Raw genomic sequence first — 57,671 nt, forward strand, 5'->3', positions numbered from 1 at the left:
ACGATATGCACGATATGCACGATATGCACGATATGCACGATATGCACGATATGCACATGAACCACGGTGACCACGACATGATGATGCACGGTGGCCACATGATGCATATGGGCAACATGCAGCAAAAGTTAATTGTCTCGGTTATTCTGACAATTCCAATTATTTTGCTATCGCCAATGATGGGGATGGCTCTGCCATTTACGATTACTGGCGTTCCTGGCCAGAACTGGTTAGTGCTCGTCCTTGGCTCAATTCTATTTTTCTATGGTGGGACACCCTTCTTTAACGGTGCACGTGGTGAATTGCAAAGCAAGCAACCAGCGATGATGACGTTGATTACGATGGGGATTGTGGTCGCGTACTTTTATAGTTTGTACGCCACAATCATGAATGCTTTGCACCCGCACGCGATGATAATGGACTTCTTTTGGGAACTTGCCACGCTGATTGACATCATGTTGTTAGGTCACTTGATTGAAATGAATGCAATTATGAAGGCTGGTTCAGCGGTAGACGCCTTGGCTAATTTAGTGCCAAAAGCGGCCCACCGCCGGCAACATGACGAACATTATCAAGACACACCCATTGACGAGTTGGATTTGGGCGATGTCGTGCTCGTTAAAGAAAACGAACGCGTGCCGGTTGATGGTCGTGTGTTAACAGGGATGCCAACCTTGGACGAATCACTCTTAACAGGTGAGTCGGTTGGCGTGATAAAACATGAAGGTGACCATGTTGTTGGCGGTTCGTTGAACAGTAACACGCCATTTACGATGACCGTTGCCAAGCAAGCTCAAGATGGTTTCTTAGCTCAGGTCCAACAATTGGTAACCCGGGCACAACAGGCGAAAACAAAGTCTGAAACGTTAGCAGACCGCGTGGCTGGCTGGTTGTTCTACGCGGCCACGATTATTGGCATTTTGGCTTTGGTGGTTTGGACGGTTATTCATGGCTTTGCTTTTGCTTTGCCGATTGCCGTGACAGTGTTCATTATCGCTTGTCCCCATGCGTTGGGCTTAGCGATTCCGTTGGTTGTGGCCCGCTTGACAGGCATTGCAGCACAACAAGGGCTGTTGATTCAAAACCGTCCCGCTTTAGAGCAGGTTAATCAATTGCGTTATGCGTTGATGGATAAGACGGGCACGTTGACGGCCGGAAACTTTAAAGTGCAACAAGTCTTAACAACAACGGATGCCATGACGGCGGATGAAATTTTGCGGACCGCAGCTGCTCTGGAACAAGGCAGCACGCACCCAATTGCCACGAGCCTTTTGCAGGCAGTAACTGGAGACTTGCCAACGGTTATGCATCAGGAAACCATTCCAGGTGCTGGTGTGACCGGTATGATTGGGGATGATCACTTTGCTTTGTTAAATATGCCAGCACTACATGAACGGGGTATTGCCCATGAACACGCCATGTTTGCGGCACTAGCTGACAAAGGATATACGGTTAGCTTTTTGGTTAAACATGACACAGTTGTCGGTGTTATCGGGTTGGGGGATGCCATCAAGGATGACGCCCGTCAATTTATTGCAGATCTCAAAGCACAACAAATTACGCCCGTCATGTTAACTGGTGATAATGAAGCGGCTGCCCAAGTAATTGCCCAACAATTAGGGATTGAACAGGTACATGCTAATTTGAAGCCACAAGATAAGGTAGCTTTGGTGACACAATACCAACAACAAGGTGGTGTGATGATGATTGGTGATGGGGTGAATGATTCGCCTGCTCTGGCCCAAGCTGACCTAGGGGTGGCGATTGGCGCTGGAACGGATGTCGCCATTAATGCAGCGGATGTTGTCTTGGTCCACTCAAAACCAAGCGATGTGTTAACATTGTTGTCATTAGCACGCCAAGCCAAGCGTAAGATGACGCAAAACCTGTGGTGGGGAGCTGGCTATAATCTAATTGCGTTGCCATTAGCAGCCGGTATACTGATGCCGATTGGTATTCGTTTGGATCCAATGGTTGGAGCCATCCTAATGTCCTTATCCACAATTGTTGTTGCCATTAATGCCATGACGTTAAAGCTGAAATAAACGTTATATCAACGTTTTAGGCTTAGAATTAAACCTCAAATCCTCGATTTTTACAATCGAGGATTTGAGGTTTTTTACATTAGGTCTCTGTTTGAAAAAAATTTTAGTATTTAGTGCGATATGTATTTGTAGTTATTAAGAGATGTAATACAAAACGCTTAATGTGTATTGGAAAAAGAATGAGAAGGAAATATTATGTTAATAGTAATAGCACAAATTAATGAGAACTCTACAATAGTTAAGATAGCCGCATCCAAGAACAATTCGATGGTCTGTTCTGGCGAGCTTGGGAACGACTAAATGCTTTGTTGCAATAAAACAACGAGGTAGATTTTCAAAAAAATAGCAAAATCTGGCTGGTTTTAGTGTGCCCGTTTTTCTCAAAAAACGCTCAATCGAAAAAAACACTCTGAAACTGTGCCAAGGCACCGGCAGTTTCAAGGTGATTTATCGTATTTTAATTATTTAGTTGTGGTTAAAAATTTAGTGCATGAATAATCCGGCCTTGATTTAGTATGCGTGCATTAGTTACATTTTTTTGCAAAAGTGCCAAAAACGGGAAGCTTTGTGTATTTTTAATAAGTGAAATCCCGTTTCTCGGAATGCGTTGTAAACGCAGCAAAAAAACCACGTGAGGGGGCACGTGGCTTAATGAGTGGTTAATCGGCATGAAACTAAGGGGATAGGGGGATATCCGATTAACTGGTATCTGAATATGCTAGATTCTAGGGTGCATATCTGCGCCTTGAATGATTAGAGTACGCAACAAATTTTTCATAACGCTCCTTTAAATCACCATTGTACTGACACAATGTTAGAATAAAGCGTCTAAAAAAAGCGAAAGAAGGTGGATGTTATGGAGAACAAGCCAAAGTTTGTCGGTATTATCACGGCCGCAATTTTGCTTTCAACATTTATGTCAGCGGTTGAAGGAACCGTTATTTCAACCGCCATGCCAACCATCATTGGTTCCTTGCATGGTATCAAGTTAATGAGTTGGGTGTTCAGTATTTATATGTTGATGACTGCAGTTGCGACGCCAATCTATGGTAAGCTTGCCGATTTGATTGGGCGTAAGCCAGCTATGTTATCAGGACTTATTATTTTCTTATTCGGATCGATGTTGAGTGGTGTTTCCGACAGTATGGGCGCTTTGATTTTCTGGCGTGCGATTCAGGGAATCGGCGCGGGTGGTATTATGCCCGTCGCCTTTACAATTTTGGCTGATTTGTATCCCATCAAGAAGCGTGCTTCAGTCATGGGACTGAACTCAACGGCTTGGGGTGTCGCCTCAATGGTGGGGCCGCTAGTCGGTGGTTATTTGGTGCAAAATCTGTCATGGCACTGGGTGTTCTTCATCAACGTACCAGTTGGCTTAATCGCGATTGGCATTTTGGTATTCTTCTATAAGGATCGCTTCGAACGTCGGAAGGCCACGATTGATTATCCTGGTGTGCTTTGGATGACGATGTTCATCGTGGGGTTGTTGTTAGGTTTGCAAATGATTTCTGAATCTCAATGGGTCTTGATGCTGGTCTTCTTTATTGCCTCAGTAATTGGTTTGTGGTTGTTTATTAAGCGTGAACGCAAGGCTGAAGAGCCATTAATTGATTTGGCGATGTTTAAGTCGGTTGACTTTACCGCTGCCAATACAATTGCCGGCTTGGTGGCTGGTTTCATTATCGCTTATAACGTTTACTTGCCAACTTGGATGCAAGCCTTGGGTGGTATGAAGCCGTCTGTTGCCGGATTCGTAGTAACACCAAGTTCTGTAGTTTGGATGTTTGGTGCAATGATTGCTGGTCGTGTAATGGCGGAGCATGGTGCACAATATCTATTCAAGTTTAGTTTATTTGTCGGCACGCTATATGCCATTATGTTGGCTGTTATGCCAGGGGATGCACCATTTGTGTTGTTCTTGGCGACAGGTGTGATCTTTGGTTTGACGATGGGCTCAACGATGACTGGAACGACAGTGATGGCCCAACAAACAGTTGCGCCAAGTCAAGTTGGGATGGCAACATCATTCAATAACTTGGCCCGGGCCGTGGTCCAAACAATGATGACAACGGTTTACGGCGTTGTCTTGAATGTGTCGATGGCGATTGCTTTACGTGGTCACAGCAATTTGAAGTTCAATGAACTAAATGAGCTGATTGATCCAAATACGGCTAAGAATTTGCCGGCTAGTCACATTGCACCATTACGTGACATCATGACGTTTGGTCTCCACAATATCTTCTGGGTAGGGGCCTTGCTGATGATTGGTGCGATTGCAACGAATATGTGGGCAACCCGTCAGTTAAAGAAATAAATTTAAAAGGTGATGAGGGGATAGACCGCTTAGTTACTTCATTTACGGCAGAGGCATTTATTTGCGATTCGAAGTGGATTGCCTTGCCTTGTGCTTCTATTATGCGCTGGTTGCGATTCGAGTACACGGGGGTCATTTCGTTGACGTCCATAACTTAGATGATATTTTTGTGCCAACAACTGATATGGCACCCACAACGCAAGCTTTATTGGCGGAAATGGTGACTGATTCACTACAGTGTGACACCATTAATGCGGAGCAGGCGGCAGTTGATGCACGCAAAACCCTGTATTATTTGTATATATTAAATGTTGTCGGATCAACTGACTGGCAGCATATTATTACGCCAAGGATGCAACAACGCATTACAGAAATTATGACGATTGTGGCTTGCTGCCATCAGCGTTACTTTGGTATAGCGATGACACCGGCCAGTGCGACTCAAATCAGGCGTGAGTTATTGCCACCGGTGCTGATGTTTGAGCTGCACACGATTGGTGTGGAACACCGACGCTATTTTGACATGGAAGAGGCTTGCCGCATGTACCCGGTGTTGATTGAGATGGCGATCGATGTGAGCCGTGACATAGCGCCGTTGCGCGACCTTACACCTGAAGAATCTGAACGCTTGATGTTTGGTTATTTGTTTACCGTGTTTGCTGCCTACCTTGACCAGGCTGAAATTTTTGCGCCAATTAAAATTGAGATTGATATTACGTACCGCCCGGCGCTTGAAGTCATTTTGAAACGTATGTTGGTGGGGATGGTAGAGTTTAATATTGTTTTTATGAATCGTTTTTAAGATAACGTTGATTGAGTCATTTCAGATGCCCTGTTGGCGGACGTCGATAGCCGAAATCGTTTTGATTGGCAACAACTCCCGACCATTAAGCAAATTGCTCAATTACGGTCACATTTGTCGGTGATTAAACGGCAAAAATTCGAAAAAAGGTTTAAAGAATTGAACCCCGAAAATGATTAGCAAAATACCCACCAATCAATTCAACGATTGGTGGGCGTTTTAGTAGAGGAATCTTCAGAAAAATCGCGATGAAATTGCACGTCTGTAGTCTAATCAAGCTGCAGTTTATAATGACGAAGTGCCGGTTGAAAAAATATCGGAAAAAACGCATCGTGTTGTCGTGGAAGTGTAGGACAAACCGAAAAAGCACCGAAAGCCAAATTCCGTTTGATTCAGGTTGGCGACAAAGCGTGGCCGTTTGATGAGTGGGCATTGGATCCTAAATTGCAATCGGTTTTGGTGACGACGGCAACAGGCGAGCTCCCAGCCTGTCCATCCGATCACTATGCAGTCTTTACAGATGGAATATTGGCTGGTGCGGACGTTTTAGAGATTGTGAAACGTCTGCCGCCAGTCTCAAGTATTTATGCCAGCACGACGGTTGAACTGGAGATTGCAGCCTTTTTGAAACAAAAAGCGGCTTTCTTTGTGCAGGGACTAATCATGATTTATTTTAAACAATTGTTGATAACTTTTTCATGGAGCAACATAGTATCCATTCGGGCGTTACGGAGACGCTGGATATTGCGGAAACATTCGCTGGTTCTGTTGAACGCCGAGGACGTTTTCAAATGACGTTAAGTGGTGTTTTTGCCCCCCTTGCAACAGGTAGTGACGTGGTACACATCAGTGTTGAAAAATTTGAAACAGTTTTGGCCGGTATGAATGGTATTTTTTTGGATGCTGGTGAGAAAAAGGTGTACCTAGAAGGTAATCCACGTGGTGATGTGTACTGGGAATGGCACGTTGAGTTCATTCAACCGGATGGTCAGCTGGTACAATTTGTGATTCCCATGATGGAAAGTTTACAAAAACATATTTTTCCGGATGTGCCCCCGTTTTATTCTTTCCAGATGTCATTGTGGATTAGCGGTGGATTACTATCAATCAAGTCCCAAGTTTACCACAACCTTGATCCACAATGCGCAAAAGGATGGCCGGTATGACACAATTAGTTTGGTTGGTACGGGACTAATTAGTCAGTTAGCGGCAACTTATTACGGTGAGCTACTTCAGCTGCCAGTTACTTGGTTGACGCCGTTGCCAGAGTATGAAACGGCACGCACGCAATATGCCCGACCGAATGTGTTGCGGGCGGCGGATGCACATTGGTAGCGGTTGCCCCAACCAAACGTGGCAGGGGTGACAATCAGTCAGCAGCCGACTCTGGCATTTGATGAAACGGCCTTCATAGGTCAAACTGTGAGCGTTGATGCGAATGAGTTGTTACGTTTCCTCAAACATGAACAGAGCGGGGTTTCATAACACAACATGAAAACGTAAATCTCACCTATTAACTGCGGTGGGGTTTGCGTTTTCACTTCATTCAATCAATTTCATTAAAAGTGTTGACATTTAATAGGTAGGTCTGTATTATATTATTTGTGGTTGCGATAAGTAATTACGTTATGGAGAATTACCCAAGTCTGGCTGAAGGGAACGGTCTTGAAAACCGTCAGGTCGTGAAAGCGGCGCGTGGGTTCGAATCCCACATTCTCCTTTAACGTCGTTGGCGTTACAACTTAAATATTTATTATCGCGGGATGGAGCAGTCTGGTAGCTCGTCGGGCCCATAACCCGAAGGTCGTAGGTTCAAATCCTGCTCCCGCAATTAATGGAGAATTACCCAAGTCTGGCTGAAGGGAACGGTCTTGAAAACCGTCAGGTCGTGAAAGCGGCGCGTGGGTTCGAATCCCACATTCTCCTTACTTAATAACCGTGTCCTTATGGGCGCGGTTATTTTTGTATCATGGCAGTTTTAGGTTGAGATTCTGGGAGACTTGATCTGCTTATTTAAATGACTTTGGGAGGTTGTGAGACGATGCTGACACTACAATTGAGGTACTTGAGATATGCCATTGCGTCTGCTGTCTTAACGATTATTACGGCGCTGACGATGCCACTTTTACAGGGGGAAGCGGCCCTCTTGCACACACCGGTTCCTCATTTTGAGCTAATCGCGTTTATCGTGACGGCCTTATTCATTGTGCTGGTCAATGTGCGAATGTTAATGCAGGCGTATCGGCAACAAAAGGAGACCCAATTAACCACGCTGTGGGTCCCAGTTGTAGGGCAAGCGCTTTGGTTCGCAACGGTTGCTTGGTTACATGAAATGCCAGCGACAGGGGACTTTTTACGGACGATGACCTTGCCACTTGCATTGGCAGGAGTAACGTTGTTGTTGCTATCGCTTGGTTTGCTACAACGCCGCGAACGTGCGATACCGTTAGATGCGGTCATGCAACAAAATGCTCGCCGGCTAACTTGGATTACGGTCGTGTTGGCCATTTACGCCTTGCTATTTTTCGGTATGACCTTAAATTGGCAATCAGGTTTGGCGGTTGCAGCCTCAGTTTTGCTAATCGTTGATCCCCGCTGGCCAGCGTTTTGGGCCGGTTGGCGCCGCTTTAAAATTTTGCGGGCGTTGGCAGCGGATGGAGTAACCTGTCAAAACCCACAAGTACTTGATTACGTGCATAATGTAAAAAATGTTGTGGTGGAAAAAACGGGTATTCTGACCAGCGACACGATTGTTGTGCGGTCTGTTTTATCGGTTGATGAACGGTACAGTGATTTTGATATTTTGGGAATTACAACTGGGTTGTTGGAACCATTTGATTCAGAATTAACCCGCTCAGTCTTGGCGTTTGCCGAAGAACGTGGGGTGTATCCATCAAGCGCCTCAGAACTAGAGCTTATGCCACTGGTTGGGGTGAAAGGTGTCATCTTAAATGAACGTTTCTCGATTGTGTCCGCGGCGTATGCGGTTGAACAGAAGTTTGCTATCGATGCGGCGACACTGCAGTCGTATCAAGAATTAGGCAATTCTGTGAGTTACATTGTCGATGGTCTACAAGTCATTGGGGTCATTACGTTCGGCTCATCGCTTAATAATGCATTGCTAGCCGTTGACCGTCTCTTAACTGAGCAAGGATTACAAGTGCGCCTGGCGACGGCCGATACAACTGGTTCAACCATGCAGGTGAAAAAGCTGATGGGATCGTTAACGGAAACCGTCGCTGATTTGACGCCGGCAGGCAAGCAAGCTCAATTGATGGCTTGGCTGAATCAAGATAATACGATGTTGATTACGAATCAACCATTGCCGGCTGATGTGCAACCAACTATTACGGTTGCGGTGGGTGATCAACCTGTAAATGCGGACATTCACGTTGCGACAGTGACTGATTTGCGCAAGCTTTGGGATACCACTGCAGCACTTTTTAGTACTGATACCAAAGTATTACGTTGGACGTCAGTAGTGATGGCTCTATTTCTCTTGCTCGCAGCTGGCTTAGGTATCTTTATTTCACCATATTTCTTTATGGCACCAGTTGTTGCAACAATCTTAAGATTAGCGCTTTCATTAACCCTTTTAACGGTTGTTGATCCCGAATCATAACAAATGTTACAAGCGTAAAACAAGGCACCCGCCACACCGCCAAAAGGTTGATGTGGCGGGCTTTTTGTAAGCGTCACAGTTTCTGCTTCTAATTGACTTATTATGAGGAAAAGCCTAAAATGAAACCTGTGTTAATAAAGCGCAAAAAAACACTATCGATTTGACATAAACGTCAACTCTATAGACAGGAGATACAAGATGAACATTGCAATGATCATCCTGCTGTCGCTTGTCGCAATCGTAATCGGTGTTGCAATTGGATATATGGTGGCTAAGACACGAATTAACCACACGTTGACAATTGCGCGCCAAACCGCATCAGATATTACGAGTCAAGCTGCCACTGATGCCGAGCAGATGAAGAAGTCTGCTTTGGTTGAGGCACGAGATGAAAGCCAACGTTACCAAGATCGTATCGAACGTGAGCTTCAAGAACGCCGTTCAGAAGTGAAGTCACAAGAAGATCGCTTGGTAAGTCGTGAGTCTGTGTTGGATCGAAAGGACGCCTCATTGCAAAAGCGTGAGGAAGTTATTTCGGAAAAAGAGACAAAACTTGATCAACAACGACAAAGTGTCAACGACAAGCAGAAGCGTGCTGAAGCATTGATTGATGAACGCGAAGCGAAGTTGGTGGAGATTGCAAACTTGAGTCGCGAAGACGCTCGTGAGCAAATCTTGTCAGAAACAAAGGAAGCTTTGGTTTCTGAACGCGCTGTCATGATTAAGGAAAGCGAAGAGCAAGCTGCGGCCGAAGCTGAAAAGCGGGCTAAGAACTTGGTAGTTAGTGCTATCCAACGTTCTGCTGCAGATATGGTTGCTGAAACAACGGTATCTGTTGTGACGTTACCTAATGATGACATGAAGGGACGAATTATCGGTCGTGAAGGTCGAAACATTCGGGCTATCGAAACGGTTACTGGTATTGATTTGATTATTGATGACACACCAGAAGCTGTGGTATTAAGCGGCTTTGATCCAGTCCGTCGAGAAATTGCGAAGAATGCTTTGGAGAAGTTGATTGCTGATGGTCGTATTCACCCAGCTCGCATTGAAGAGATGGTGGAGAAGGCCCGCAAGGAAATGGACGAGCACATCCGCGAAGTCGGTGAGCAAACTATTTTCGATCTCGGCATTCATAGCATGCACCCAGACTTGATTAAAATAATCGGTCGCATGAACTATCGTACAAGTTACGGTCAAAACGTACTGGTACATTCAATTGAAGTCGCTAAACTAACTGGCATGTTGGCTGCTGAGTTAGGTGAAGACGTTACGCTTGCCAAGCGCGCAGGATTATTACACGACATTGGTAAGGCGATTGATCATGAAGTGGATGGTTCCCACGTAGAACTTGGTGTTGAAGTTGCCAAGAAGTACAAGGAACGTCCAATTGTGGTTAACGCTATTGCCTCCCACCACGGTGACGTAGAACCTGATTCTGTCATCGCTGTCTTGGTTGCAGCTGCTGATTCAATTTCAGCTGCTCGACCAGGTGCACGTTCAGAATCACTTGAAAACTACGTCCAACGCTTACGACAACTTGAAGCCATCGCAAATGATTTCAACGGAGTTGAAAAGTCATTTGCGATCCAAGCGGGTCGTGAGGTTCGCGTTATTGTTGAGCCGGCAGCTGTTACCGATTTGGAAGCAACTGTTTTGGCCCGCGATATCAAGAATCAAATTGAACACGATTTGGATTATCCAGGCCACATTAAGGTGACGGTTATTCGCGAATCACGTTCAGTTGAATACGCAAAGTAAGATGAAAGAGCCACCAGCCGGTTTCGGTTGGTGGCTTTTTTGCGCGTTTTTGTCTTTAGCGATTTGGCTAAAAAATTCTAGACAAAGTGCCATATTAAGGTAATGAGGCTTGGTGCAATAATAATCACGTAGCAAAGGAAGCGCTTACAAAAGTGCTTTGTTAAAAGTTCATAAGGGGGAAAATCATGAACAATCCTGCGATTAATGTTAATTCTGAAATCGGAACACTCAAGTCAGTGCTTTTGAAGCGACCTGGGGCCGAGGTTGAGAATATCACACCAGACACAATGGAACGGTTGTTATTTGATGACATTCCATTTTTGAAAATTGCCCAAGAAGAACACGATTTCTTCGCTGATACGTTACGCGATAATGGCGTTGAAACGTTATATGTCGATGATTTGGCGGTTGAAACGTTAGATAGCGATGACGTGATTCGGCATCGGTTTGTCCAGCAGTACTTGGATGAAGCTGGCTACGGTATTGGTACGACACATGATGCCCTGTTTAACTACTTGGAAACGTTTGATACCCGTGACATGGTGACGAAGTTGTATGCCGGTATTCGACGTAACGAGTTTGATTTTGAAAATGATTCCTTGCATGATTTGGCAGGACGTGATGCGGCGAACCCATTCTTGTTGGACCCATTACCTAATGCGTATTTCACACGTGATCCGCAGGCGTCAATGGGAAACGGTATCACCATTAATCACATGACGTATAAGGCCCGTCAGCCAGAGTCACTGTTTACAGAGTTCATCATGCAGTATCACCCACGCTTTGCTGGACACGTGGATATCTGGCGTGACCGTAACCACAACACGCGGATTGAAGGTGGGGATGAATTGATTTTGAACGACCACGTGATTGCTATTGGGGTATCGCAACGCACATCGTCAAAGTCAATTGAAGCCTTGGCCAAGGAGTTGTTTGCTAATCCAAATAGCCACTTTGATACGGTGGTCGCTGTCGAAATTCCGCACAACCACGCCATGATGCACCTCGATACGGTCTTCACGATGGTTAACCGCGATCAATTTACGGTTTTCCCAGGCATTATGGATGCTGGTGGCCAAATGAACATTTTCATTATGACGCCAGGACCTGATGGCACAGTGAAGTTGGCCCACCGCACCGATTTGGGCAAAACCTTGCAAGAAGTATTGGATTTGTCAGAATTGGATTTGATTGAAACCGGTAGTGGTGATGAAATTGTGGCACCACGTGAGCAATGGAACGATGGGTCAAATACGTTGACGATTGCCCCTGGGGAAGTGGTGACCTACAACCGAAATTACGTCAGCAACGAATTGTTGCGTCGCCACGGCATCATTGTACACGAAGTGATTTCAAGTGAGTTGTCGCGTGGCCGTGGTGGTCCACGTTGCATGTCGCAACCAATCTGGCGTGAAGATTTGTAACCAACAGATAAAGATGAGGAGTAAAAACCATGGCAATTAATTCAGTATTTCAAGGGCGTTCATTCTTAGCTGAAAAGGACTTCACATCAGCTGAAATCCAATACTTGGTTGATTTTGGGTTACATTTGAAGACGTTGCAAAAGAATCACATCCCACACCGTTACCTAGAGGGGAAGAATATCGCCTTGCTCTTTGAAAAGACGTCAACACGGACGCGTTCGGCCTTTACCACGGCAGCAGTAGAGCTTGGGGCACACCCAGAATATTTGGGAGCTAATGACATCCAATTAGGGAAGAAGGAATCTGTTGAAGATACCGCCATTGTGCTAGGTAGCATGTTTGATGGTATTGAGTTCCGAGGATTCAGTCAGGCGGATGTGGAAGGACTGGCCAACCATTCTGGTGTGCCAGTTTGGAACGGTTTGACTGATCAATGGCACCCAACGCAAATGATCGCTGACTTTATGACGGTGAAAGAAAACTTCGGTCATTTGCGTGGTTTGACACTCACGTTTGTGGGCGATGGGCGTAACAACATGGCGAATTCATTGTTGGTTACGGGGGCAATGCTGGGCGTAAATATCCACATTGTTGCGCCTGAAGAATTGCACCCAACTCAAGAAGTGGTAGATTTGGCCAATACGTTTGCAAAGGAAACCGGCGCTGAGTTACTCGTGACGGCTGATATCGATGCGGGCGTCAAGGGTTCAAATGTTGTTTACACAGATGTTTGGGTATCAATGGGTGAAACAGACTGGGAGACCCGCGTGAAGTTGTTGACGCCTTATCAAGTTAACATGGCAATGTTGCGTAAGACGGGTACGCCAGATGATGAGTTAATCTTCATGCATTGCTTACCAGCTTTCCACGACGTGAATACGAAGTACGGCCAAGAGGTGCAAGCCCAATATGGCATCACTGAAATGGAAGTGACGGATGAAGTCTTCCGCAGTAAGTTTGCGCGTCAATGGGACGAGGCTGAAAACCGCAAGCACTCAATTAAGGCGATCATGGCGGCGACGTTGGGTAACTTGTTTATTCCTGATGTGCCAGCGCTTGAAGAAAACGGTAAGTAGCTATGGCAGATACTAAGGATCACGGGATTGCGCTACCAGCCTTAGTTGCCCTTGTTATTAGTTCCGCAATTGGAGCCGGCATCTTTGATTTACCGGCCACGCTTGCGCAAGGGGCAACACCCGGTGCTGCTATCTTAGCCTGGGTTATTACTGGGTTTGGCATATTGATGTTAGCACTTAGTCTAAATAATTTGGTGTTGAATAAACCTGAATTAACGGGTGTGTCAGATTACGCGCGGGCTGGTTTCGGTGACTTTGCTGGGTTCATTTCTGGTTGGGGGTACTGGCTATCAGCATGGCTGGGTAATGTGGCGTTTGCCACGATGTTAATGTCAGCACTAGGCTACTTTTTCCCGGCGTTGAAGTCCGGCAATAGTGTGCCGGCAATTGTTTTGGCGTCACTGGTGTCGTGGGCGTTAACGCTCTTAGTAACGCGTGGGATTGAATCAGCCGCGGCAATCAACACAATTGTGACGATTACGAAGTTGGTCCCAATTTTTGCCTTTGTAGTGGTAGCCATTTTGAGCATTAAGGCGGGTGTATTTACGGCCCATTTTTGGCAAAATATGAGCACCAATGTGGGTGGTGAACTCGTGTTTAGTTCAGCAACTACTGCTGGGATTGCCGAGCAAATCAAGAACTGTGTCATGGCAATGATGTGGGTGTTCGTTGGTATTGAAGGCGCCACGATGATGGCGGCTCGCGCCAAGAAAAAGTCCGATGCAGGTAAGGCGACAATTATCGGGTTGATTTCGTTGCTGGTTATCTACATGGTTGTCTCAATCTTGCCATATGGCTATCTTTCATTGCAGGAGTTACAACAGGTACAGCATCCAGCTTTGTTGTACTTATTTGAAAGTATGACTGGCCCGATTGGTGGTGCGTTTATCAGTATCGGGTTGATTATCTCGATCTTAGGGGCATGGTTGTCATGGACGATGTTACCAGTGGAAGCAACTTCATTAATGGCAGAACAGGGGTTGTTACCTGAGTGGTTTGGTGTTTTGAATAAGTACCGGGCACCGCAACATTCATTGTTGTTAACTCAGGTATTGATTCAAATCTTCCTGATTACGCTTTTGTTTACTGACGAAGCCTATAACTTTGCCTATTCATTGTGTACGGCGGCTATCGTGGTTTGCTATGTCCTAGTTGGGGCCTACCAATTAAAGCTGGGGTTACAGCTGAAAAAGCTATCGGTTATTCTGCCAGGGCTGATTGCAGTTATCTTTGAAGTGACCGCGATTGTATTTTCAGGCATGCAGTATTTATGGCTCTGCACAATTCTTTATGTCTTAGGGTTCATGTTGTACGTCAGAGCACGACGAGAAGTACAACAGGCGATTTCAAAGACGGAATTAGTGATGATGGGTGTCGTGGTCGTCCTCGCACTGGCTGCCATTATGGCCTTAGCAACGGGGAACTTAAAGATTTAAGTAAAGGAGTGACGGGAATGACGAAACGAATCGTGGTGGCCCTTGGGGGAAACGCCATTTTGACGGATGATCCAAGTGCAGCCGCACAGCAACAGGCCATCCAGCAAACCGCACAACAATTGATTAATTTCTTAGCGGCTGGAGATGTGCAACTTGTTTTGACTCATGGTAATGGACCACAAGTCGGTAATTTAGTGCTCCAACAATTACAAGGTAGTTCGGTGAAGAACCCGGCAATGCCGTTGGATACGGTTGGAGCCATGACACAAGGTGAGATTGGCTTATGGTTGGCAGATGCTTTAAATTATGAAATTAGCATTCGTGGTTTATCACAACGGGTGGCCACGGTGTTGACGCGCACGGTTGTTGATGAAGCTGATTCAGCTTTCCGTCAACCAACAAAGCCCATCGGACCGTTTTACACGGTTGATGAACTGCCGGCTATTAAGCAACAGTACCCGGATTGGCAATTTGTTGCTGATGCTGGTCGTGGTTTCCGCCGGGTTGTGCCGTCACCAAAGCCAGTTAGTATCATGGAGGCTGCCGAAATTCAGACCTTGGTACAAGATGGTGTGACATTAATTGCCGGTGGTGGTGGCGGTGTACCGGTAATCGAAAAAGAAGGTCATGTGACAGGCGTCGAAGCGGTTATTGATAAGGATTTCACGGCTGCTAAGCTGGCTGAATTGGTCGATGCCGATGAACTGTTGATTTTGACAGCGGTACGCTATGTGGCAAAGGACTTTAATCAACCGTCGCAGACGATGATCAAACGGATTAGCGTGACAGAAATGCAACAATTAGTAGATGCCGGCCAATTTCCAGCCGGTTCGATGAAGCCTAAAGTTGAAGCAGCTATTAGCTTCGTACAGAATACGGGGCGACCTGCCGTTATTACATCGCTTGATAATGTGCAAGCATATCTTGCTGATGGAGATGGGACAGTGATTGTGCCAGATTAATCGAATTATATTTAAGCGAGCGGTCATGCTCGCTTATTTTTTCGTAAATGTAAAAAATTTAAGAGGCTAAATGCATGAGAACACTTATAATTAAGGAGGAGAGTTTTTGAGCTGCGATTTCAAGGGGGAAATACAATGCTACAAAATTTCATGACACAGTGGCTGTATATTTCAGACTACGATACTGCCTTGGACCAAGCTTTTGTTAGTAAAGCTAAAATAAACGGTGTTGATTTGGAACAACGCTATGTAGCGGTTGTTTTAAGTGGGGACCGACGTCGGATGCCTGAACATCGTTTGGCACTTAATTTGGATGCAAAGCGCCGGATTTATGTTTTGTCCGAGGAAGGCGTGCAACCGTTTTTGGAGGCCTTGTCACCGGACATCTTCGCAGGTGTCGGGGGTGCTCACTTTGATATATCAACAGGTATTAAAGAGGCGTTATTTGCCGTGTTGCTGACCAATGAGTTTGAGCGGGTTGTCATCTTTAATCAGGTTGGTTATTTGTATGACTTGGTTAAATCTGATTTGGTCTATCCAAATGTTGCGGCCTACTATGAACGGATTGATGATGAAACCTGGTTGACGTTTTGGGAATATGTCCAGCACATGTCATCAACAAAAGAGACCGCGTGTTTAATGTTGGTGCATCCCAAGACAATTGTTTATAGGCTAAACAAAATCTGTGCAACTACCGGACTAAACCCAAAGCAAGGCGTTGATTTGTTGCCATTGATTGTGACTTATACTCGCAAACAGACCGCCTGTTTTAATAAATTGGTAAGCGAGCTACAAAGCCTGTCTGACAGTTTGTTGCCACGCGATAAGGTGTATTAAGCCCGCTAGTATGGGGTAATGACTGGCTGCTACGACAATAATGGCGAAAATGCTGTTTCAAAGTCAAAGTGTATTGATGGCCGGTAAAATCAAATATTTTAAACCTTACCTAGGCAGCTGGTCTCACATTGTTGAATACAGCTGCCTTTTGTTTATATTTCATTGAGTAGTAGCTTTTTTTGGATGAGGGTGCGCAGCATAAAGTGTTGAAAACCGTAACTTAGCGATCTCGTTGGATAATCACCCCCTGTTGGTATACATGATTTACATTTATAAATCCATCATGCTTTTATTAGAGCATAAGATATAAAATGGAGCAAAGTTAAGATTAAGATGTATTGCTAATCAACCGTAGATAGAATTTTTAGGTCTAATGAATAAGCGAATCGAAACGTTTGAAATAATGTCTGAAATAAACTAAGCAAGATAATAGGTGGAATAATAGTCAATATTTGAAAATGTTGAGAGTGACAGTGGTTACTTACCACAAAGTAGTTATGTAGCAAACATTGATATGATGACTATCTGCACGTATGAGATTGACAAAAAATTCGGTCAAATGATGGAGTTGACGGACAGGCAATACACGAATGGTGGATTTAGAATTACAATTAATGCTGTAGTCAAGGAGGAATGATGCACGAATAACAAGGTGCGACAGTTTTTACAACTTGATTTATGTATGGTCGTATTTGGTGTTGTGTATTTCGTAGTTACCAATTTTATTGGATATGAGAAATCTGTTACGGATTCAACTATTGTATCTGTAATTTTTGGGAAGATTAGACATGGATTCAATTAAGAATTTTGATGTAATTTCAGAAGATGAATTATCAATGGTAGAAGGTGGTGGCTTGGGTAAGGCCATTATCGGTGGTTTTGTAAGGGAGAAGCTTTCGTTAAAGCACACGTAAGTGCTGCCGGGGAGCTATTGGATGGACGTTTAACCATTAAGGTTGATAAGTCGTCGGGTTTATTGATAATTGGACATGTTTTGTCGTAAAAAAAGGCTGGGACAAAACTTAGCTGAATAATTTAAATAAAAAACAGGTGCGCCCCCTTGATTACAGTGGGCCCGTCAAGTTGACATATGAAATAATAAAAAATTGAATCTATGCTGTAAAACTAGAAACAATGGCCTCATTCCGGTATTCGTACAGTGTGAGGTCACTATTTTTTTCTGGCCGATACATGTAATTAAAATAATCAGCGCCAAAAAGTAAGTAGTACGCGCTACTATACGAATGTCTAGTCGTTAGTTGTTTCAAAATAAATGGCACTGATAATTGGTAAAATTTAATATATGGAAAGAATTGTAAGACTAGCTTCAAAGTGAAATGGTACTGTTGATCAGTAAATTTTAATATTATAGCTACTACTGCTACCAATTAGTAAGGTCGGTAGCATTTCCTTGTTAATAATCGAAACTAATTATAATGAAAGGGTTTACATTTTTATAGAAAGCGCTTACAATAATATTTGTGTTAGAGACACGGGGAACGCAATGTTGATGATATAGACTGAAAACGTTTAAGGAATCGGGGACCGTGTTGATAAGTAATGTCGTCATGTTTCACTCTTGCTGTTCGAGTAATCGTTCAATATCTTAAAAACTAGCTGAAAACTCTTCTCCTTCAGGAAATACCGATCGATGAAATTTCTCTCCAGGAAATATTCGAACAGCAAGAGGGTGATGAGACGACTCTTTATCAACATCAACGCTTTCATAATCAAAAAATATTTTGTGGGTCGTCAACCATACCTGAGCCATATCGCGGATACGCGATGTGGCTTTTATATTATCTATCATGTTATTATAGCGATATAACTTATTAGGAGATATAAGTGGTTATGATTGGGAATATTTTGACGGTGTTGGTTGCTTTGGAAGCACTTTACATCATGGTCTTAGAGATGTTTGGGTCACCAAAGAAGCAAGCGGAAACGTTTGATTTAGAGGAAGAATTTACGAAAGTACCAGAAGTTCGGTCATTGTTAGGAAATCAAGGAATCTACAACGGAATGTTGGGTGTTTTGATTTTGCTAACAATGGTTGTCCTAAATGGTGCAGCTGAAATGACGATGTTGAAGCTCTTTATGGCTTACATTATCGTGGTTGCGATTTACGGTAGTATGACAGCTGCCAAGAAAATTATCTTGGTGCAAGGATTACCAGCAGCGCTCGCATTGTTTGCGCTGATCTTGCACATTTAATTGGGAAGAGGTGGTTTCGAGAGTTATTATTAGCGAAAATTTTAGAAGCACCCTATACTATAGTTATTCCCCGTGGTAGTTACGCTAATGACTATCTGTACAAATATTTGTACGACGCGCCGTAGATATACGGCGCTTTTTTTCGTATTTTGACGATGTGTCGTGACTAAGTTTTTATCTGGTATATGAGCGTCCCAAAGTTATTTGCAAGAAAATTGTTAACGCATGAGCCGGAAGGATGACCAGCTAGTCTAGTAGAGGCTATTTTGGCTGCCGCATGGTGGGTGGGATGTGACGTAGTGATTGTCAGAAGTGAACTCGCAAGTTCGGCCGACTGCAGGTTAGATAAGGCGAACGGACCCAGACCCTTAACCCAATTATTTGGGTGTTTGCCGGTGCCCGCGCCCTCTCTGACAATCTTTGGCAAAGTCACGCCTCGCCCACGAAGCCTCGGCACAACGGACGACCCAAAATAGACGATTTTTCCAACATCACGAAAAATTAACCAACTTATTGTTTTGACATGGTATTTTGTTCGTTGTATAGTATGTGATGTAATATAAATGAAACAAAAGACAAGAAAAGAAAAGATATTAATTAGTGGGGAAACGAACATGACACAACCAGTACTTATTGCGGATAAGTTAAATAAGACATACACCAGCGCAGCCGGGGTGGAACAACACGTTTTGAAGGACTTGTCATTGACTGTCCCACGTGGTGAGTTTGTGGCCATCATGGGGCCTTCAGGATCAGGTAAGTCAACATTGCTCAATATCTTGTCAACGTTGATGAAGCCAACCGAAGGGGCAGTGGCTATTAACAATAAAGATATCCTCCACATGACTGACGATGAAATCTCAAACTTCCGCGGGCGTGACATGGGCTTTATATTCCAAAGTTACAACTTGATTGAAAGTCTGACAGTGCGTGAGAATATCGCGTTGCCTTTGACACTCCAAAAAGCAAAGACACGGGTGATAAATGATGCCGTAGCGAAGGTGGCAGCATTGCTTCATATCAGCGAGTACTTGGATAAGTACCCATCAGAGTTGTCAGGTGGTCAGCAACAACGTGTTGGGGCTGCCCGTGCGTTGGTTCACGAACCAGCTTTGATTTTCGGTGATGAGCCAACAGGAGCCTTAGATTCAGAAAATGCTCGCGAAATGATGAATTACTTGACGACAATTAACCAAGAACGTGATATTTCCATTGTGATGGTGACGCACGATCCATTCTCAGCATCATTTGCCTCACGGATTTTGTTCCTGACAGACGGTCAAATTACGAAGACGTTAACGCGTGATGATCGTTCACGTGAAGACTTCTATAACTATGTTTTGTCAGAACTTGGCAACTTTAACTAGTGGGGTGATAATATGTTTCAAATTGCTTTAAAGTCACTCCGCGCCAAGTGGCGTGACTACACTGTGCTCTTCGTAGGATTGGTCATTTCAGCAGCTATCTTTTACATGCTGAGCGCCATCGCGTTGAACCGTGATTTTTTGTTAAATAATTCATCAATTGGTCTGATTGTGCCAGTCTTTATGGTCGGTGAATTTTTGCTAGGCGTGATTACGTTTGTGTATTTGAATTTTGCCAACAGTTTTCTGTTGCGTTTGCGTCAGTCTGAATATGGCCTAATGGCAATGCTAGGGGCGAAGAAGTCGCAAATTGGGTATTTGTTGATGCAAGAAACACTAGCCTTGGGTGTTATCTCAACGGTCATTGGTATTTTTGCAGGTATTGGGTTAACAGCTGCCAGTGGTAATTTCTTGATGAATTTGCTGGACACAAAGTTGGCAAACTGGTCAGTATTCTCGTTTAATGCCGCATTAGCAACGTTGGTATTCTTCGTGGCTTTGTTCTTCATTAACGGGCTCTACAATCGTAGCCGACTTAGTAAGCAAGATACGTTGACACTGTTGACGGCGGACAAACAGGTTTCGCAACCAAAGCGTCACAAGATTCTTGACCCAATTCTTGGCCTGGTTGGTTTGGGCTTGTTGATTTTCAGCTATGTGATGATGCCAGGTATCGTGCATCTTGGGTTGTACGGGTTCATTGGTGTCCTTGTGCTTAACGTCTGGGGAACATACTGGTTTGTGAGCCGGACGTTGAAGATGGTCACGTATGCTTTGCGTGGATCACGTTTCAACAATCGTGGGTTACGGTCATTCTTGAACGGACAACTATTGTTCCGTTTGCCCGAGTACCAACGTATTCTAACGGTTATTTCAGTTATGTTCGGATTGGCACTTGGTGCCATGTCAGTGGGGCAAGGGTATTATCGTGCCTTGCCGCAGCAAGCACAGTCGCGTCAACCATTCACGGCGGCCTACACGTCAGATAAAATTAGCACGTCAAATTTGAAGGACATCACTTGGGAAGCCACGTATCACTACAGTGTGAATAAGGGCAAGGTATACTTTAACGGTGATGAGTTTAACGCCAAGAAGTTGCCAACAGTCGTTGAAACTGGCAAGGAAAATAAAACGCGGATTAAGTGGTTAACCGGTGATTACATGTTGGCGACGCCGGGTTCAGAATATACGCTAACGAATATTGCAGACCAAATTTTGGACAAGCAATATGGTGCAACAGCGGTTGTGACAAACAACGAGTCTGAAATGGCTGCTAAGGGGGATGTGAAATCAGTTCACTTGGTAACGGTTAAGAGTTTTGCAGCCAACGAAGCAACACTGACGGCGAACGCAAAGCATGAAGCTCGTTTCACTGGCACGGCAATTAATCACCAAGCCGGTGTAGTAGGTACGTTTACGTTACTTAAGAACGTCTTCGGCGGTTTGGAATTCATGGGTATCTTCTTAGGAATTGCCTTCTTGGCGATGCTGGCATCAACCTTGATGTTTAAGGTATTGTCAGGGGTTGCTGATGACAAGCGTCGGTATCGTATCTTGACGATGATAGGAACGAGCAAGCGACAAGTAACGACTACGGTTGTGAAAGACTTGGGTGTCTTGTTCTTCATTCCAATGATCATCGGAACGTTAGATGTCGTTTTCGGACTACAAATGTTCAAAACATTGATGACAAATCCATACGTTGGCTTTATGCCATCGCTGATTGCCATTGTCGTTTTGTACGTGATTTACTTTGTCATGACGATCGTTTTGTACCGCCGTTTACTTAAGTAATATCGGGTGCATAGACCGTATTCTTAAATTATTCATGTAATTTAAGGACAGATACGGTATAATGTAAGTATTCAAAATGCTGTGGAGTAAATGACGTAAAACGTTTGTTTGAGACATTTATGACACCTGAAAGCAGGTTACCTAAACGCGCAAGGTAACCTGCTTTTTTTGTGCATGTGTAATCCGGCACATTCCCGTAAAATGAGGCTCTATGCCAAATAGCGTTGGTCGACAATGAATTTGAAAATTAACGCGATTTGAAGAGTCGCAAAAAGTGGTGATGACAGAAATGTTGTCACCACTTTTTTTAGAATTTTCCATACTTCATTTGGATACGGATGCGTCGCATGTAATTACCGAGGTTTTGATAACCGTATGCGGTACGAGCTATTTGCTTAAGGCGACGGTTGATGCCTTCGATTTTACCGTTTGACCATGGGCAACGAAGACTTTCGAGGATGCCTTTTAAATTGCGCTTAAAAGTACCGATGGTCACGTCCATGGCGGAACCCACCGGTTTGTAAGTGCTGATCAATGCATGAATTAGCTCGGGGCTACGCTTGTCCATTGCTTCTAAAGCTTCTTGGTACACTAAATAAGCCGCCTCGAGAACCGGAAATGATTTGAACACTAGCGTGAGAGCTTCTTCTTCCGTGATATATTCGTTCAAGCCTCGCATATATTTACGATGGGTAGTTTCTAAGTTGCTGTATTTTTTGAGGAAAAGGCGCCAGCCGTTTTTCATTATTTTGTATTCACGAGAGTGCTTATCAAGTAGATGCTGAATGCCTGTGCGAATAGTGTTGATGGCACGGGTCATTAGTTGAACGATATGGAATCGATCAATGACAATTTGGGCATTAGGAAATAGTTCCGGCACGAGGGTAGCGTAGCTAGCGTTCATGTCCATGACGACGTGCGTGACTGCCTGGCGTTGCTTCAAAGAGAAGCCATAGAAATAACTTCGGATTGTGTTTAAATCACGACTTGGCAATATCTCCATAAAGTTGTCAGGTGATGCATACACGAAAGCGTATGATCTGCTAATTCGAATTTCATCGAAGCTTAGAACTGCTGGTAAATGACTGTAGTCATAACGATAATCCTGGAGTTCGTCGTTGATAACACGGTGAACTGTTGAGTGTGAAAGACGCAAAATAAAACCGATAACTTTCTCTGAAATATCCTCCATAGCCAGTCGAATAACTTGAAGGCGTAGGGGTTTAGAGATGTTTCGGGCTTCTTCTAAATCGGGTGATGACACAACTACGGAAGCGTTGCACTCATGGCAGTAATAGCGCTGCTTACGCAGGCGTAGGCGGTTGTCGAAACCGTTAGTTGCGGGTAGCTTTACTTCGGTGGGTTTGCTGAAACCATTTTTGGTTAATATACTCTCTTGGCCACACAACGTGCATCGATCCATATCACCGTGTAGTGCAGCTTCATAAACGATAGTTTTATGATTATCTTTTCCACGATATGAGATATGGTTAAATTCACCGTTATCATCCATTAAAAATTCGAAATTTGGGTCTGTTAATCCGACGCTACGTAGGATAGAATCATTTAAAGACATCAATAGCTCTCCTTGTATTTTAGTTTTAGACGACTTTAGGATACACCGAGCTATTGGTGTTTTTTATTGTTGTTTTGAGAATGATTGATAAATGTAAAAAAAGCGTTGGTGATTAATCACCAACGCCAAAAAGAATAGAACCCTTTTTTTGCGTAGTCGGCGGTAATATACGAGTAAAGGGAGGTGATGATGGTGGTTAGTCTGGAACAAAAGCAAGCTGAACAAGTTGTCCAGACTGTTGGGAGCGCGACAAATATTAAACGGGTAATCCATTGTGTGACACGATTGCGCTTTTATTTAGTTGATCCCTGCAAGGTTGATTCGCCACAGTTGGTTGCAATTGATGGCGTGGCTGGAGAGGCCTTTAACGCGCTCCTTGGCCAATATCAAGTTGTGATTGGCCCTGGTGTCCATGAGGTGTATGAAATGGTGGAGAACGTCTTACAAGATGCGACGCGTGAGTCTGATGCGCAACCAAGCACAATGGGGGCTTGGCAACGGCATCAAGCAGTGGCTGCAAGGCATAAAAAAAACCACTAGGACGAATCCTAGTAGTCTTTCTTAATTACTTAGGTGCAACAACTTGCTTGCCCTTGTATGAACCATCAGCGGCCACGTGGTGGTTACGTACGTAAACACCGTTTTCGTTCATGTGGATAGCAGGCGTCTTAAGTCCGCCTTGACCACCGCGACGTGAGCGCTTTGCGTTCTTTGAAGTCTTACGTGCAGGAACTGCCATATTTTTATCCTCCCTTACACCGCCGTGTCAGAAAAGAAAGGCAGTGTTTAATAATCGATTATTTTTTCAACTGTTCTAAATTACATTATTTTTTGATAGTTGTCAAGTGATGGGCGCTTTTTTCCTGTTTTGGGTATGCCGATTGAACGTTGATATCACGGGCTTTCGTTGTTTACAAAATATATGTAAAGTAAGATAATTAAACGTACCAAAAAACAAGGAGGCATATTTACTGATGGCAAAAGATTCAGTAAAGGATCCGTCAGTTTCAGACGCACAAGCGACTGATGGTCCAAGTTTGGCGGAAATCAACAGCACAGTGGAAGTTCCACAAGGCGGCGGATTTTTGCGGAAGTTGATGGCGTGGAGTGGACCAGGGGCATTGGTTGCTGTTGGTTACATGGACCCAGGTAACTGGATTACGTCAATTGTCGGTGGGGCACAGTATCGATATCTATTGATTTCTGTGATCTTAGTATCTAGTTTAATTGCGATGTTGTTGCAATATATGGCGGCTAAACTAGGGATTGTGGCTCAGAAAGATCTGGCCCAAATGACGCGTGATTCCACGAATAAATGGATTGGGTACATTCTTTGGTTCATGACGGAATTGGCGATTATGGCAACGGAAATGGCCGAAGTTATCGGTGCGGCGATTGCCATCCACTTGCTGTTCGGCCTGCCACTTTTGTGGGGTGTAATTATCACAGCGCTGGATGTTTTGCTACTCTTGCTCCTGATGAAGCTCGGGTTCCGTAAGATTGAAGGTATTGTCTTAACGTTGATTATCGTGATTCTGCTTGTGTTCCTATATATGGCGTTTCTAGCAAAGCCAGATATGGGTCAGGTGGCTGTCAACTTGGTGCCACACCATGATATTTTGAAGCATGGTCAATTGATGTTGGCGTTAGGGATTGTGGGTGCGACGGTTATGCCGCACAACTTGTATCTACACTCATCGATTTCGCAGACGCGAAAGGTTGATCGGAGCGAGAAGAAGAACATTGCCGAAGCAATTCGTTTCACAACTTGGGACTCAAACATTCAACTAACGGGTGCGTTTGTTGTTAACTCGCTATTATTGATTGTTGGTGCAGCATTGTTCTTCGGTCACGGGTCAGAGCTTGAAGCCTTTGGTGATTTGTTTAATGCCCTTAACGATAAAGAAATTGTTGGTGCAATTGCTAGCCCTGTCTTGAGCATGCTGTTCGCTATTGCGTTGTTGGCGTCAGGTCAAAACTCAACAATTACTGGTACCCTGACTGGTCAAATTATCATGGAGGGGTATACTCACTGGCGGATGCCAATGTGGCTACAACGAATTTTGACACGTGGTATTGCGTTGATTCCAATTGTGATTTTTGCCATTATCTTCGGTGCAACTGAAGGGGCCTTAGATCGTCTTTTGGTTTACTCACAAGTGTTCTTGTCAGTGGCTTTGCCATTCTCAATGTTCCCATTGATTTACTTTACGTCATCGAAGAAGTTCATGGGTGAGTTTGTTAACCCACGATGGGCGACTGTTTTAGGGTATGCTGTGGCAGTTATCTTGACGGGATTGAATATTCAATTGATTGTTTCGACATTGGCACCATTGTTTAAGTAAAAAGGGGACGAGTTCATGGTAGAGGCAAAGCATTTTAAACGAGTGTTGGCAGCTGTTGACGATTCAAAGTTGGGTCAACTAGCGTTAGTTAACGCTATTCACCAAGCACAAGAAGATGATTCAGAACTGATCATTGTTTCTGTCTTTGAGGCCGAACAGATGAACGTCTTTGATTACTTTTCAAAGGAAAAGAATGCTGCAGCACGTGAGGACGTCGAAGAGGCGCTTAATCGTTACCGACAAACGGCGGTTGATGCGGGCGTTAGTCATGTTGACACAGTATTCGCTGAAGGCGAGCCAGGTGAGGTGATTGTTAAAGATGTCATTCCACCAGTCAAGCCGGATATGGTCGTGATTGGGTCACACTCACAACGAGGCGTGGAAAAGTACTTTGGCTCACAATCTAGTTATGTGGCAAATAATGCCCCTGTAACAGTCATGATTGTTCGCTGATTTTAAAGGTATATAAAAGCACTTTAACTGAATTGTTAAGGTGCTTTTTTGGTATTTTGACGGTCTTAATTAGGTTCCTTTTCCGGCTGACAAGGCTTGTGGTTTACTGTACAATGGTTAGCGTTATATAACTTTGGGATATTTTGTGGAGGGTAATGATGGAACTGTTAAGTCAGTATATCGATGCGTATTTATCAACGCTGAAGTATTTAGACGAAGTTGTTTCGGAGCCGGCAGCTGATTATGGGTTGTCGTTCGAACAATATTTGATTATGCATAGCATCGCTGATCAGGATGGGCTAACGCTAACTGATGTCGTTGAACGACGACATGTTACGCGGGCAGCCGTATCACGTCAAATTAAGATGCTGTTGAAGAAGGAATTCATTTATCAAGAGGCTGATGAAATGGATCGGCGCCGCATGCTGCTACATTTGACTGAAGCTGGCGCGGATGTTGAACAAATTGTGACGAAGCGCGTCGAAAATCGCTTTGATGGTTGGGTGGAATCTTTTGGGGAAGATAAAGCACACAAAGTGTTGGCGTTTATCCGTCAGTTTGACGATAAGGTCGTTTCAAAGACGAAGGCGAAAGTAAAAGCGCGAAACTTAGAGTAATAGCATGAGATGCCGGACAGATCAGAGGGGGATTTGTCCGGCTTTTTTATAAAAAGGGATGATTTTACATCATTTTTGGTACTTTTCGTTGTTTAACTAAGTATTGCAGTCAGATAGTAAGTGTTCAGAGATGAACCGTGGTTTCTCTCTCTATTAGGTCACGTAGAACTCTTTTCTCTTTATCTTAATTTACGTTAAGAAAAAAACAGTAGCCTCTCACCACTGAAATTAAATGCTACGCGGATATGCGGGACTTTTGGTTATTATTGAGGCTTGAATTCGTTTGCTGGTTGTTGTATCATATAGAAGTTGATTTTTGGGCATTAGCCAAGCGGTAAGGCAACGGTTTCTGGTACCGTCATGCACTGGTTCGAATCCAGTATGCCCAGTTAGAGAGATTGAGGAACCTTGATATATGGGCGTTTGAGCTTGATATATCAAGGTTTTTTCTTAAAAGTACACCACTTGGTACACCATTAGATTGTATTAGATTTCATAGAGTTTTAACCGCTGGTGTACTTGCCGGTGTACCGAGCGGTGTACTGAACTCAAAATAATAAACGCCCTTGTACAAAGCCGTAGCAGACTGTATAAGGGCGTTTTGTGTTGTTGTTAGAAGTTTACCAATGATGTGAATGTTTCTGCCGTGTTGGCGCGCATTTCATCCGTGACGGACGCATAGATGTTAAGTGTGGTCTGAATATCATCATGGCCCACTTGTGCTTGCAGCGTCTTAATATCCATGCCAGCTTGAACCGCTAACGTGATGTACGTGTGGCGTAGACCGTGGATGTTGATAGGTGGCACGTCAGTTCCCTTGATTGCAGCTAACAGCCATGACCGCGGCTGATTGGCGCTGATACGACCAGTTAGTCGCAGATTAGACCAAACCACGTCAGCCGTCTTTCCTTGTTTCATAAGGTGACGCCCTTGGATAGCACGCCATTGTTTGAGATAGCCAGCAGTCCGAAGATCTAACTTTACAGTGCGCTTGCCGGCCTCTGTCTTGGGTCTATCAATAACCACACCCTGACCAGTAACCTCACTCATAGTCTTATTGACATCAATATAAGGGTTGGCACCGTCTAAGTGGACATCTGACCATGTAATAGCCCTAAGTTCACCGTTACGCATACCAGTCCATGCCAGAGTTCGCAGATAAGCCAGTTTGTGCATTGATTCAAGGTTATCGTATTTATCCTGTACAGCTGACCAGAACGCAGCTAACTGTTTGCGGTCATAGAAGTCCACACGGTCAGTGTAAACGGGCTTAGCCTTAGCCTTGGGATATAACACCGTGTCAAACGGGTTGCTGTCCATTAGTTCCAAAGACACCGCCATAGCCAGCATTTTCTTGAAGTAGTTTACTTGTCGCTTGTAGGTAGTGTTATTCTTGGCCATTGCATTAACCCAGCGCTGAATGTCACGTTTCTTGATGTCTTTAATTTTCACACCGTCAAACCATGCTGACGTTAGTATGTGATGTTCAAACAGTTTCTGTACCTTGGCATATGATACCGGCTTTACTGACCGCTTGTAGTCATCAAACCACTGGTTAAATAGTTGGTTGGTTGTCATGTTGACGTTGACCGTTTCAAACTGACCATTATCAATAGCAACCTTTACCTGACGTTCAAACTGACTAGCCAGTGTCTTAGTTGGGAAGTGTCCTTTCTTTTCATGACGCTTGCCAAGGCTGTCACGGTATGACACACGGACGAACCAAGTGCCATTAGATTCTTTCTTAATACTCATGTTTAATACCTTTACCTAACGAGCGCCCAACTCTTCTATGTATCGGCTGTCCAATGAGTGTATATGTTCTTGAAAGTTTTTTATAGATGTTCTAAAAAAGTGTAGAAAATGTAGAAAAACACTGTAAACCCTTGATACCACTGGTTTTGTTCTTCTACATAGGGTGTAGTAAAAGTGTAGATATTTCTACATAAATAGGGGATGTCACACTGGTTAGATGTCATCATGGTCAGAGTTCATCCCTAATCAGTGGTTAGATCTAGCCGTGTTAAAATAAAAGTAACAATTAAATAAACGCAGTAGTGTGTGTATCAGACGTCATCCGATTGGTTGGCGTCTTTTTTTGTGCCGTTTACCCATTCTGACCATTCTTGCCTGTCGTAACCCTTGTAGTCCAAGTGACGCCGTACTTTTACCATGTCTTTTAGTTCATTAAGTGTTTGATGATTACCATGGATAGATTCAAACGTCAGATACCTAAATAGACTTTTAATGTAGTTATAGATGTCATCTTTATCGACGTCATTTAAGTCATCTACTGTTGCTTGTTGCTCGTTGTTCAGCAGAAACGCGCTAAGTACGTCATACCTATCAGCGCCTTTTTTAATTTCTGAATCAATAATACGTGCAAAAGCGGCAGACCAATCGCTGTCTGAAGTTGAAGATTCAAAAGCGTTCGTTTGGTCGTCATTTGTAATACCTTGAAGATAGGCGGTAGGGACACCCCAGTGATTGGCTAATTTTACCCATGTTTCTAGTTTTGGTTCACGCTTTCCGTTTTCATAGTTGGCAATAGTACCGTTGGATAGACCAACAGCGTCAGCAACTTGTTGAAGTGTTTCTTTTCGTTCTTTTCGAACTTGTTTTATACGGTTTTTCATGACTAACCCTTTCTTTGCTTATAGGAAAATTAAAACACACATTTCTGTCACTTTGCAAGAAAGACTATTGACATTTTTCTGTCGAGACGACAGAATATAAACATGCAAGTTTCATTCATTTTGACAGAAAGGCGGTGGCTTTATGAAAGCGACTATTAGTAAAGACCAACAGATTGCCTTGTTACGAAAGCAAGGACAAGAGCGTTTGAATCGTACAGAGTTATCTGATGTGCTTGGTTTATCACGGGAGACGGTTAGAACGGTACTAGATTCAGAAACGCCGCTAACGGTTAGTGCTAAGACATTTACCGCTGTGAACGATTGGCTGATTTCAGAACTAGCCAAATGACAGCAAAAAATAAGCCCAGCGGTGGCACCCGTTGGACTAATGGTTATTCAGTTGCCCCGCATTGGGGTCTTTAAATTAACAGGAGAATTATAACATGACTGATTCAGAAGTTTATCTATTAGAGATGATTGGCTTGATTGCTGGTGTACTAGTTGCTTACAAGATCTACGAACTGATTGATGACATCCGACTTGGTGCGATTGTCTTTGAGTAGTGGTTAGCTGTCACGGTGGCATGACGTTAAACCGCCACTGATAACAGATGTACGCCACGATTGGCGGAAGGAGTTTTGATTATGGATAAGCGTAACAAGTACACGGGCAAGTTTGAGACCCAAAAGAATGCTGATTTTATTGAAGCGGTTACTGAATCACCCAAGCAGTGGCAGACAGTGGTTGATACGGTGCGTAGTGCATTGGATAACGCGCGCTATGAGCCTAACGTGATTAGAGAAGGTGAAAATTGGCGTAAGCAAACCATTTTGTCAGTGATTAGCTTACTAGCTGAATCATTACCGATTGCTGAACTGTTGGACAGTATGGAATACGGTGACATCTTAATGCAGCAGGGCAAAGTTACCCATGCTAACCATGATACTTACTTAGATAACATCATGGATAAGTACGTGACGCCTAGTGACAAGCTATTAGCAGTTAAGGCGGCACTATTGTACATCAACAAAAATACTGACATCACAGCGTTAGAAGCTGGGTTGAATTGATTTCAAGGGGTAGCGCAATTTTGAGCCACCCCATACATACACAACAAACTAATTAAAGGACAACTTTATTAGTTATTACCGTGGTCAGACTTGGTATGTGGTGCTGACCGACACACAGGCTGGGGTACAAGTTTAAACCCGTCGCCACCCAGCCCATGTGATACATATGACCCAAGTAAGTCACTAAACTACTTAATTTAATACCTGAATCATAGTGTCAGTTTGTTTTGCCGGCTAACTGATTGCTAGATAGACGAGCGCCCAACTCACAGCGCAAACAAAAAGCCCCGTTAGCCTTTACCTTGGACAGTAACTAACGAAGCCCCCAGACACTACGATTCAAAAGAAAGGAAGTGTTTTTTTTAATGGATAACCCTATTGTAGCAGATGACAAGCTGATTACCGTTTTAAAGCAGGCGGTGATTGAATCGCTTGATACATTTCAGCCTAGTCCATGGATGACGCAAAAAGAAGCGAGCGCCTATGTTCACATGAATTACAAGACGTTTAAGAAACTAGCTGACCAAGGTGTGTTTAAGGCACACAGTGGGGCTAAGTACGGTATTGCGTTTGAACGATACAACCGAGATGAGTTAGATCTAGCAGTGAAAGGACTGTAATTTATGGAGCAAACAACTTTAATGACACTAGATGATGACACAGTGGTCAGCATGATTGCAGCGCTTGAACGCGGGACGGTCAGTAACCCAGTTGGTTGGGTATCACTTGGTACATATGCCGGTTTGATGTTGGCAGAAAGTGAGACAGAGCAACGTAAGGCTGTGATTACAGCGGTAAATGACCTTATTGACCTTGGTGTACCAGTTGGCTATGCCGTGGGTGTTGGTTATCGGTTCTTTTTAATCAGGACACCGAGTGACTTACAGATGTCAGCTAACAGGTATGACCAACGACTGACAGCGATTGATTGCTTAGGTTGGTATGACAAAGTAAAAAGCCGGCTACATAGCATGTAACCGACTTACTAAGTCCACTGGTTGAAAGTTTGGCGACCCAAGACCGGTGCGACATCCCCAAATAGAAAGGACTATTTAAGTATGAGTGATTTAGATAACAGTAGCAAGCAATTAGAAGCTGGTTTCTTAGCTGGTATCAAGGTGGCTAGTCAAACAGTGAGCCACAGTGAACTTAGCAAGCAAGCCAAGCTGTACGTGTTGCGTTTGATGTTGGATGTTTTAAAGGAGATGTACTAATGACTTTATATGAATTGTTAAATGACGCAGAAATACGTTCCGCAGCGATTGCTAGTGTCGCTACTTTAATCGTAAATGAGACACAAGACGAAGTGCATTATCTTGGTGAACACCCAACGAAGTCACAGATTGAACAAGCTAACGAGATTATCAAATCGTATGACCGTATTAGCAAGGTAGCGCTGATGTTTATGAGAGCAGCAGATGACTTACAGGAGCGTGTATCAGAAGCGGCTATGATGACGTTGCCAACTAAGGAGTAGTCACTATGATCTACGAGCAAAAAGGGCTGAATAAGAAAGAATACACGCCGGTGTTTGGGGATGAAGATGATTTTTCTCACTTGGCTGGGAACGTAGCAAGCCCTAAGACAACGGCATACCGACACACAGAGCAACAGTTGGCTAGTTTTAAACAGGTGAACGCCCCTTATGTTCTTTACGGGACACTTGCTAATGACAATATGGAGCGCGCTAAAAATGAAGTGCTAGAACGTAGCGTGATGTTTATTGATGTTGATGATAGTGGTACCTATGAAGATGTAGCTAACCACTTGGCTAGTTTCTTGAACGCTATGAGCGCTAATCATGTCATCTATCCGACTATTAGCAACGGTATCAAGGACGGGACAAGGTTGCGTGCTGGTATTCAGTTAGATAAACCACTGAATCAAGACGACTATATCAAGGCTTGGTTAGTGGTTATTGGACAGACACACATTAAGGCTGACAGGCGTGGCGCTGAAAGTAATTTTTCACAGTTACAGGGTATTTATGTACCGACTGACCAGAACGCTGCTAACACGCCAATTATTGAGACTGACGGGGTTGGGCTGAACACAGACGCGCTGATTGAGTTGTTTAACAATAACCCTAACAAGTACCAGCCACTGGATAAACAAGCACATAGTCAGACACCTGTTGATATTAGTAACACCCCAAAGTATGCACTTGTTGCTAGAAAGATGTTACTAGCCATGTTTGACCCAGAGAACAGGTACCAAGCATTTGGTGGTTGGGATAACATGCTGACAGACGTAGGTGGTTGGGTGTACCGGCAGACACACGGTGACATCAAACTGACTGGTGATATTGTCGCAACTGTAAACGCATTGGGGAGTGACCCGATTGACCCAGATGAGCTAAAAGCAAAGTTCAAAAGTTGGGTGAATCGTTGGACGTATTGAGTAGATTGGAGATGAAAGAATGGAAACATTGTTAGATGACGAAGAAACCACTAAACTAGCTGACCAAGTGGCTAAACATGATACTAGCAAGCAAACGGAAGCGGAACGCCTTGCTGATTACATGACATTGCGCCGTTGGTGGCAGACGAAGGGTAAACGTATTGATGACGACACCGCCACTTATAACGGTATGCCATTTGACCCTGAACGTTCTTATACGTGGGAAGAGATGACGGCAGATGTGAAGTTACGGCTTAATGAGAGGTCACCCCATTGGTTAGTGCATGATATTGATAAGTCAGGTAAGTTATCTGTTTGGGTACCGGACATTAACTTGTTTGTGGATGACATCAAAGAGCGCCGCCATATTATCGTTGTGAATGACACACACCCAGACGGGCTATATTGGAACGGTAAATACTGGGATAAGTTCACCAAGCAACAACCGCTATTAAAGGTCATTAAAGGCGATTCGATTAAGTTGCTGAATAAGTACCGTGTGTTTGATAAAGTTTCTAGGCAGAAGCGCAGTGACATGATTGAATTGGCGCAAACGTTGATACCAGAGCCGAGTTATCAAGTGTTTAACAGCGAAGATCTAGTGAGTTTTAAGAACGGTACGCTGGACTTAAAAACAATGCAATTACATGAGTACCGTGAAGAAGATTATCTGACATCATTGTTACCGGCTAAGATTATTGAAAGTAATGACGGTGGGCTGGTTGCTGAATACGCGCGTTATTTGCTTGGGGATGACGCCCAGACACTTATTGAGTGGTTTGGGTACATGTTCTTTTTGAATGATGACAGCTTGCAGAATATTGTCTTTATCCAAGGACAAGGTGGTAACGGTAAAAGTACGCTATTAAAGGTATTGCTAAGCGCATTCGGTATTGAGCGATTTGGTGGATCTATCAGTTTCTCACAGCTTGCTGATAAGAATGATAGTTCACGGTACATGGAGCAGTTGGCTGGTATGTACGCCAATATCCTGACTGAATCAGACGCTACTATTTCAAGTAGAGGCTTGGACATTCTTAAAAAAATTGCGTCAGGAGACCCACTGACAGCAAACCCCAAAGGACGAGATACGTATAGTTTTAAGGTACATGCCAAGTTTTTGATTTCAGCTAATTTCAATTTACCGACATTTCCAGACCAGAAAGAATACAGTCGCCGATTGGTGTTGTTGAGTGCTGGTGCTAAGCCTATTACTGATATGGATGACGCAGAACGTGAAGCGTACATGTCTAAGTATCATGAAGATAAGTTAGTAGCAGAGTTACCCAAGTTCATCTATTACGCCATTACACAGGCTAAGCAAGCCATTGAGCGCCGTAAGCTGACCATTACAGACGCAGCTAAGCAACGAACGGCAGACTGGTTAACTAGTGATGATCTACTAAGCCAGTTCATGAAGGAGTATTTTGTGGACACCCAAGGTACTAATGGTGTTACGGTTAAATACGCTCACGACATGTTTAAAGCGTTTTTGATGAGTGAAGGTATACCAGCCAACAAGGTTATTGGTGTATCAGAGTTTCGCAAGTCGCTAGTTAGTCATAATATTACATATACCAAGACAGCAGCACCGGCTAATAAGGCAGACGCTGAACTAGTTGATGATTATGCCAAGCCGTCACGTAACCGAATCAAGGGCAAAGGTATCAAGACTAATGACCAGCAGGTGATGACAAAGCCAGATGATATTTATAAGCAGTGGGAGCTGTCAAATTGATTATTTTAGGGCGGTTGACTTAGGTTAGCCGCTTTTTTTGTAGAGATTTTGTAGACTTCTACACTCTTACCTACACCCTGTGTAGAGGGTTTTTACCAGTCATACCAAGGGCTACCGGTATTTTTCTACACTTTATACACTTTTTTAGAAGTAGCGCGCGTAAATACCACGCAGGGTGTTGGTCAGTTTTCCCCACGAGTGGACAATTTGGAGTTATTGAACACGTTGTACAATAATATAGATATAGTTTGCAGACGTGAAAAAATGAGGTGAGTATATGGCAAAGCTGGTTGAAACGGTAGATAACGCAGCAACTGCAAAAGAGGTTAGAAACTTTTTAAAGTCGGAAGCAATTAGAATTTTGTTTATTTCCCAGTTTGATGTTTATCACGCAGACCCCGAAATACTTAATAAAGTTCCAATGACGGGGAGATCATCAACTGATGATGTGGTTGGATATGCAAACAGCTTAATAGAAGCCCTTATGAGTTTAGACAAGCTAAAGCGTGTGTTGATATGGCGGAAATACATTTTAAAAGAAACACACGGAGCAATTAGCTGTGATACTCATCTTTCATCTAGGCGATCACAGGAAATAATGCAAGAGGGGTTGATAGAGTTTGCCATATCTTTTCGTGAGACGTATGACTTTATCGTGACACCGGAGGGCTGAATAATGGCTGATAAGTACGATAAGTTACTGACTGACTATTTCAACGGCACGCTAGATAAGCATGTAGCGAGCTATGAAGTATCAGATTGGTTTTTAGAAGAGCATAGGGCCGAATATGAGGATATGAGGCGGGTGAGGTCGACTATTGATGATGTGGTGCATGATACGCTCAAACCCTTCTATCAGAATGTACTTAAAGCTAAGTATGGCGATAGAATGACGTTTGATGAGTTACAGACCATGTTTGATAGAACGCCAACAGCAATAAACAAACAGAAGTACAGAGTGAAGCGAAAACTAAAAGAAGCCGGCCTGTAATTACTGCTTTCTGCTACATAGAAAATCACCACAAGATTACAACAAGATTTAGGGATATTTGGCAGGGTGATAAAGCCGCTATTAACGTTGATATGCCGGCGGTTGCGACTGGTTTACTATCCATAAAACGGAACTATGAGTGAGCCGAGGTTTTTAACATTTTTGGGGGATGAATTATGTATGATTTGTGTAAGGCTGTGAGAAGTCCGTGACGACGTTTTTTTGCCGCGATAAATTCTGCATGCTAAATCTGAAAATCGGTTATACTCCCGCCCGTGTCGCTTAGGAAGTAACCGAATATCAAATAGTGCCGTCTCTTCAACGCGCTGTAGTTATTATTATTTTTTGGATTGAACGGTACGGCACTGTCAGCAAGTTCATCCCCAATTAGGTACAAAAAAACTGACCACCTAACAATTAGCTAAGTGGTCAGACATGAAGAGTTGAGCGTTCAATTTTTAGTTTTTTTGATGTGCCGGTGTACTTGCCGGTGTACTCATGAGATTTCCCGTTACTCAAAAGCCTATTACACAGGCGTTTTTAGACTATTTGGTTGAGACCCAGTATGCCCAGTGATAACGGAAAGACGTTTCTGATTTTTCGGGAGCGCCTTTTTATTTTGCACTCATTTGTGAATAAATGTTTCACAAATGGAAGAGTCGGCTAATTTGTACCACACACGTTGCGAAATGTCGCCGTTCAAACGTTGTACAGATATTCACATTGTAAGTGAATTATGCTAAACTATAAAAGATTTGAAACTTATATTGAGTAATTGTGGAGGAATATAATCATGGCACAACACCACCAAAAGGTTGTTCTTGTCGGAGACGGTGCGGTTGGTTCATCATACGCATTCGCATTGATGCAACAAGGTATCGCCGAAGAATTGGTAATCGTTGATATTATGAAGGAGCGCACGGAAGGTGACGCTTTGGACTTGGAGGACGCAGCTCCTTGGACGTTTAACAAGAACGTCTACTCAGGTTCATATGACGATGCCAAGGACGCCGACTTGGTTGTTATCACGGCCGGAGCCCCACAAAAGCCAGGTGAGACGCGTTTGGACTTGGTTGACAAGAACTTGAAGATTATCAAGGCAATTGTGTCACCAATCGTTGAATCAGGATTTAACGGTATCTTTTTGGTTGCTGCTAACCCAGTTGATATTTTGACAATGGCTGTACAAAAGTTCTCAGGCTTCCCAAAGAACCGCGTCTTTGGATCGGGTACGTCATTGGACACGGCCCGCTTGCGCATGGCTTTGGCAAAGAAGTTCAATGTCTCACCTGAGGCAGTTGATGCGTACATTTTGGGTGAGCACGGTGATTCAGAGTTCGCCAACTTTGATGAAGCTTTGATTGGTGGCCGTCCATTGAAGTTGTGGGCTGCTGAAGCTGGCATCTCGGACACTGATTTGGATCAAATCTTGTACGATACAGCGCACAAGGCATACGAAATCATCAACCGTAAGGGCGCAACGTTCTACGGTATCGGAACGTCATTGGCCCGTATTACACGAGCAATCTTCCGTGATGAAAAGATGGTCTTACCAGTCGGTGCCTGGATGGAAGGCCAATACGGTTTGAACGATATATACATCGGAACACCTGCTGTTATCGGTGCTAATGGGGTCGAAGCTGTTATTGAAGCAACGTTGTCTGAAGAAGAGGCTGCTAAGATGGCTGCCTCAGCTAAGACTTTGAAGGAAGTTGCTGAAGGTGGGTTCGCCCGTTTGGACGCCTAAGTAAATATTAACACTTAAGAAAGACGCGACTATTCAATATGAGTAGTCGCGTCTTTTGTCGAAAATTCACAAACTGTCCAATTTTAAAACCCACATCTCTAAAGCGGTAGGGTTAGTTCATAATGCTGTTTTTCACAAGAAGGTTTGCGGCTACTCATTTTTACAAAGAAAGCGTACAATGAAATTTATTAATATTATTACGCAATTATTTAAAGAGGTATTAAACTCATGGCTGAGATGAAAAAGTATGGTGCCGACCTAGTTGTTGACAGCTTGAACAATCATGGCGTTGATTTGGTATTCGGGATTCCCGGTGCTAAAATTGACCGTTTGTTTGAAACGTTGGAACACCCAGCAGAAGGTGCTGTATCACCTAAGTTGGTTGTTACGCGTCACGAACAAAACGCTGCCTTTATGGCACAAGGATTTGCTCGCATTACAGGAAAGACGGGAGTTGTGATTGCAACGTCAGGACCTGGTGTTGGTAACTTGGCTTCAGGTTTGATGACGGCAAGCGCTGAAAACGATCCAGTATTGGCCATTGGCGGACAAGTACCTCGTAAGGACTTGTACCGTTTGACACACCAAAGCACGCCATCAGCTGCTTTGTTTGAGCCAATCACGAATTACTCAGTTGAAATCCAAGATCCAAACAACATTTCAGAAATATTGTCAAACGCGATTGCACAAGCCAATGGGCCTAAGCCTGGCGCTGCTTTTGTTTCTTTGCCACAAGATGTTGACGATGCATTTGTTGAAGCTAATGCATTGCCACGTGTTGAGCCAGCTCGTATGGGTTCAGCCTCATTGACTGACATTACTTGGTTGGCTGAACAAGTTAAGCAAGCTGAAATGCCGGTTATCTTGGTCGGTGCACGTGGATCAGACGACGCAACTACGGAAGCATTGCACCAATTGTTGACGCAAACGACGTTACCAGTAGTTGAAACGTACCAAGGTGCTGGGGTTATCTCACGTGATTTGGAAGAAAAGACCTTCTTCGGACGTATCGGTTTCTTCCGTAATCAAGTGGGTGACCAATTGTTGGCGCAATCTGATTTTGTAATCACGGTCGGTTACGATGCAATTGAATATGAGCCACGTAACTGGAACAAGAAAGCTGATTTGCGTATTGTTGCTTTGGATACGGCTGCTGTTCAAATTGACAACAACTTCACGCCAGAGCGTCAATTGATTGGTACGTTGGCTGACACGTTGGCCTTCTTGAAGGAAAAGGTTGATGGTTACGAGTTGCCGGTCGCTTCACAAAACAAGTTGGCAGAGTTGAAGGCCGCTTTGCGTGCAGCTGATGAGCCTAAGTACACGCCAGCTGATGCTGGTTTGAACCACCCATTGAACGTTATCAAGTCGTTGCAAAACCACATGACAGATGACATGACATTGACGTCAGATATCGGTTCACACTACTTGTGGTTGGGTCGTCACTTTAAGTCATACGTACCACGCCACTTTTTGATTTCAAATGGTATGCAAACGTTGGGTGTTGGGTTGCCATGGGCTATGGTTGCAGCGATGGTGCGTCCAAACGCCAAGGCAGTTTCAGTATCAGGTGACGGTGGCTTCTTCTTCTCAGGTGTTGAATTGGCAACGGCTGTTCAAATGAAGTTGAATACTGTACACATTGTTTGGCAAGATAACCACCACTATGACATGGTTAAGTTCCAAGAAGAAATGAAGTACGATGGTAAGTCAGCTGGTGTTAAGATCGCTGATATTGATATCGTGAAGTTTGCTGAAGCAGCTGGTGCCAAGGGATTGCGCGTTGATACTCCAGACCAATTGGATGCCATCTTGGACGAAGCATTTGCGACTGAAGGTCCAGTTGTTGTTGAAGTACCGGTAGACTACTCACACAACTTCGAATTGATGTCACAATTGATCGAATCAGAAATCTAATGATGAGGGGGTGTCCGGTCATGGACGCCCCTTTTTTGTAAAAAATAGGAGGAATCGAATAATGGCAACGGTTTATCAGCACAGTACGTTAGCTGCATTAATGGCAGGATTGTTGGGGGGTACAATCACTGTCGGCGAACTGAAGGAACATGGCGATACGGGTATAGGTACGTTGCACGGTGTCGACGGGGAAGTCATCATTTTGAATGGTGAAGTTTATCAAGCTGAGTCTTCAGGGAAAGTTAATCATATTACGGACATGTCGACTTTGGTGCCTTTTGCGACGGTACACCAGGCGCACGGGCCTGAGTCAAAAGCGATTACCTTGAAAGATGTTACGTTGAGCAATGTTGACGTCATTAATGAATACAACTTGTACAACAATTTTTCAGGAATCGGCTTGCGTGGGGAGTTTTCACACATCAAGGTGCGTATTGCGCCAAAGGCATCTGAACCGTTTCCCTCATTGCTTGAGATTGCTAAGCAACAACCAGTTTTTGAACGTGAAAATGTTTCGGGTACGCTTGTTGGTTATTACTCACCTGAGCTATACCATGGTGTGGTAGTGGCCGGTTGGCACGTTCACTTTATTAGTGATGATCGTCAATTTGCGGGCCACGTCTTAGAGTTCCAAGCACCTGAGTTAACGGGTTCGATGGTGGCGTTCTCTGACTATCAATTGCATTTGCCAATTGAAAATACTGCTTTCCGAGAACACCATCTCGATATGAATGGTATTCGTGAAGGAGTTACTGCAGCTGAAGGGAACACAAACGATTAAGAAAATGATGGCAGACACAATTGTCTGCCATTTTTTTGTTAAAGGCGGTACAATAACTGAGTAAGAAAAGTAGAGGTAAAGAAAGATGAGCGAATTTATGCAAGCAGTTGTGACCACTTCAAATGAGGCACAACCACTCGAGGTAATGACGATTCCTGTGCCAGTTGTTTCAGATGACGATGTGCTTGTTCGTGTGAAAGCTGTGGCGGTTAATCCAGTTGACGGTAAGCAACGTCAAGCGGCGGTTGCAAATAAGTCATCCCATGTTTTAGGTTTCGATGCGACTGGTGAGGTTGTTGCAGTCGGCGCCAAGGTGACGGATTTCAAGTTAGGTGATAATGTGTTCTACGCTGGTCAGTTGGGACGTTTAGGTGCAAATGCAGAGTTACAAGCGGTCAATGCGGCATTGGTAGCTAAGGCGCCGACAACGTTATCACACGCTGAAGCGGCCGCACTACCCCTGACTTTTTTAACAGCATATGAGTTACTAGTAGATAAGTTTGGCCTGACGGTTGCTGAAAATAGTGCAAAAGGTCAAACAATTCTCATTATTAACGGTGCTGGTGGTGTTGGTTCAATCATGATTCAGTTAGCTAAGTGGATGGGGATGACAGTCATTGCGACGGCTTCACGGCAAGAAACAAGCGACTGGGTAACCAAGCTAGGCGCTGATCATGTGGTTAACCACCGACGTGATTATGTGGCGGATATGCACAGCTTGGGCTTCGATTTAGTACCGTACATTGCAATTTTGCATGCCCCGGAAGCTCACTTTGAACAAGCGGCAGCTTTGGTTGGACCGTTTGGTCACATTGGAGCCATTGTTGAGTCGGTGGAACCTTTGCCAGTTGGGTTAATCAAAAATAAGGCAGCATCCCTTGATTGGGAATTTATGTTTGTCAAGGCTAATTATGGGGTCAACATGGCGACGCAGGGTCGTGCCTTAGCTTTGGCAGCGACGTTAGCAGATCAGGGTGTTTTACGGACAACTTTGACGGAGACGATGACTGGCATGACAGCTGAAACGATTCTGGCCGCGCAAGAAAAAGTGGCTGCTGGCAAAGTTAATGGCAAACTCGCGATTGAATTTTAAATAAAATTTGAAAAGCGACCGCTTCTTTGTGACTTTGGTCGCTTTTTTGATTTGGCGAGCAAAAAAAATGATAATTCGACAACGTGTCACACCTGATTGTTATGTCCAGACTGGCTTGACGTCGTACTCGTGGGAGGATGTAACACCATTTGAATTTTGAAAACACTTGTGAAAAAGATTTAGCGACCGTGAAATTCGCGCGAAAAATATGGTAATATTTACGCAGAACATGACTTTGTAATAGTAATGCAAACTTTGTCATTGTAAACTAATGAATTGTGACTTGAAGTGCAAATTATTTCGCGTAAAATAAACAACGTACAATCAATAAAGATAATAAAGAAAAGATTAAGAATTGGTTGGTTCTTGCGTTTAATAAATCTATATTGGATAGGGGAATATCATAAACATGAATGTATCTGTTAAAAATACGTTATTGGCAGCTGCGGGAACTGTTGCTGCGTTGACTGGATCATCTGTTGTTGCGTCAGCGGATTCTGTAACTGTTAAAGCCGGCGACACGTTGTACGCGATTGCAACAGCGCACAATACGACGGTGAATGCCTTGGCTTCAGCAAACGGATTGTCAAACATCAACATGATTTTTGTTGGGCAACAACTGCAATTGCCTGGTACATCAACTAACAACACTGCAGCAAACACAACGACGTCTGCTGGGGCTTCAAACGCAACGTACATGGTTAAGGCCGGTGATTCTTTGTGGGGTATTGCAAACAGCAACGGTATGACTTTGTCAGAATTGTTGTCATTGAATGGTTTGCAAGCAAGCTCATACATCTTCCCAGGTGATTCATTGAAGATTTCGGGTGCCGGCGCAGCGACTGTTACACCGTCAGCACCAGCTACAGACAATAGCCAATCTTCAGCAAATACTAACAATAACTGGGGCACTGTTGATAACGGCTACACAAACTCAAACAATACGGTGTCATCAACGAACACGTACCCATACGGACAATGCACGTGGTACGTTAAGGGTGATTTGAACTGGGTTGGAAATTACTGGGGTAACGCAGTAGACTGGGCTTCAACGGCTGTTGCAGCTGGTCACACTGTTAACTCAGTACCAACTGTTGGTTCAATTGCCTACTTTGCAGCTGGTGTTCAAGGCGCATCATCATACGGACACGTTGCGGTCGTTGAGTCAGTTAACGCTGATGGTACAGTGACGATTTCAGAAGCAAACTATGCAGGCATGTTGTATCACGAGCGTACAATTCCAACATCAGGTTTGTTGTTTATTCACCAATAAGAGAGATTTAATGAGAGCTCGCAAGCGTGGGCTCTTTTTTGTATAACGAGGAGAAAAGTGATGCCGTTTGAACTAACACCTGGCCGGATAATTCATACTGATGATGTTGGCCAGATTGACGCAGAAATGCGATTCGATGTTCCAAAAGGTGAGGCCCCTTTTGCCATTACCTTTGCCGAGTTTAACAATAAAATGGCGGGGGCCCGTGTGCAACGAGTGATGATGCAAATGATCATGGCAAGTCTGCGTGAAACTATCGGGCAAACATTACGCGGTGTACTTGGCCGGCCATATCAATCGCAAGGCAATACACCTGAAGAAGGGTTTGATGCCGGCGGATTGATTCAATATGTCTACAATCACGTATTTGGCGTTAGTTTTCCGCAAAACATTGCTAAGCAGTTCACTTTGGTTCAGCAAGTGACTTTAGCTGAAACGATGCCAGGGGATATCTTAGTTTGGGGAAGTTTAGCAGTACCCACGGCGGCCGGTGTTTACTTAGGTGGCGGGAAATATATCACGGTTGATATACTAAATGACGTGGTGCAAATCAAAGCGGTAACGCAGTCGTGGCTCCCTGATGTTATTGGTTCTCTGCGTTAATTTTCGGTACGGTCAAGTATAATTGTTTAAGAGGGGGTGACAATATGGAGTTTACATTTGAACCAGGACGTCTATATCATGAAACCGACGGACAAGTTGACGCAGAAATCCTATTTCCAGCCATTAACGATGGTCAAACGTGGTCGATTGACTACACCTTTGTGGACCCGGCGTTGCGGGGCAAAGGTATCGCAGGGCAGTTGTTAGCTGAAGTTGTTCGACGAGCCCAAGTTGACCACGTCACACTACGACCGGTTTGTTCATATGCTAGAATGGCGTTTTTTAAGAATCCCGAATATCAGGCTTTGCAGGCCAAAAGTTAAGAGTTAGTTGAAGCATTCCGAAAATAACCGGTGTGCTTTTTAATTTACGGCTTTTTTCGATATACTTAAAACATAACTAACTTTGGGGGATAATTATGAAACGTGGATTTGCAGTTGTTTCAAAATACGCAACGGCGGGGCTTAATCTTCCCCAACGAGCAACGAAAATGGCGGCTGGTTACGATTTTGAGGTCGCTGAGGACTTTACGCTTCCATCAATTTGGAAGCTCCCATTTATTAAGATTTTGGCGTCGCTATATATGAAGCGACAATTGACAGATCATGATTATGAAGAAGCGACATCAACATTGAAGCCCCTCTTAGTACCGACTGGTATTAAGGCATACATGGGTGAAAGTGAGTATTTAATGATTGCCAATCGGTCATCCAATCCGTTGAAGCGTGGGATGATCTTGCCAAATGGGGTCGGCATTATTGATGCGGACTATGTGGATAACGATAAGAATGAGGGTGAAATATTTATTCAGATGGTTAATTGGGGCATCCGAGATATGCATCTAAAAAAGGGTGAACGCATCGGTCAAGGAATTTTCATGCCGTTTTTGGTAACGGATGATGATGCAACACAAGAGAAGAATGACCGTACGGGGGGCTTTGGTAGTTCCGGCGTACATTAAGAGAGGTAAGAGAAATGGCAAGAACAAAAACCCAGTTTGTATGTTCTAACTGTGGGTATGTTTCACAACGTTACATGGGACGTTGCTCTAACTGTGGTGCCTGGGGAACGTTCGTTGAAGAAGTTATTCAACCAGAAAAGGCGGATCGAAAGTCACGGGTTAACCTGGCTGGACAAAATGCGAAGGTTGAGCGACTAGGCCAAGTTAGCATTGAGGAAACGCCACGTGTTGATACACAAATTGATGAATTTAACCGGGTGCTCGGTGGCGGAATCGTACCTGGGTCAATGGTTTTGATTGGTGGTGACCCAGGGATTGGAAAGTCAACGTTGCTACTGCAAGTATCAAGTCAGCTGGCCAATTCAGGCGGAACGATTTTGTACGTCGCTGGAGAAGAAAGTGCTTCACAGATTAAGCTACGAGCAGAACGTTTGGGAGTTCGCGGTGATGCGGATTTCTTCTTGTATCCAGAAACGGATATGAGCCAAATTCGCAAGGCTATCGATGAAACAAAGCCAGATTACGTCATTATCGACTCAATTCAAACCATGCAACAACCAGATGTTTCATCGGCCGTTGGATCAGTTGCACAAATTCGTGAAACAACTGCTGAATTGCTCCAAATCGCGAAGACAAATGGCATTACCATTTTTATCGTTGGTCACGTGACCAAAGATGGTACCATCGCCGGACCAAAGATTTTGGAACACATGGTGGATACGGTACTCTATTTTGAGGGTGATAACCAGCGAAGTTTCCGGTTGTTGCGAGCTGTTAAGAATCGATTTGGTTCCACAAATGAGTTAGGAGTCTTTGAAATGAACGAGGGTGGTTTGGCAGAAGTGACGAACCCATCTGGTCTATTCTTGGAAGACCGTCTCTCGGACGCAAGTGGTTCGGCAGTGGTCATTGCGATGGAAGGCTCTCGACCAATTTTGGTTGAAGTCCAGGCATTGGTGACGCCAACCGTCTTTGGTAATGCCCAACGCACTGCAGCCGGTATCGATCGCAATCGTATTTCATTGTTGATGGCCGTCCTAGAAAAGCGCGCAAACTTGTTGTTACAGAACCAGGATGCTTATGTGCGTGCAGCGGGTGGTGTGAAGTTGGACGAACCAGCTATCGATTTGGCTGTTGCGGTTGCAATTGCTTCGAGTTACCGGGATAAGGGGACACGAGCAACTGACGCATTCGTTGGCGAAATTGGTTTGACTGGTGAAATCCGGCGGGTGCCAAATGTGGTTGATCGCATTATTGAAGCGAAAAAACTTGGTTTCAAACGAGTATTTGTGCCACAGCACTCAATTGATACAATGAAGGATATACCAGGGATCCAAATTATCGGTGTGGCCACTTTAGCAGATGCTTTACGGTTGGCATTAGATTAATTTAAAGGGGAAACTATGCGTAGGCGAATAATTCAGGTAGCTTTCTTGGTTGCTGGAGGTGCGCTCGCGATAACAGTATTGCCAATCATTTGGCGCATTTTGGGTGAACATAATCAGATTTGGTTAAATAACCCAATTGTGAACTTCATTATTGGTGGCATATTGTTTTATATCTTGAGCATACCTTTATGGCGACCAATCGATCAGGGGATTAAGCGAATTGAAACGTATTTGAACCAGCAATCACCGCTCTTGTTGTTGATTGGTTCATTATCAACTTTGATTGGCTTGGTGATTGCGGTGGTTGTTACCGTACCGTTGCAGCGGGCGAATAATTTCTTTTTAAGTGCAGTTATTCCAGTTATCGTCATGGTGCTGTTGGGGTATTTGGGCTTCCGTTTGGGGACAACGCGGATTGATGAGTGGCGAAATTTAATTCCCAATTTAAATAACGTTACGAAGCGGGTACGGCCACGTCGTTCGGCTAATCAAAGCGATGTGCTGACGGATGAAGAAACAAATTATCACCACTATAAAATTTTAGACACGAACATCTTGATTGATGGTCGAATTGCAGATTTAGTGAAGACTGGCTTTATCGAAGGGACACTCTTGGTGCCAAATTTTGTATTGTATGAGTTGCAATACATTGCGGATGCAGGTGAGTCAATCAAGCGTGTCCGCGGTCGGCGCGGTCTTGATATTTTGAATGAGTTGCGTGAAACAGATGCTATCCCACTTGAAATGTGGGAGGGCGACTATGAAGAAATTAAAGAAGTGGACGAAAAACTAATTCAATTAGCCAAGGACGTTAACGGCATTTTGGTAACGAATGATTACAACTTGAATAAGGTGACAAAGTTCCAAAACGTTGAGGTTCTGAACATTAATGAATTAGCTGGCGCTTTGCGTCCACGGGTCGCGGTTGGTGATCGTTTCAAGGTAACCTTGGTTAAGAACGGTACTGAGCGCAAGCAAGCGGTTGGTTATCTAGATGACGGTACGATGGTCGTGGCTGAAGAAGGGCGTGACCATCTGCAAGAGACTGTGACAGTTGAAGTGACGTCGGCATTGCAAACAGATGCTGGCCGTATGATTTTTGGTGTGGTTGTCGATTAAGGACTTAACATTGAAAGTCGTTAAAAACCGCGGTATATTAGTAAACGGTATTATAAACAGAAAAAGGAGTAGACTAGCATGGCTGAGACTACTGAAAAGAAGATTCGTGTACGTTACGCCCCATCTCCAACTGGGCACCTACACATTGGAAACGCTCGTACGGCATTGTTTAACTGGTTGTTCGCGCGTCACTACAAGGGTGAATTTGTGATCCGTATTGAAGACACTGACCAAGCGCGTAACATCGCTGATGGTGAGAAGTCACAATTGGACAACTTGGCATGGTTGGGCTTGGACTGGGATGAATCTCCAGCCAACCCAGGTGAGTACGGTCCATACCGTCAATCAGAGCGTATGGATATTTACAAGCCATTGATTCAAGAGTTGTTGGACCGCGGTTTGGCGTACAAGTCATACAAGACGTCTGAAGAATTGGGAGCTGAGCGTGAGGCACAAATTGCTGCAAAGCAAGCACCACACTACCTTTATGAATATGCTGGCATGTCAGATGACGAAATTGCAGCTGCACAAGCTGAAGCTGAAGCAAAGGGCTTGCAACCAGTTGTTCGTTTCCGCGTTCCAGAAGACAAGCCATATGCTTGGGATGATATTGTAAAAGGTCATGTTGAAATCAACTCAAACACTATCGGTGGTGACTGGGTTATTCAAAAGGCTGATGGTATGCCAACGTACAACTTTGCCGTTGTTGTGGACGACCACATGATGGAAATCTCTCACGTATTGCGCGGGGATGACCACGTCTCAAACACGCCAAAGCAATTGATGATCTACGAAGCCTTTGGTTGGGAAGCACCAATCTTTGGTCACATGACGTTGATTATTAACGCTGAGACTGGTAAGAAGTTGTCAAAGCGTGACGAGTCAATCTTGCAATTCATCGAGCAATATCGTGAATTGGGTTACTTGCCAGAAGCAATGCTGAACTTCATTGTTTTGTTGGGATGGTCACCAGTGGGCGAAAAGGAAATCTTCAACAAGAACCAATTGGTTAAGATGTTTGATGAAGCCCGCTTGTCAAAGTCACCAGCTAAGTTTGACAATAAGAAGCTTGAATGGGTTAACAACCAATGGATTAAGACGGCTGACCAAAACATGGTCTTTGACAAGTTAATGCAACAACTTGTTAAGTCAGAATTGGTTAACCCAGCTGAATTAACGGCTGAAAAGATGCAGTGGTTACGTTCAGTGATGAATGTGTACATGGATGGTGTTTCATACACGTCACAAATTGTGCCATTGGTAAAGCCGGTCTTCTTTGAGATGCCAGCTGCTGATGCCATTACGGACTCAGCAAAGGAATGGATGGCCGCTGAAAACGTGCCAGCAATGTTGAACTTGTTCATCGAAAAGATTGAAACAATGCCATTGTTCACAGCAGCTGCTATTTTGACTGCAATCCGCGAAATTCAAAACGAAATGGACGTTAAGGCCCGTGCCCTATGGAACCCATTGCGTATTGCGACGACGCGTGAGGAACAAGGTCCAAACCTTGGTGAATTGCTAGAATTGCTAGGACGTGAGCAAACAATCGCGAACATCCGCGAATTCTTGTAAAAATTAACAACTAATTAGCTCAGTACCAATTTGGTGCTGGGCTTTTTTGTCGGTATTCAGGGTCGACGCGTGGCGTCGAGGCATGGGACTGGGGAATTTCTCTGACAAAGATGACCCATGGGACACGCCCAACCGCGAGCACTATCCGTGGCTCCCATGCCGGTCGCATGTCTTGGGGTTTTGGCGCATAGACGGGCAGCGGTCGGGTCGGGCTTCTTTGTCCCGTGGGTGATCGCACTGAAATCCCTCAGTCCCATGCCAGCAGCCGCGATGTTCTAGTTTAGATAGTCATATACAGAAAAAACGGGTGAACAGTGCGACCTTTTGTACGGTGGTGAATGAGAATTAAACAATCCGCGAAATACTTATATTAAATTATCTGGATAGCGCCGACCATGCGGTATGTTGACGGCATTTCAACCCAAGGCTGGTATGGCAAATGAGATATTCTGAATTGAGTAAGTTAGCCGTATTATCATCGGCCAAATGTGTGAACAGTTCGTCCATTTCTGTTTTGATGGATGGTAATCAAATGATTAGAGTAACTCTCGGCTGATGGCACGTAGGTGAGTGATTGGCGTAGCGATGACAGTAGGGAACTTACAAGCTCGGCCAACCGCCGGTTAGATAAGGCGATAGGAACCAGCCCCTTAGCACAATTATTTGGGTGCTAGCCGGTGATCGCGCTGGCGGAGTTTCCCAGCTGTCATCTTTGCTGAAGCCAATCTCCCACCCACGTGCTTCGTCGCAACACGGCGACCAATGTGATTCAAAAAGAACGCACACAATCAGCGCCTAGAGTGTGTTAAAATAATTATTAGCACCATTGGCTGTATTAGCCGATGAAGACCAAGAGGGAATAGGTAAATATGGCTAATCCATTACGTAAAATAATTGAAAGTGATAAGGGAACAATGCGTCGCTTGAACCGTACTGCGGATCAAGTTGAGACGTTTGCCGATGAAATGGCAGCCTTGTCGGATGAAGAACTACAATCAAAGACGCCGTACTTCCGTGAGCTATTGCAAAACGGTAAGACTTTGGACGATATTTTGCCGGAAGCCTTTGCGGTTGTCCGCGAAGGTGCACGCCGTGTATTGGGTTTGTACCCATTCCGTGTGCAAATCATGGGTTCTGCCGTTTTGCACGGTGGAAACATTGCCGAAATGCGTACCGGTGAAGGTAAGACTTTGACGGCCACGATGGCGGTTTATTTGAATGCGTTGCCACAAGAAGGTGTTCACGTTGTCACGGTTAACGAGTACTTGTCTGCTCGTGACGGTGAGGAAATGGGTGAATTGTACAAGTGGCTTGGTTTGACGGTTGGTATCAATGGGTCAGAAATGTCACCTGATGAGAAGCGTGCCGCTTACAACGCTGATATTACATATACGACTAACTCAGAAATTGGGTTTGATTACTTGCGTGACAACATGGTTGCCCGCAAGGAAGACCGTGTACAACGTTCATTGAACTTTGCGTTGGTCGATGAAACTGACTCAATCTTGATTGACGAAGCGCGTACACCGTTGATTATCTCTGGTGCACCTGCCCAAGAGAGCACGCAATTGTACATTCGATCAGATCGCTTTGTTAAGTCCTTGACGAAGGAAGAAGACTTTACGGTCGACGAAGAATCAAAGACGGTTTTGCTACAAGATGAAGGTATTAAGAAGGCTGAGCGTTACTTTAACTTGGACAACTTGTACGATTCTGGTAACACGGCCTTGACTCACCACATTGATCAATCATTGCGTGCCAACTACACGATGTTCAACAACAAGGACTACGTTGTCCGTGATGGTGAAGTTGTCCTGGTCGATGCGTTCTCTGGTCGTATTCAAGAGGGACGTCGTTTCTCTGATGGTTTGCACCAAGCTTTGGAAGCCAAGGAACAAGTGCAAATTCAAGAAGATAACCGTGCAATGGCATCAATTACGTATCAAAACTTGTTCCGTCGTTATAAGAAGTTGTCAGGTATGACGGGTACGGCCAAGACTGAAGCAGAAGAGTTCCGTGAGATTTACAACATGGAAATTGTTGAAATTCCAACGAACCGACCTGTGCAACGTATCGACGAGCCAGACTTGTTGTACCCTAACTTGCGTTCTAAGTTTATCGCGGTTGTTGGCTTGGTTAAGGAATTGCACGAGAAGGGTCAACCAATCTTGATTGGTACAGTTGCGGTTGAGACGTCAGAATTATTGTCTCAATTGCTTGACCGTGAAGGCATCCCCCACAACGTTTTGAATGCGAAGAACCACGCCAAAGAAGCTGAAATTGTTGCCAACGCTGGTCAACGTGGTGCCGTGACGATTGCCACCAACATGGCCGGTCGTGGAACTGACATCAAGCTTGGACCTGGGGTGTCGGATTTGGGCGGACTTGCCGTCATCGGAACTGAACGTCACGAATCGCGTCGTATTGATAATCAATTACGTGGACGTGCCGGTCGTCAAGGAGACAAGGGATACTCACAATTCTTCTTGTCATTGGAAGACGATTTGATGATTCGTTTCGGTGGTGAGCGCATTAAGACGCTGATGGAACGTATGAACCTTGCTGAAGAAGACGCGGTGATTAAGAACCGTTTGATTACACGGTCGGTTGAATCAGCGCAAAAGCGAGTTGAAGGTAATAACTACGACTCACGTAAGAACGTCTTGCAGTATGATGATGTTATGTCACAACAACGTAACACGTTCTATGACAACCGTAACCAAGTTATCGATGAAGAAGAATCATTGCGCAATGTTATCTTGCCAATGGTTGAGCGAACGATTAACCGTGTTGTTGAACGTCACGCCTTGGGTAAAGAAGACGAATGGGACTTGCAGTCAATTGTAGATTTTGCTGGGGCAGTGATTGTACCTGACGACTCAATTGACGTCTCTGATTTGCAGGGCAAGTCACAAGACGACATTAAGTCATACTTGTACAACCGTGCGAAGGAAGTCTACGATCAAAAGCGTGATGCTTTGGTTGACGATGAGCAATTATTGCAATTCACACGTGTTGTTATCTTGCGTGTCGTGGATGCCCAATGGACGGACCACATGGATGCCATGAACCAATTGCGTGATGCCATTCAATTGCGTGGTTACGGTCAATTGAACCCATTGATTGAATATCAAAACGAAGGATTCCGCATGTTTGAAGAGATGATTGCTGGGATTGAATATGACGCCACGCGTTTGTTCATGAAGTCAGAAATTCGTCAAAACTTGCGTGCCTGAACACAAATTTAACGGGGAAAGTCGGGTAGCTGGCTTTCCTTTTTCATATCAAAGAGGAGAAGATAATGGAGCTTTCAGAAGCACGCCGTTCATTAGCTGAAATGGGCGAAGAAATTACGCGATTTGGTGAGTCATTGGATTTGGATGCTTTGAATGACGAAATCGCCGCAAACGAAGACGACATGGCACAACCCGATTTTTGGAATGATAATGTTGCCGCTCAAAAAGTGATTGACGCGAATAATATTTTGAAGGGGCGCCGAGATGATTATTTGAATCTGACGGCAGGCGTAGAAAATGTTGAAACAGCTCTTGAACTGTTAGCCGAGATGCCGGATGAAGATATGCAAGCCGAAATGGAAGCTGATCTTGAAAAGTTAGCCGCTGACTTGGAATCTTACCGATTAGCTCAACTGCTTAATGAACCTTATGACAAGAACAATGCGATTCTTGAAATCCACCCCGGTTCAGGTGGAACGGAGTCTGCTGACTGGGGTGCAAACCTGCAACGAATGTACACCCGTTGGGCAGAACGCCATGGTTTCAAGGTTGAAATCATGGATTATCACCCCGGCGATGTGGCCGGAATTGATTCGGCGACCTTGATGATTACCGGGCACAATGCGTACGGCTACCTGCGCTCAGAACGTGGGGTGCACCGATTTGTTCGTATCTCACCGTTTGATTCAGCTGGTCGCCGCCACACGTCTTTTGTTTCAATCGATGTGATGCCAGAATTGGATGACTCAGTGGATGTCGATATTAATCCAGCTGACGTTAAGATGGACGTTTATCGTGCATCTGGAGCAGGTGGACAGCATATTAACAAGACGTCATCAGCTGTTCGTTTGACACACATCCCAACTGGAATTGTCGTTGCCTCACAGCAACAACGTTCACAATTCCAGAACAAGGATACGGCCTATGCCATGCTGCGTGCAAAGCTTTACCAACTTGAGATGGATAAGAAGGAAAAGGAACGTGCATCAATTGCTGGCGAGCAACTGGAAAACGGTTGGGGGTCTCAAATTCGGTCATATGTCTTCCAACCATACCGGATGGTAAAGGATCATCGAACTAATTATGAGTCTGGTAATCCACAAGGCGTAATGGATGGTGATCTAGATCCGTTCATTAATGCTTACCTACGTTGGAAGCTTGCTGAGCAAAACCCTGACTAAAAGTAGCAAAATACTTTTTTCACAATGAACAATTTTTCGGAATGTTTGTAAGAAAGTGTTAAATAATATATTTCTGTACATTAATTCACAGTTCTTAAGTAGCGACAAAGGCCTATATAAAGGTGCTTGTCGCTTTTTGTTTCATGAACGAAACATCAGGTGTGAAGAACGTGTGAATACTCTATTGCTAAATTAATGTAAGTACATTATAGTTGTATATGTTAATTGATTCACATATTTTATTTAGGATTATTTAGGAGATATTATTATGATTTCATGGTTGCGTAACAACAAGGTTGCGATGTGGATTTTGACGGTTATCCGTATTTACTTGGGATTCCAATGGGCGCTTGATGGTTTCTCAAAGTTGACGGAAGGCTTCACAGCAATCGGTTTTATTCGTAAGGCAATTGTTAGCCCAGTTGCTGATGCCCACGCCTCAGCTGGCTTTGCTAAGGAAACGGTTAAGAACATGGCTTTGATTGGTCAAAAGGTATCATTGGAAAACATTCACTATGCTTCAAGTGATCAATCATACGCATGGTACACGAGTTTCTTGAAGGCTGTTACGAACAACGGAACGAACACGCACTTCTTTGACTTCGTTGTTGCTTGGGGTGAGTTGCTTGTCGGTTTGGGACTGATTTTTGGAACGTTGACTTTGGCAGCAGCCTTCTTCGGTTTGATCATGAACTTCTCATACGTTTTGGCTGGTACAGTTTCAACCAACCCAACGTTTATCTTGATTGAATTCTTCATCTTGATGGGTGGTTATAACTCAGCACGTATCGGTTTGGACCACTGGGTAACACCATTCTTGCGTTCAAAGTTGCCATTCTTGAACAATGACATTGAGATTAGCAAGTAAGAATTACTGATAAAAATAAGCGACTAGAATTTCGGTTCTAGTCGCTTTTTGGTTTGCTTATGCACAAAAAGTAAAAATAAGATTAATTAACTCAGTTTTAGGACAAAATGAGTACAGCATTGAATTTTTAGTAAACTATCGATAAGTAATGAAGTTAATGTAGGTTTTATGATGAAGCTGGCTGAGGTGATAATTGGTGATTGTTGTCATCCTAAAGGCTAACTAGCTTTTGAGTAAATTAGGAGTGGGTAAAACGATTCAACGAGACGGAACTAGGAAGAAGCTGTATAAAGCGAGTAAGTTATGGGTTGTGCCAACATTGTTTGCTGTTGCGCTTAGTGGTGTGACTGTCGCGCAACCGGCTTCAGTTGCAACAAGGCGGCAGACAGCAACGAAAAAAGCGATTGCAACTGCGACCTCGGCAGCGAAAATTGCAAAATATATGAGTTTGTAGTCAGCAGCGACGAATGGCCAGACGACGCAGATTGTCAGTCAAGCTACGAGTGCCACAACAGTTGCAACGTTAGCTAGTGCTATGGGGACTAAATAAGTGGCTGACATATCCAATCGCCAAAAAGTACTCAAGTTATTTGTGAACAAAGAAGGGATTTACAAGTCTGTCGCGACATCCGCTGTTAAGGCGGCTAAGTCTACTGCTGCGACAATTGCCTTACGGAAAACGCAATCGTATGCGACCTGTAGGAAACAGGGCGGTATCAAATGCTAATCAGCAATTAAGTGCAGCAAAATCAAATAAAGCCATGGTAAGTTACGTCGCAAGTGAAGTGCGAGATGATGGACGAAGTACGAATAGCGCGGTCGCGGCTATTCGAAATAACTTGAAGGTCATCTCATTGGCGATAAGTTACTTGTCAGCGAGTCGTGCTAATTTTAGCTATACAACACATTCTGCTGTACCACAAGAAAATAATGGTATGGTGATGGGGTCATTAGCCTTGAATACGACATTAGACTCATATACCAATCGTGACATGGCAACGAAGTATAGTGGGTATAACTTATTGACGCCGGCTGATATTGCAAAGAATTTAAATTCACAGTACATGAGTATTTGTTCTGAAGTGTTGTCAGCAACGTCATCCGCCACAGTCCGCAATCCAGCAGAATTACCAACGAGTTTGTCTGTTCCAGCCTTTGGCAAAACTTCGGCGGTAATTTAGGCGATCAAAGTGACACTAAGTTATTGGGTTACTTACGCATCAAACCGATTGACGGTGATCGATCCGTTGATATCTCGAGAGGGTTAGCGACAGCGCAAAATCAAGAGTTTACGAATTATGCTGTTCAATTGATAAATGGCTATCGCAAGACTGTAGGCTTAGATAACTTGAAGACATCTGATTTTGTGTTGAAGGGGGACTTTATCCGATATTGCAAATCGTGATCAACAAGGTTATGGTGTGCAACAACATAAAAGCTTTAATGATATGTTAGCTGCAATGTGCAAAGCCAATGGGTTAAGCAATACGGATAGCATGTTGGCTGATAGGTTTGTTGACTAAGAGTCAACGCAGATTACAACAAGTTATTATCAATGGCAAACGCTTGCCTCGGGAAGTCGGAACTCGCCAGAAGATTGGTCGTCGGTCTTTACGATGACGGGGTTATAGGTCTCGATTTATAACGGCATTTATGGCGCGTTATTTGATGATGGTGGCTCTGCACGGGAACATCGTACGACTTTGTTGCAGCCTGGCATTCGGACAAATGAGCTTAATGCATCTGGTGCAACAAAGCATTACGATTGAATATGGCATTGGCCATTCTAAAAATGCATTCAGCGTATGTTGCAAACTAAATAGCTTTTTGATTATTAGGTAAGAATGCAATATATAAAATAGGCAGCCTACATAGCGGCTGCCTATTTTGCGTTATTTTTTGTCAGGTGTAATAGCGGTAACGACAAAATTGATAATTATTTCCAAAGTAATTCCTAATAAATCCATTAACATGACAATGCCCCCAAAAAAATCTTTGGAGGAAAGCATATCACGTTGCAATAGTCAGTTATATAAACATCTTTTAACGACAAAATAAATAAGTGCTATTAAGATAGTAGCACTTATTTATTAGCTATCATTTATTTGCGAACGAGTTCATCGTACGTGGCGTCATCAAGCACAACGTCGATTTCACCGATGTATTCGCGGGGGTCATCCTTAACGAAGGTGCGCTTGAAGACGAACAAACCATCTTCAGGGGAAGCTTCACCGATACCCCCCATATCATATAACGAGACGTTGTTATCTATAGCCCATTGGATCATTTCGGTCTGAACCGCATAAGGGGCGTAGTAGATGTTGCCATCCATTGAACCAGCATACATGTACCAGATCTTGTCACCGAACTTGAATCCAATACCAGTTGAAAGCAATTCGCCTTCGCGCTCAGCAATGTAGATACGCATAATATCGTCACCAGAGAACGCTGCCTGCATCCGTTCAAAGTATTCCTTAGGACGGTGAGAAATACCGTGACGGTCGGCCATATCGCTGTACGTCTCAAAGAATGCGTCGAGAGCGGCTTGATTGTTAGCATAACGTACTGTCACGCCATCGCGGAATGGGCGCTTTAGTTTTGATTTCGTCTTTGAAGGGTATAAGTCAAGGGTTTCCCTCGCATCTGGCTTAGCCGTCAAATCGAGGACCATGTTCAACCGGGGTTGGATAGTTGCGTGCATACCTTCATCAGCTACATTACGGTTACGCGTTTCATACCCGCGTGCGTGCAAATCAGCGTCCAATTTTTCTGAAAAGGCAATTTCAGGGTCAATACGCAATAGGTAGGCATCGTCGTCTGCCAAAGCTGCCTTAGCTTCTACAATTAGTTGATCAAACAAATCTAAGTCAGTCATATCCATGACAGGCCCCTTAGAAGCGTAAGCGAACTTTTTACCACTTGGCGTGTTAGTTAACAACATTGAAAGGGCAGCGACAATATCGCCAGCCTCGTTTTCTACATACGCGTATCGAGGCTCCCAATTATTCTTGACTTGGGCCCAACCAAGGTCTTGTGTCACCTGACCGAACTTTGAACTGCGGACAAAATCGTTGTAACGTGCGATCGCAGTTTCATCACTCATATCCAAAACTGGCATGATATCCTTCTTTCTCTTTGCTTTAAATTCGTCAATTAATTATTGTAGCTTGCTTAGTGCAACTAAGCTACAAAATACCTTAAAAATTATAACATAGGCAAGTTACTTAAATTCAGCGTATAATAGAACTATGGAAACTATTACATCAGTACAAAACAGCCGTGTTAAGTCATGGCAAAAGTTGCAAACGAAGAAGGGTCGCCAAGCAAGTAAGACATACTTGTTGGACGGCTGGCACTTGGTCCAAGAGGCCATTCAACACGAGGGTAAGTTGCATGCAATTATGGCAACGCCCGAACAATTAGCAGAGCACCAAGAGGCGTTACCACTTGGCGTGCCTGTTTTTGAAATTACGACGGACATCGCTAAGAAGTTGTCTGATTTGGTAACACCACAAGGTGTTTTTGCGGAAGTATCTTTGCCAACAGCAACCCGTGAGCCACGTTTTATTCACGATGGTGCATGGTTGTTCTTGGATGCGATTCAAGATCCTGGTAACATCGGTACGATGGTTCGTACAGCTGATGCGGCAGGTTTCGCCGGGGTCGTCTTTGGAAATGGTTCTGTTGATCCATATTCACCAAAGGCATTACGTGCGATGCAAGGTTCACAATTCCACATGACACTCACAACCGGCGACTTGCAGGATTGGACCGCAGCCTTTACTCAAAATGATATCAATGTGTATGGGACACAATTGGATCCAGAAGCTGCTGACTTGTTTACCATTCCTGCACAGTCACAATTTGCGCTAATCATGGGTAATGAAGGCCAAGGAATGGCCGCTGATTTGGCTAAGATGACGACTAAGAATTTGTACATTCCATTGACAGGAGATGCAGAATCATTGAACGTCGCTGTCGCAGCTGGAATTGCAATGTTTGCCTTGAAGGTGCGCTAAGTTAAAAGTTAAAACGATTATTCGTTAATCATGTAAAAAGGGGGACATTTATGCAGGATTGGCAACGTGATAAAGCGTATTCAAATATTGTTAAAGATTTATTGGCACACCCACAGGTTCAAGAGTTGGCTAATTACACACAACACCACCACTCTGATCGTTTGACGCACTCAATTGTGGTGTCATACGTCAGTTATCAATTGGGGTTGCGGTTAGGACTCAACGCAACGGCTTTGGCGCGTGCTGGTATACTGCATGACTTGTTCTTTTATGATTGGCGAACAACCAAATTTGAATTGGGAACACATGCGTTCATTCATCCGCGCGTTTCATTACGAAATGCAGAGAAAATTACACAACTATCGCCAATGGAAAAGGACATTATTCTCAAACATATGTGGGGGGCCACAGCGGCATTACCACATTATCGTGA

53 protein-coding genes and 4 tRNA genes (1 of these 57 running past the window's edge) are annotated in these 57,671 nt (G+C 44.1%); 52 read left to right on the top strand and 5 right to left on the bottom strand.

Translation table 11 applies throughout. The features are described 5' to 3' along the window. Positions 1-5: 5 nt before the first annotated feature. From EST42_RS01320 to EST42_RS01400, 19 genes are all read left to right on the top strand, one after another. On the top strand, positions 6-2,045 hold the full coding sequence (locus tag EST42_RS01320; RefSeq protein WP_134643949.1) for a copper-translocating P-type ATPase: 2,040 nt from the start codon (positions 6-8) through the stop codon (positions 2,043-2,045). Between the two features lie 856 nt (positions 2,046-2,901). Then, a complete protein-coding gene (locus EST42_RS01325; protein ID WP_134643884.1) occupies positions 2,902-4,359 on the top strand; it encodes an MFS transporter in 1,458 nt (485 codons plus the stop codon). A gap of 61 nt (positions 4,360-4,420) precedes the next feature. Next, positions 4,421-5,161, top strand: coding sequence for a hypothetical protein (locus EST42_RS01330; protein ID WP_134643885.1), 741 nt, complete (start codon positions 4,421-4,423; stop codon positions 5,159-5,161). A 698-nt stretch (positions 5,162-5,859) separates the two neighbouring features. After that, entirely contained in the window at positions 5,860-6,327 is a 468-nt protein-coding gene (locus EST42_RS01335) for a hypothetical protein (RefSeq protein WP_134643886.1), read from the top strand. 10 nt (positions 6,328-6,337) lie between these two features. Next, positions 6,338-6,496: a hypothetical protein gene (locus EST42_RS10410; protein ID WP_167711020.1), complete on the top strand. Its 159-nt coding sequence runs from the start codon at positions 6,338-6,340 to the stop codon at positions 6,494-6,496. Positions 6,497-6,791: 295 nt separating this feature from the next. After that, positions 6,792-6,881, top strand: a tRNA-Ser gene (locus EST42_RS01340). Positions 6,882-6,918: 37 nt separating this feature from the next. Next, a tRNA-Met gene (locus EST42_RS01345) sits at positions 6,919-6,992 on the top strand. Between the two features lie 5 nt (positions 6,993-6,997). After that, positions 6,998-7,087, top strand: a tRNA-Ser gene (locus EST42_RS01350). A gap of 115 nt (positions 7,088-7,202) precedes the next feature. After that, positions 7,203-8,783 (top strand): HAD family hydrolase, encoded by a 1,581-nt coding sequence (locus EST42_RS01355; RefSeq protein WP_134643887.1) that lies wholly within the window; start codon positions 7,203-7,205, stop codon positions 8,781-8,783. Between the two features lie 198 nt (positions 8,784-8,981). Further along, positions 8,982-10,544 carry a ribonuclease Y gene (rny, locus tag EST42_RS01360; protein ID WP_134643888.1) on the top strand — a complete coding sequence of 521 codons (1,563 nt, stop codon included), beginning with the start codon at positions 8,982-8,984 and terminating at the stop codon, positions 10,542-10,544. Positions 10,545-10,729: 185 nt separating this feature from the next. Then, entirely contained in the window at positions 10,730-11,968 is a 1,239-nt protein-coding gene (gene arcA / locus EST42_RS01365; protein WP_134643889.1) for an arginine deiminase, read from the top strand. A gap of 29 nt (positions 11,969-11,997) precedes the next feature. After that, positions 11,998-13,044, top strand: a complete 1,047-nt coding sequence (gene argF / locus EST42_RS01370) for an ornithine carbamoyltransferase (RefSeq protein WP_134643890.1) — start codon at positions 11,998-12,000, stop codon at positions 13,042-13,044. A 2-nt stretch (positions 13,045-13,046) separates the two neighbouring features. After that, positions 13,047-14,480, top strand: coding sequence for an arginine-ornithine antiporter (arcD, locus tag EST42_RS01375; protein ID WP_134643891.1), 1,434 nt, complete (start codon positions 13,047-13,049; stop codon positions 14,478-14,480). 17 nt (positions 14,481-14,497) lie between these two features. After that, on the top strand, positions 14,498-15,442 hold the full coding sequence (gene arcC / locus EST42_RS01380) for a carbamate kinase (RefSeq protein ID WP_134643892.1): 945 nt from the start codon (positions 14,498-14,500) through the stop codon (positions 15,440-15,442). A gap of 135 nt (positions 15,443-15,577) precedes the next feature. Beyond that, positions 15,578-16,279, top strand: coding sequence for a helix-turn-helix domain-containing protein (locus EST42_RS01385; protein ID WP_134643893.1), 702 nt, complete (start codon positions 15,578-15,580; stop codon positions 16,277-16,279). A gap of 788 nt (positions 16,280-17,067) precedes the next feature. Next, positions 17,068-17,193, top strand: coding sequence for a bacteriocin class II family protein (locus EST42_RS10830; protein ID WP_245150314.1), 126 nt, complete (start codon positions 17,068-17,070; stop codon positions 17,191-17,193). Positions 17,194-18,130: 937 nt separating this feature from the next. Continuing rightward, complete coding sequence (locus tag EST42_RS01390; protein ID WP_134643894.1) at positions 18,131-18,493, top strand: DUF1304 domain-containing protein; 363 nt, start codon at positions 18,131-18,133, stop codon at positions 18,491-18,493. A gap of 614 nt (positions 18,494-19,107) precedes the next feature. Then, positions 19,108-19,860 (top strand): ABC transporter ATP-binding protein, encoded by a 753-nt coding sequence (locus EST42_RS01395; RefSeq protein ID WP_134643895.1) that lies wholly within the window; start codon positions 19,108-19,110, stop codon positions 19,858-19,860. 12 nt (positions 19,861-19,872) lie between these two features. After that, positions 19,873-21,651, top strand: a complete 1,779-nt coding sequence (locus tag EST42_RS01400; RefSeq protein ID WP_134643896.1) for an FtsX-like permease family protein — start codon at positions 19,873-19,875, stop codon at positions 21,649-21,651. Positions 21,652-21,958: 307 nt separating this feature from the next. Here EST42_RS01400 and EST42_RS01405 read toward each other — a convergent pair whose 3' ends face one another. Next, positions 21,959-23,227, bottom strand: a complete 1,269-nt coding sequence (locus EST42_RS01405; RefSeq protein WP_134643756.1) for an ISL3 family transposase — start codon at positions 23,225-23,227, stop codon at positions 21,959-21,961. A gap of 186 nt (positions 23,228-23,413) precedes the next feature. Between EST42_RS01405 and EST42_RS01410 the strand changes: the two genes are divergently transcribed. After that, complete coding sequence (locus tag EST42_RS01410; RefSeq protein ID WP_245150315.1) at positions 23,414-23,767, top strand: PTS transporter subunit EIIB; 354 nt, start codon at positions 23,414-23,416, stop codon at positions 23,765-23,767. Between the two features lie 25 nt (positions 23,768-23,792). Here EST42_RS01410 and rpmF read toward each other — a convergent pair whose 3' ends face one another. Continuing rightward, positions 23,793-23,966, bottom strand: a complete 174-nt coding sequence (gene rpmF, locus EST42_RS01415; RefSeq protein WP_134643897.1) for a 50S ribosomal protein L32 — start codon at positions 23,964-23,966, stop codon at positions 23,793-23,795. 235 nt (positions 23,967-24,201) lie between these two features. Between rpmF and EST42_RS01420 the strand changes: the two genes are divergently transcribed. The 4 genes from EST42_RS01420 to EST42_RS01435 all read left to right on the top strand — a co-directional run bounded on the left by EST42_RS01420 (position 24,202) and on the right by EST42_RS01435 (position 27,031). Beyond that, positions 24,202-25,572, top strand: coding sequence for an Nramp family divalent metal transporter (locus EST42_RS01420; protein WP_134643898.1), 1,371 nt, complete (start codon positions 24,202-24,204; stop codon positions 25,570-25,572). A 15-nt stretch (positions 25,573-25,587) separates the two neighbouring features. Further along, the gene (locus EST42_RS01425) at positions 25,588-26,025 is read left to right on the top strand and encodes a universal stress protein (RefSeq protein WP_134643899.1); all 438 of its coding nucleotides are present in this window, start codon (positions 25,588-25,590) and stop codon (positions 26,023-26,025) included. Between the two features lie 158 nt (positions 26,026-26,183). Beyond that, the gene (locus EST42_RS01430; protein ID WP_134643951.1) at positions 26,184-26,642 is read left to right on the top strand and encodes a MarR family winged helix-turn-helix transcriptional regulator; all 459 of its coding nucleotides are present in this window, start codon (positions 26,184-26,186) and stop codon (positions 26,640-26,642) included. A gap of 317 nt (positions 26,643-26,959) precedes the next feature. Next, a tRNA-Gln gene (locus tag EST42_RS01435) sits at positions 26,960-27,031 on the top strand. A 223-nt stretch (positions 27,032-27,254) separates the two neighbouring features. Here the strand turns inward: EST42_RS01435 and EST42_RS01440 are convergent. Together EST42_RS01440 and EST42_RS01445 are read right to left on the bottom strand one after the other, a co-directional pair. Continuing rightward, positions 27,255-28,397, bottom strand: a complete 1,143-nt coding sequence (locus EST42_RS01440) for a tyrosine-type recombinase/integrase (RefSeq protein ID WP_134643900.1) — start codon at positions 28,395-28,397, stop codon at positions 27,255-27,257. Between the two features lie 311 nt (positions 28,398-28,708). Then, complete coding sequence (locus tag EST42_RS01445; protein ID WP_134643901.1) at positions 28,709-29,278, bottom strand: helix-turn-helix domain-containing protein; 570 nt, start codon at positions 29,276-29,278, stop codon at positions 28,709-28,711. Between the two features lie 142 nt (positions 29,279-29,420). Here EST42_RS01445 and EST42_RS01450 point away from each other — a divergent pair, with 142 nt between their 5' ends. The 26 genes from EST42_RS01450 (at position 29,421) to EST42_RS01570 (ending at position 54,400) form a co-directional block, all read left to right on the top strand. Beyond that, complete coding sequence (locus EST42_RS01450; protein ID WP_112465054.1) at positions 29,421-29,627, top strand: hypothetical protein; 207 nt, start codon at positions 29,421-29,423, stop codon at positions 29,625-29,627. A 295-nt stretch (positions 29,628-29,922) separates the two neighbouring features. Further along, positions 29,923-30,348: a hypothetical protein gene (locus EST42_RS01455; protein WP_134643902.1), complete on the top strand. Its 426-nt coding sequence runs from the start codon at positions 29,923-29,925 to the stop codon at positions 30,346-30,348. A gap of 365 nt (positions 30,349-30,713) precedes the next feature. Then, the gene (locus EST42_RS01460) at positions 30,714-30,968 is read left to right on the top strand and encodes a MerR family transcriptional regulator (protein ID WP_134643903.1); all 255 of its coding nucleotides are present in this window, start codon (positions 30,714-30,716) and stop codon (positions 30,966-30,968) included. Between the two features lie 3 nt (positions 30,969-30,971). After that, positions 30,972-31,325: a hypothetical protein gene (locus EST42_RS01465; protein WP_134643904.1), complete on the top strand. Its 354-nt coding sequence runs from the start codon at positions 30,972-30,974 to the stop codon at positions 31,323-31,325. Between the two features lie 81 nt (positions 31,326-31,406). Then, positions 31,407-31,562, top strand: coding sequence for a hypothetical protein (locus EST42_RS10415; RefSeq protein WP_167711022.1), 156 nt, complete (start codon positions 31,407-31,409; stop codon positions 31,560-31,562). After that, the gene (locus EST42_RS01470; protein ID WP_134643905.1) at positions 31,562-31,825 is read left to right on the top strand and encodes a hypothetical protein; all 264 of its coding nucleotides are present in this window, start codon (positions 31,562-31,564) and stop codon (positions 31,823-31,825) included. The genes EST42_RS10415 and EST42_RS01470 overlap by 1 nt, the downstream gene beginning before the upstream one ends. Positions 31,826-31,830: 5 nt before the next feature. Then, positions 31,831-32,748, top strand: a complete 918-nt coding sequence (locus EST42_RS01475; protein ID WP_134643906.1) for a hypothetical protein — start codon at positions 31,831-31,833, stop codon at positions 32,746-32,748. A gap of 19 nt (positions 32,749-32,767) precedes the next feature. Then, complete coding sequence (locus EST42_RS01480; RefSeq protein ID WP_134643907.1) at positions 32,768-34,486, top strand: DNA primase family protein; 1,719 nt, start codon at positions 32,768-32,770, stop codon at positions 34,484-34,486. Between the two features lie 277 nt (positions 34,487-34,763). Beyond that, positions 34,764-35,159, top strand: coding sequence for a hypothetical protein (locus EST42_RS01485; protein WP_134643908.1), 396 nt, complete (start codon positions 34,764-34,766; stop codon positions 35,157-35,159). A 3-nt stretch (positions 35,160-35,162) separates the two neighbouring features. Then, on the top strand, positions 35,163-35,477 hold the full coding sequence (locus tag EST42_RS01490; protein ID WP_134643909.1) for a sigma-70 RNA polymerase sigma factor region 4 domain-containing protein: 315 nt from the start codon (positions 35,163-35,165) through the stop codon (positions 35,475-35,477). Between the two features lie 793 nt (positions 35,478-36,270). Further along, positions 36,271-37,224 (top strand): L-lactate dehydrogenase, encoded by a 954-nt coding sequence (locus EST42_RS01495; RefSeq protein ID WP_134643910.1) that lies wholly within the window; start codon positions 36,271-36,273, stop codon positions 37,222-37,224. A gap of 228 nt (positions 37,225-37,452) precedes the next feature. Continuing rightward, positions 37,453-39,141 carry an acetolactate synthase AlsS gene (gene alsS / locus EST42_RS01500; RefSeq protein WP_134643911.1) on the top strand — a complete coding sequence of 563 codons (1,689 nt, stop codon included), beginning with the start codon at positions 37,453-37,455 and terminating at the stop codon, positions 39,139-39,141. A gap of 61 nt (positions 39,142-39,202) precedes the next feature. After that, on the top strand, positions 39,203-39,922 hold the full coding sequence (gene budA / locus EST42_RS01505) for an acetolactate decarboxylase (RefSeq protein WP_134643912.1): 720 nt from the start codon (positions 39,203-39,205) through the stop codon (positions 39,920-39,922). An 85-nt stretch (positions 39,923-40,007) separates the two neighbouring features. After that, the gene (locus EST42_RS01510; RefSeq protein WP_134643913.1) at positions 40,008-41,015 is read left to right on the top strand and encodes a zinc-binding alcohol dehydrogenase family protein; all 1,008 of its coding nucleotides are present in this window, start codon (positions 40,008-40,010) and stop codon (positions 41,013-41,015) included. Between the two features lie 409 nt (positions 41,016-41,424). Continuing rightward, entirely contained in the window at positions 41,425-42,288 is an 864-nt protein-coding gene (locus tag EST42_RS01515; protein ID WP_134643914.1) for a LysM peptidoglycan-binding domain-containing protein, read from the top strand. A 60-nt stretch (positions 42,289-42,348) separates the two neighbouring features. After that, positions 42,349-42,891 carry a C40 family peptidase gene (locus EST42_RS01520; RefSeq protein WP_134643915.1) on the top strand — a complete coding sequence of 181 codons (543 nt, stop codon included), beginning with the start codon at positions 42,349-42,351 and terminating at the stop codon, positions 42,889-42,891. A 44-nt stretch (positions 42,892-42,935) separates the two neighbouring features. Further along, positions 42,936-43,214, top strand: coding sequence for a GNAT family N-acetyltransferase (locus tag EST42_RS01525; protein ID WP_134643916.1), 279 nt, complete (start codon positions 42,936-42,938; stop codon positions 43,212-43,214). Between the two features lie 95 nt (positions 43,215-43,309). Then, positions 43,310-43,852, top strand: coding sequence for a dCTP deaminase/dUTPase family protein (locus tag EST42_RS01530; protein WP_134643917.1), 543 nt, complete (start codon positions 43,310-43,312; stop codon positions 43,850-43,852). Between the two features lie 14 nt (positions 43,853-43,866). Further along, the gene (radA, locus tag EST42_RS01535; RefSeq protein ID WP_134643918.1) at positions 43,867-45,240 is read left to right on the top strand and encodes a DNA repair protein RadA; all 1,374 of its coding nucleotides are present in this window, start codon (positions 43,867-43,869) and stop codon (positions 45,238-45,240) included. 15 nt (positions 45,241-45,255) lie between these two features. Further along, complete coding sequence (locus EST42_RS01540) at positions 45,256-46,359, top strand: PIN/TRAM domain-containing protein (protein ID WP_099088468.1); 1,104 nt, start codon at positions 45,256-45,258, stop codon at positions 46,357-46,359. 78 nt (positions 46,360-46,437) lie between these two features. Beyond that, positions 46,438-47,934, top strand: coding sequence for a glutamate--tRNA ligase (gene gltX, locus EST42_RS01545; RefSeq protein ID WP_134643919.1), 1,497 nt, complete (start codon positions 46,438-46,440; stop codon positions 47,932-47,934). Between the two features lie 869 nt (positions 47,935-48,803). Then, the gene (secA, locus tag EST42_RS01550; RefSeq protein ID WP_134643920.1) at positions 48,804-51,170 is read left to right on the top strand and encodes a preprotein translocase subunit SecA; all 2,367 of its coding nucleotides are present in this window, start codon (positions 48,804-48,806) and stop codon (positions 51,168-51,170) included. Between the two features lie 65 nt (positions 51,171-51,235). Then, positions 51,236-52,351, top strand: a complete 1,116-nt coding sequence (prfB, locus tag EST42_RS01555) for a peptide chain release factor 2 (protein ID WP_029237461.1) — start codon at positions 51,236-51,238, stop codon at positions 52,349-52,351. 268 nt (positions 52,352-52,619) lie between these two features. Then, a complete protein-coding gene (locus EST42_RS01560; protein ID WP_134643921.1) occupies positions 52,620-53,219 on the top strand; it encodes a Crp/Fnr family transcriptional regulator in 600 nt (199 codons plus the stop codon). Positions 53,220-53,463: 244 nt separating this feature from the next. Beyond that, the gene (locus tag EST42_RS01565; RefSeq protein WP_134643922.1) at positions 53,464-53,673 is read left to right on the top strand and encodes a hypothetical protein; all 210 of its coding nucleotides are present in this window, start codon (positions 53,464-53,466) and stop codon (positions 53,671-53,673) included. Between the two features lie 235 nt (positions 53,674-53,908). Further along, positions 53,909-54,400, top strand: a complete 492-nt coding sequence (locus EST42_RS01570; RefSeq protein ID WP_134643923.1) for a hypothetical protein — start codon at positions 53,909-53,911, stop codon at positions 54,398-54,400. 920 nt (positions 54,401-55,320) lie between these two features. Here the strand turns inward: EST42_RS01570 and femX are convergent. Further along, the gene (gene femX / locus EST42_RS01575) at positions 55,321-56,337 is read right to left on the bottom strand and encodes a UDP-N-acetylmuramoylpentapeptide-lysine N(6)-alanyltransferase (protein WP_134643924.1); all 1,017 of its coding nucleotides are present in this window, start codon (positions 56,335-56,337) and stop codon (positions 55,321-55,323) included. A 130-nt stretch (positions 56,338-56,467) separates the two neighbouring features. Here femX and EST42_RS01580 point away from each other — a divergent pair, with 130 nt between their 5' ends. Together EST42_RS01580 and EST42_RS01585 are read left to right on the top strand one after the other, a co-directional pair. Continuing rightward, complete coding sequence (locus EST42_RS01580; protein WP_134643925.1) at positions 56,468-57,238, top strand: TrmH family RNA methyltransferase; 771 nt, start codon at positions 56,468-56,470, stop codon at positions 57,236-57,238. Positions 57,239-57,288: 50 nt separating this feature from the next. After that, positions 57,289-57,671: the 5' portion of an HD domain-containing protein gene (locus tag EST42_RS01585; protein ID WP_134643926.1), read on the top strand. It continues 97 nt past the right edge of the window; the window shows 383 of its 480 coding nt (coding positions 1-383); the start codon lies at positions 57,289-57,291; its stop codon lies beyond the right edge, outside the window.

It is taken from the genome of Weissella cibaria (assembly GCF_004521965.1).
In the GTDB taxonomy this organism is placed as follows: Bacteria; Bacillota; Bacilli; order Lactobacillales; family Lactobacillaceae; genus Weissella; species Weissella cibaria_A.

Coding starts and splice junctions, on each gene's coding strand:
- EST42_RS01440 (WP_134643900.1), bottom strand. CDS start 28,397: ATGAGTATTAAGAAAGAATCTAATGGCACTTGGTTCGTCCGTGTGTCA.
- EST42_RS01335 (WP_134643886.1), top strand. CDS start 5,860: ATGGAGCAACATAGTATCCATTCGGGCGTTACGGAGACGCTGGATATT.
- rny (WP_134643888.1), top strand. CDS start 8,982: ATGAACATTGCAATGATCATCCTGCTGTCGCTTGTCGCAATCGTAATC.
- EST42_RS01560 (WP_134643921.1), top strand. CDS start 52,620: ATGATTTCATGGTTGCGTAACAACAAGGTTGCGATGTGGATTTTGACG.
- EST42_RS01395 (WP_134643895.1), top strand. CDS start 19,108: ATGACACAACCAGTACTTATTGCGGATAAGTTAAATAAGACATACACC.
- EST42_RS10415 (WP_167711022.1), top strand. CDS start 31,407: ATGAGTGATTTAGATAACAGTAGCAAGCAATTAGAAGCTGGTTTCTTA.
- EST42_RS01325 (WP_134643884.1), top strand. CDS start 2,902: ATGGAGAACAAGCCAAAGTTTGTCGGTATTATCACGGCCGCAATTTTG.
- argF (WP_134643890.1), top strand. CDS start 11,998: ATGGCAATTAATTCAGTATTTCAAGGGCGTTCATTCTTAGCTGAAAAG.
- EST42_RS01455 (WP_134643902.1), top strand. CDS start 29,923: ATGGATAAGCGTAACAAGTACACGGGCAAGTTTGAGACCCAAAAGAAT.
- EST42_RS01470 (WP_134643905.1), top strand. CDS start 31,562: ATGACTTTATATGAATTGTTAAATGACGCAGAAATACGTTCCGCAGCG.
- budA (WP_134643912.1), top strand. CDS start 39,203: ATGGCAACGGTTTATCAGCACAGTACGTTAGCTGCATTAATGGCAGGA.
- arcC (WP_134643892.1), top strand. CDS start 14,498: ATGACGAAACGAATCGTGGTGGCCCTTGGGGGAAACGCCATTTTGACG.
- EST42_RS01320 (WP_134643949.1), top strand. CDS start 6: ATGCACGATATGCACGATATGCACGATATGCACGATATGCACGATATG.
- EST42_RS01580 (WP_134643925.1), top strand. CDS start 56,468: ATGGAAACTATTACATCAGTACAAAACAGCCGTGTTAAGTCATGGCAA.
- EST42_RS01540 (WP_099088468.1), top strand. CDS start 45,256: ATGCGTAGGCGAATAATTCAGGTAGCTTTCTTGGTTGCTGGAGGTGCG.
- EST42_RS01495 (WP_134643910.1), top strand. CDS start 36,271: ATGGCACAACACCACCAAAAGGTTGTTCTTGTCGGAGACGGTGCGGTT.
- EST42_RS01390 (WP_134643894.1), top strand. CDS start 18,131: ATGATTGGGAATATTTTGACGGTGTTGGTTGCTTTGGAAGCACTTTAC.
- EST42_RS01460 (WP_134643903.1), top strand. CDS start 30,714: ATGGATAACCCTATTGTAGCAGATGACAAGCTGATTACCGTTTTAAAG.
- arcA (WP_134643889.1), top strand. CDS start 10,730: ATGAACAATCCTGCGATTAATGTTAATTCTGAAATCGGAACACTCAAG.
- EST42_RS01490 (WP_134643909.1), top strand. CDS start 35,163: ATGGCTGATAAGTACGATAAGTTACTGACTGACTATTTCAACGGCACG.
- EST42_RS01450 (WP_112465054.1), top strand. CDS start 29,421: ATGAAAGCGACTATTAGTAAAGACCAACAGATTGCCTTGTTACGAAAG.
- EST42_RS01485 (WP_134643908.1), top strand. CDS start 34,764: ATGGCAAAGCTGGTTGAAACGGTAGATAACGCAGCAACTGCAAAAGAG.
- alsS (WP_134643911.1), top strand. CDS start 37,453: ATGGCTGAGATGAAAAAGTATGGTGCCGACCTAGTTGTTGACAGCTTG.
- EST42_RS01400 (WP_134643896.1), top strand. CDS start 19,873: ATGTTTCAAATTGCTTTAAAGTCACTCCGCGCCAAGTGGCGTGACTAC.
- EST42_RS01570 (WP_134643923.1), top strand. CDS start 53,909: ATGCGACCTGTAGGAAACAGGGCGGTATCAAATGCTAATCAGCAATTA.
- EST42_RS01525 (WP_134643916.1), top strand. CDS start 42,936: ATGGAGTTTACATTTGAACCAGGACGTCTATATCATGAAACCGACGGA.
- rpmF (WP_134643897.1), bottom strand. CDS start 23,966: ATGGCAGTTCCTGCACGTAAGACTTCAAAGAACGCAAAGCGCTCACGT.
- EST42_RS01410 (WP_245150315.1), top strand. CDS start 23,414: ATGATGGTGGTTAGTCTGGAACAAAAGCAAGCTGAACAAGTTGTCCAG.
- EST42_RS01420 (WP_134643898.1), top strand. CDS start 24,202: ATGGCAAAAGATTCAGTAAAGGATCCGTCAGTTTCAGACGCACAAGCG.
- prfB (WP_029237461.1), top strand. CDS start 51,236: ATGGAGCTTTCAGAAGCACGCCGTTCATTAGCTGAAATGGGCGAAGAA.
- EST42_RS10830 (WP_245150314.1), top strand. CDS start 17,068: ATGGATTCAATTAAGAATTTTGATGTAATTTCAGAAGATGAATTATCA.
- EST42_RS01445 (WP_134643901.1), bottom strand. CDS start 29,278: ATGAAAAACCGTATAAAACAAGTTCGAAAAGAACGAAAAGAAACACTT.
- EST42_RS01475 (WP_134643906.1), top strand. CDS start 31,831: ATGATCTACGAGCAAAAAGGGCTGAATAAGAAAGAATACACGCCGGTG.
- EST42_RS01355 (WP_134643887.1), top strand. CDS start 7,203: ATGCTGACACTACAATTGAGGTACTTGAGATATGCCATTGCGTCTGCT.
- femX (WP_134643924.1), bottom strand. CDS start 56,337: ATGCCAGTTTTGGATATGAGTGATGAAACTGCGATCGCACGTTACAAC.
- EST42_RS01385 (WP_134643893.1), top strand. CDS start 15,578: ATGCTACAAAATTTCATGACACAGTGGCTGTATATTTCAGACTACGAT.
- EST42_RS01520 (WP_134643915.1), top strand. CDS start 42,349: ATGCCGTTTGAACTAACACCTGGCCGGATAATTCATACTGATGATGTT.
- EST42_RS01480 (WP_134643907.1), top strand. CDS start 32,768: ATGGAAACATTGTTAGATGACGAAGAAACCACTAAACTAGCTGACCAA.
- EST42_RS01515 (WP_134643914.1), top strand. CDS start 41,425: ATGAATGTATCTGTTAAAAATACGTTATTGGCAGCTGCGGGAACTGTT.
- EST42_RS01430 (WP_134643951.1), top strand. CDS start 26,184: ATGGAACTGTTAAGTCAGTATATCGATGCGTATTTATCAACGCTGAAG.
- EST42_RS01425 (WP_134643899.1), top strand. CDS start 25,588: ATGGTAGAGGCAAAGCATTTTAAACGAGTGTTGGCAGCTGTTGACGAT.
- EST42_RS01465 (WP_134643904.1), top strand. CDS start 30,972: ATGGAGCAAACAACTTTAATGACACTAGATGATGACACAGTGGTCAGC.
- EST42_RS01510 (WP_134643913.1), top strand. CDS start 40,008: ATGAGCGAATTTATGCAAGCAGTTGTGACCACTTCAAATGAGGCACAA.
- radA (WP_134643918.1), top strand. CDS start 43,867: ATGGCAAGAACAAAAACCCAGTTTGTATGTTCTAACTGTGGGTATGTT.
- secA (WP_134643920.1), top strand. CDS start 48,804: ATGGCTAATCCATTACGTAAAATAATTGAAAGTGATAAGGGAACAATG.
- EST42_RS01405 (WP_134643756.1), bottom strand. CDS start 23,227: ATGTCTTTAAATGATTCTATCCTACGTAGCGTCGGATTAACAGACCCA.
- gltX (WP_134643919.1), top strand. CDS start 46,438: ATGGCTGAGACTACTGAAAAGAAGATTCGTGTACGTTACGCCCCATCT.
- arcD (WP_134643891.1), top strand. CDS start 13,047: ATGGCAGATACTAAGGATCACGGGATTGCGCTACCAGCCTTAGTTGCC.
- EST42_RS01530 (WP_134643917.1), top strand. CDS start 43,310: ATGAAACGTGGATTTGCAGTTGTTTCAAAATACGCAACGGCGGGGCTT.